The organism is Haloarcula sp. H-hyl2, from assembly GCF_056934385.1.
The window spans coordinates 1-54,905 of the sequence record NZ_JBRIIJ010000003.1; the positions used below are offsets into that span (position 1 = coordinate 1).

The following is a 54,905-nucleotide window of genomic DNA, read 5'->3' on the forward strand; positions in this document are numbered from 1 at the left end:
ACTGGTTGACGCCGACGGCCAGTCCACCGGCGTTGATACTGATCAGCGTCGTCCCGAGTGCGAAACCCGTCGAGAGCACGATGGCCATCGACACGTCGTTGTAGGCGTCGGTGACCTCCGAGATGAGTTCGATGAGCAGCGCTGCGAGCATCGCCACGACGACGGCAGTCAGGTACGGCGAGACGCCGAGGTCGATGACGGCGTTGAGGAACAACCCGACTGCGACCCCGGCGAAGGCGGTGTGGGCGAGCGCGTCACCGATGAGCGCGAGCTGTCGATGGACGAGGAAGGTCCCGATGAGTGGTGCCATCACGCCGATACAGAGCCCGACCAGGATGGCCCGGTGCATGAACTGGTACTGCAGCAGTTCCAGGCCGGTCACACGCCCGACGACGAACATGAGTTCCGACCACTGGGCCAGCAGCCAGTACAGCGGCGCGAACACAGGATCCAGGGGACTGGCTAGGAGGATGACGAACGCAGCGACCATCACCCATCACCCAGGAAGTTGGCTGCCGTCCCGAACGCGCGAGCGAGCGCGTCGCTGTCGACGAACTCAGACGTCGGTCCGTCGAAGTATATCTCCCGGTTGAGACAGACGACGCGGTCGGCGTGTTCGACGACAGCGCCCAGATCGTGTTCGATGAGGAGGACGGTGATCCCCTCGTCGTTGAGCGATTCGAGCAGTTCGTAGAAGGCCGCGACGGATTCGACGTCGACACCGACGGTCGGCTCGTCGAGGACCAGGAGGTCGGCCTCGCTGGCCAGTGCCCGCGCGATGAACGCACGCTGGCGCTGCCCCCCGGAGAGTTCGGTGACGCGGCGGTTCGCGAAATCGGCCATGCCGACTGTCTCTAGAGCCATGTCCACGATGGTCCAGTCCTTCCGCGACAGCAACCCGAACCCGACGTGAGGGAACCGCCCCATCTTGACGACCTCTCTGACTGTGATCGGCATCTCCTTGGCGGCGCTGGCGTGCTGGGCGACATACCCGATCCGAGAGCCGTCGTCGAACCTGTGTGCCGGCTCGTCGAACAGTCGGACGGTCCCCGAGTCGGGCCGGAGCAATCCGAGCAGCAGCTGCATCAGCGTGGACTTCCCGGAGCCGTTGGGGCCGACAATGGCGACGTACTCGCCGGCCTCGATGGAGAGGGAGATATCCTCGACGACCGGCGTGGCCGTGTAGCCGAAAGCGACGTCCGCGACGTCGATCACCGTCTCGCCGCTGCCGCGGTCGGTCGGTGCCGGTTCCTCGAGGGCCTCCTGGCTGCTCATTCAAAGTTCCTCCACTCCTCGGCCCAGCCGTCGTAGCCGGCCTCCGACGGGGGTTTGTTGCCGAGCACGACCTCGAACGTGGGCATGTTGATGTTGTAGGCGATCTCCTCGTAGCCCCAGTTGTTCTCGACCCAGTCCTCACGGACGCCCGCGTACGGCGTGACGGGGAAGTAGGCCTCGACCTGCGTCTCGGCGACGAGTTGCTCGGCGGGTCGCCGGGACTCGAAGACGCCGTTGCCGATGTACCTGATATCGTTCTCGTCGATGACGTTCTTCGCCTCCGTGATGTCAGAGGGTTTCACGTCGCCACTCGCTGCGAGGTTCACGACGAGCGGGCGCATCGTCACGTCGTACCGCAGTCCGATGTACTGGAAGGCGTTGTGTGCGGCCAGCTGGACGACATCCCGGTCGGCGGCGTCGAAGATTGCCTGGTAGTCCTCGTCGATCCGCTGGAGTGTGTCTTGCTTGTACGACTCCGCGTTCTCCCTGAGCGTGGACTCGTGATCCGGTGCGAGGTCGACGAATCCCTCGGTGATGTTGTCGACCGAGATCTTCGCGCGCTGTGGATCCAGCCAGAAGTGTGGGTCCTTGCCGCGGTCCTGCCCGACTCCTTCCTCCTCCGGGTCCAGTGTGGCAGCGAGGTCGGCCAGTTCGACGCCCGCACGGACGTTGATCAGGTCGGTGTCGACGTCGTCGTCTTTTAGCGTCTGGATCGCGCGGTCGGCCCACGGCTGGAACTCCGGCCCGACGTGGACGAACGCGTCAGCCTCGATGATATCTTTCGTGATGCTGGCGTTCGGTTCCCAGCCGTGGCCGTGCAGCCCAGTCGGAACCAGATTCTCGACAGTGATCGGCGTGTCACGGGCGATCTCGCGGCCGAAGTCGTAGAAGCTGAAGAACGACGCGACAGCAACAGGGCCGTCGTCCGAGCCGTCTGAGCCGCCGGTCCCGCCGTCCGTCGCCGTACCCGTCAAACAGCCAGCCAAACCGACGCCCGCGAGTGCCCCGGTTACGCCGAGGAATCGTCTTCGAGAATAGGATCGACGATCCGAGTCCTGCATCGTTTGGTTCGTCATTACCTGAACGTTGAAGGGACGAACTATTAAATAGTATTGGTCTAACTGCTGGATTAGACTAGTCTAATTCGGGCGCGCCCCGAGATGTTCTCCCGTACAGACAGTCGCGGGGCTCCCGATATCAAATCGCCATATTTACGGTAATTTGAATTCTGTCTCCGACGAATTTATATTCCATGAGAGTGGATTGAAAGGATGGGGGGAGGGTGGCTAGCCCAACTCTTGCAGCGGACGTCTGTCGTCCCCAGCAGTGGGACTCCGTATAACTCTCGTCAGTTCTTCTGCCGACTCGACCACAGAAACAGCGGTAGGGCGGACTCAATCGTCGCTCAGCACGCCCTCTGCGACCGCGACGTCGTCGATACCGGGATCGTCGGCCGATTCCCGCAGGACGAACCGTTTTCTGACGATATCGGCCGCGTAGATGACCGTCCCCAGGATGATGAGCGTATCACCCGGGAGTCGGGCCCAGAACAGCGTCTGGACGATCGGTTGGTTGTAGAACGCCAGGCTGCGTGCAGCGTCGTAACTGCCGGTGAAGGCGGCCTCCAGCTGGAGGAAGCCGACCGGTAGGACGGAGACGAACACCATCAGTGCGAGGCCGACGTTCCAGCACCAGAAGGCGGCTCGTAGCCAGGAGCCGTCCCAGCGGCTCGGCTCGATGGACAGCTGGAGCATGTAGGTGACCATCCCCAGCGCCAGGAAGCCGAAGGCGCCGAACATCGCCGCGTGGGCGTGGCCGACGGTAAGGTAGGTCCCGTGTTCGTAGTAGTTGATCAGCGGAAGGTTGATGAAAAAGCCGAGCACGCCCGCGCCGACGAAGTTCCAGACCCCGCTGGCGACGATGAACATGAACGGGAGTTTGTACGGGAACCCGCCGGTCTCTGACATCGCGCGGTACTGGCCCAGCGCCTCGTAGAGGATGAAGACCAGCGGGATCAGCTCCAGCGTGGAGAAGACGCTCCCGATGGGCACCCACATGTCGGGCATCCCGACCCACCAGTAGTGGTGGGAGACGCCGATGACGCCGGTGCTCATCACGAGCAGCGCCTGGAGCATGACCGCCTTCTCCGCGCTGCGGCGGGAGAGGAGGTTCATCGACACCAGGGTGAGCCCGACGATGGCGACGATGAAGAACTCGAAGGCGCCCTCGACCCACATGTGGACCACCCACCAGCGCCAGAACTCGGTGACGGCGATGTTGGTCGTCGGGGTGAAGAGGAATCCGGCGGTGAACAGTAGCGCGATGGAGCCACCGGCGTAGAGGATCATGTGTCCAAGGCCGTACACCGGCTCGCTGTCGAGCATCGGCTTGAGTCCGCGGATGGACAGGAGCGCCCAGATACCGAAGCCGGCGAGCAGGCCGACCTGCCAGACCTTGCCGACTTCGAGATACTCCAGGCCCTCGTTGCCGACGAGCCACCAGAGCTGGCCGTCGAAGTAGCCGTGCGCACCGAGCCAGATACCGCCGAGGCCGCCGACGGTGACGACGACGATGGCGGCCAGCAGGCCGTCGATGTAGGTGGACTGCCGCTTCGGTTCGTGGCCGGTCAACAGCGGCGGGAGGAACAGTCCGGCACCGAGCCAGGTGGCAGCGATCCAGAGGATCCCCAGGTCGATGTGCCAGGTCTTGGCCATCGCGAAGGGAAGGAGCTGGAGGATATGGACGCCGAACACCTCCTCGATGCCGAAGAACCCGGCGCGCTCGATGTAGAAGTGCGCGAGCAGGCCGCCCAGGAACACTTGTGCCAGGAACAACCCTGCCGCGACGGGGATGAACCGCAGGGCTGCCCGCTGGCTCGGGAACACCTCGACGTCACCTGGTTCGGGGACGGAGATACCCTCCGCGGACGGTTCGGGGAGCCTGATCGACTTGTAGAGCCAGATGCCGAAGCCGGCCGCACCGACGAGCAGGATCATCGCGATGACGCTCCAGGTCATCGCCGCCGCGGTGGCGTCGTTGCCCGCGCCGGGTGCGTAGGGCCACTCGTTCGTGTAGGAGTGGTCCCCGTCGGGGCGGTCGGTGTGGGAGAACCACGCGGTCCACAGCGCGAAATCGGCGAAGTCACGCGCCGCCTCCTCGGAGTCGATCATGTCCACAGGGACGCCGCGCTCGTGGCTCCCCTCGTGGTATCGCTCGACGTACTCCTCGCGGACCTGCTCGTGGGCGAACAGCTCTGCGGCGGAGTACTGGATGTTGCCGCCGTCGTACTGGTCGTCGAGGTCCTCCTTGACGACCTCCGTGACGGCGGCCTGTTCACCGCTCGGGAGCGCGCTGTAGTCGTCGCCGTAGCGCTCCTGTGCGTAGTACTGCCGCATGTACTGGGTCTTCAAGTCGAGCGTGTCGGCGGTGTAGTCGGCGCCGTAGTACGCGCCGTTGCCCAGGATCGACCCGTGGTTCATCAGCCCGTCCTTCTGGAACGCCTTCTTGCCGTCCCGGATCTGTTGGTCGGTGACGACGGTCTCCCCGTCGGGACCGACGATCTTCTCCGGGATCGGGGGTGCTTCCTGATAGGCGAACCAGGCGCCTGCCCCCATGACGACGAGATTGAACACGAAGGCGACCGCGATGAGCTTCGCGATGGTCTTGCGTTGAACTTCCATACAGTCGGGGGTTCGCCCTTCACCGAACAAAAGGGGAAACAGGGTTCTCAGTGGCCGGGTGGGGCCACGAACATGTTCGCAGCCGGAAGGCGGGACTGGAGTTCCTGTCCATTCAGCGATCGTTGACCGACTGTAGCAGGAACGCTGTCCTATAGTAGCCATTGAAAGTCAATGCACACCCGATCGCACGACGGCAGTGCGATCGGTGTGTAAATCGTTTCAATTGTTACTATAGCGAAAGATGAGTGGCCGGAGCGATCAGGATCGTCCGATAGTGGAGGCCGTATCCCGGAACCGCGTTCTCACACCTGTGATTCCAGTGTACGCGACGTGACACAGGACCAGGAGACCGACAGCGATCACCAGCAGACCGATCGGCGAGGTCGTCAGGGCGAACAACAGCGTCCCGACGGCGAGATCGACGGCCGCGAGAGCGAGAGGGCGGAGGGCGTGGAGGGCGCTCGTCATCGTAGTTCCAGCTACACGACACACGGTCCTAAAGGCACCTGTAGCTAAAAGAACGACTGAGCGACCGTGACGTACGATGACAGGCGACTCGCCGTCAGGTTCTCCTTCCCGGCGGCCTAGCGTCCGCTATGGACCACGTCGAAGCCGGCGGGGCGACGATTCCGTCGCTCGGACTCGGGACCTGGCAGATGGACGGAGCGACGTGCCGCCAGGCCGTCGAGACGGCGCTGGATCTGGGCTACAGACACGTCGACACGGCCGAATATTACGACAACGAGCGGTCGGTCGGACGGGCCATCGCGAACTCGCCGGTCGACCGGGACGAGGTGTTCCTGACGACGAAGGTCTGGCGCTCGAATCTCCGGGCCGACGACGTCCGCGAGGCAGCACGGGCGAGTCTGGATCGACTGGACGTCGACTACGTCGATCTGTTGCTCATCCACTGGCCCCATCCCAGAATCCCCGTCGATGAGACGCTCGGCGCGATGGCAGATCTGCGCGAGGCGGGGCTCGTACGCCATCTGGGCGTGAGCAACTTCACGCAGGCGCAACTGGCCGACGCACAGACGGCCGTCGATGCCCCTATCGTGACCGACCAGGTCGAGTATCACCCGTTCAAAGACCAGAGAGCGCTCCAGCGATACTGCGTCCAGGAGGAGATCGCCCTGACCGCGTACAGTCCGCTGGCCCGCGGTGACGTGCTCGGGAACGAGACGCTCGAAGCGATCGGCGAGCGACACGACAGGAGTGCACCCCAGGTGGCACTCAGATGGCTGCTCCAGCAGGACCAGGTCGTCGCCATCCCGAAATCGACGAGTCGTGACCACCTCGAACAGAACCTGGCCGTCTTCGATTTCGAGTTGGCCGGCGAGGAGATGGCGCGGATCCACGACCTGACCGGTGGTGTGCGGCGGCGACTCCAGAACGCACTCCCCACTCTGTTTCGGTCGTTCCCACTCTGAGCAGCAGGACCTATCATATTTGTGAGTGGATTTATAACAGTCAGGGTCCTTGGTGTCCCATGGTAGAACCGGACCCCGCCGACCGCGTTGCATCCGGGACGCCCGGATTGGACGACGTGTTACACGGTGGTTTCGTGCGAGGACAGACGACTGTGGTGAACGGGGGGCCGGGGACGGGGAAGACTGTACTCGCGTTACAGTTCCTGGCGGCCGGTGAGAGTGGGCTCTACGTCGGGTTCGAGGAGCGCGCCGAAGACCTGCGCCACAACGCGTCGCTCCTCGGAATCGATCTGGCAGACGTGGCCATCCTGGATCTGAGTGAGGACGGATCGCGCTTTTTCACCGACCAGACGTACTCGGTGCTGTCCCCCGACGAGGCCGAGGGAGACGATCTCATCGGGGAGATCGCGGACGCGATCGACCGCGAATCGCCGTCCCGCCTCGTGGTCGATCCGCTGACCGAACTGCGGGCCCTGTTGCCCGACGAGTACCAGTTCCGGCGCCACATCTCCTCGCTCGTCAACGCGCTCAAAGAGCGTGACGTGACGACGCTCTGTACTGCACAGACCACGAGCGAGATGGAGGAGCGGGACATCCAGTTCCTCGGTGACGCAGCGATCGAGATCCGACGGACGACCGACCACAGGAGTCTCGAAGTGACGAAGTTCCGCGGGTCCGACTACGCCGCCGGACGCCATACCTACCGGATCGGGTCAGGGACCGGCGGTCACGTCTACCCCAAACTGGTGCCGGGCGACCACAGTCGGCAGCGCGACCGGGAACAACTCTCGTCGGGAATCGACACAATCGACCAGTTGCTGGGCGGTGGGATCGAACGCGGCTCCGTGACGGTGATCTCGGGGCCCTCCGGGGTCGGGAAATCGACGCTCTCGTCGGTCTTCCTCCGATCCGCTGCCCAGCGGGGCGAACACACCGAGGCGTTCCTCTTCGAGGAGATGGCGTCCGATTACCGCTATCGCGCGACCGAACTGGGCCTGGGGATCGAGGAGTTGGTGTCGGACGGAATCGTACGGTTGACCGAGGTCGAATCGCTCACGCAGAGTCCAGACGAGTTCGCAGAGAGCGTGCGGATCGCCGTCGAGGAGCGCGACGTCGAGATGGTGGTCATCGACGGCATCTCCGGCTATCGACTCGGACTCAGGGGCGACGATTCCCAGACCCAACTGACCCGCGAACTGCACGCCCTGTGTCGGTATCTGAAACGCATGGGTGTCACAGTGCTTCTGGTCGACGAGGTGACGAACGTGACCGGCGATCTGACGGCGACGGACGAACAGATCAGCTATCTGGCCGACAACATCGTATTCCTCCGGTACGTGGAGATAGACAGCGAGGTCCGGAAAGTGATCGGCGTACTGAAGAAGCGCTACGGTGACTTCGAGCGGTCCATCCGTGAACTCCGCATCGGTACCGACGGAATCAGTGTGGGACCGCCCATGACGGGATACAGCGGCGTCCTGACGGGCGTGCCGGAACGGAACGATGGTGCGTGATGACAGGGGACCGCTCGTCGGACGGCTCCACGAGCGGTGAGCAGACGGCGGGCGCAATTCCGCTACCGTCTGCCGAAGCAACCACCGTAACACTGGGCTTCCCCGCCGGTCGGAACCGGGAGCTGCTGGTCGAGACGCTGTCTGCGTACCAGATCGAGCTATTGGACGACCCAGTTCCGGCCGGGACGGATATCTGTGTCGTCAGCGCGGACCAGTTCGAGGAACATCGAGAGGCACTTCGAGCGTGGAAAGAGCGTGAACAGCCGGCCATGGCGCCGGTATTGCTGCTCGTGACCGAGGAGATACCCGACCCCTGGTCACGCTACAGTGAGGCACTTGGCCACACACTGGACAGTATCCAGACGGTCCCGGCGTCGAAACGCGAGATCGTCGCCACCGTCGATGGACTGGTCGCGGTCCGCCAGCACTCGCTGATCGCCGCGAAACGCTGGGAGCGACTCGAACTGTACAGCCGCGCGATGGATAACGCAACCATCGGTATCAGCATCGCCGACGCACAGGCCGAGGACCGCCCACTCATCTACGTGAACCAGGGCTTCATCGATCTGACCGGCTATTCACTGCCGGAGGTACTCGACCGGAACTGTCGGTTCCTCCAGGGAGCGGAGACCGACGAGGCGACCGTAGCGCGGATCAGATCGGCGTTGGACAGCGAGGAGCCAGTCTCGGTGGTTATCCGCAACTACACGAAAGCCGGCGAGCCGTTCTGGAACCAACTGGATATCGTCCCCGTGTACGACGCTGACGGGACCGTGACACACTTCCTGGGCTTCCAGCAGGACGTGACCGAACGGCGGGAACGCCAGCAACTCCTCGAACAGTACGAACACGTCTTCGAGTCCGTCAGCGATCCGATCGCTGTCCTCGACCCGCAGACGACCGTCCTGCACGCCAACAGCGCCGCTGTAGGAGTTTTCGGCCCGCAGGTGGACGGCCCCGACCCAGTCACACTGACTGGTCTGTTGCCAGCGGAGGCCGCTGCCATCGTCCGGCGAGCATGTCGAATTGTTGTTGAGACTGGGCGCTCGCTGGAACGAGAGCTGACTATCGAGGACACGTCCGGGAAACAACGGACGTTCCAGGTCAAGTTCGAACGCGAAACCGTCTCGGACGCCGAAGCTGACCGAGTCATCGCAATCGCCCGTGATATCTCCGCGATCAGGTCACAGCAGGGCCGGCTCTCGGTCCTCGACAGAGTCCTGCGCCACAACCTCAGGAACAAACTGACGGTGATCGGCGGTCGCGCGGAGTACATCGCGAGCCGGTCGGCGGACCTCGACCCGGAGAGGATAGCGGAGACAGCAGCGGGCATCGAATCAGCCTCGGAGGAGCTGCTCGACATCGTCCAGGCGATCAGACAGTTCCATGTCGGGACCGACGTCGATCAGGCCGGACTGCTGATCGACGTCGCGACACTCGTCCGCTCTGCCGTCGCGGACTTCGAGCAAACCTTCGACAGCGTGGCATTCGAGATCGAGACACCCGACGCTGCGGAGGCAGTCTGTCCGACACAGCTCGAGCTGTGTCTACAACAGCTCGTCGAGTACGCGATCGACCGAGCGGACGACAGTGAGACCGACATCGGGGTCACGGTGATCGATACGGACACAGCATCGACAGTCGATATCGAGGTCACGTTACGCGGCGTCGAGTTCACACAGATGGAACGTCTGGCCCTCGCCGAGGGAAGCGAGAGCCAACTGGAACACACCCAGGGGATCAGACTCTGGTTGGTCAAGTGGGCTGTCGAGACCGTCGGCGGTCAGTTGCGGGTCGAGAACGACGACGGGGATGCCAGAGTGACGATCAGACTCCAGCGCACGCGGGACGAGAACTGAGAGCGGTGTCGGCCTGTCCCTGGCCGTGGGATTCAGTCACCGAGAGGGGAGCCATCGCGTCGTCGCATGGAATCAGTCCCCCAGCGAACGAGGACACCGAAGAGGTAGGGGACTGCGCCGACGATGAGAGCCGACACCCCGAACCAGACCAGGCCATCGGGACGAACGAGGTAGGTCAATCGTGCTGGTAGCGGCCGGGACGGGAATCCCAGGAGCGCGTGGTCGATGTGGAATCCCCAGATGGCAGCGAACATGACCAGCCAGCCCAGGATGGCGCCGCCGCGAAGAAATCCAACCGTCGCAGTCGCCACTGCACCGACCGCGACCGCGGCGTACGGGATCCAGATGACGCCACCGGTCTGCGCGAACACGCCACTGGCGTACCCGGCGAACGTAGTCAGCGAGACCAGAGCCATGGCACCGAGCCAGATCACGGGCAACGCAGTCGACCGCTCGGTACCGAGGAGGGCACTCCGAAGTGCGGGGGACATACCAGCCAGTCCGTTCACTGTATCCTTAATTATTCTGTACAGTGAAACGATCACTTTTGATACCAATCGAGCCCCAGGAGGGAACAGTCCACGAGGGCTGTCAGGCCAGCCCCTGGAGCAGATTGCCGACGGCGAAGGCGACCGCGGCAGCCGCCATCCCCACGACGAACATCTCAGTGCCATTCACGTACCAGTTCCGTGACGTAACGAGACTCCGGCTCGCACCTACAAGGAAGAAGGTCAGCCCCGTCACTCCGACCGACCAGCCGAACAGCGGCTTCACCCCCAGCAGATACGGGGCAAGTGGCGCCCACCCCGCGACGACGAACGCTAAAAACGTCACCGCCGCCGTCCGGACCGGGGACTTGCCGCCGTCGGCGTCACCGGTGTCGGGACCGTTGTCGACCGACTGTCGGTAATCCAGCTCCGACTGTCTGCTCAGATAGTTGCTCATCCCCATCGAGAAACCGTCGGCCAGCAGGTTCGCGACGCCGAGGATGATCACGATAGCGGGATCCAGTGCAGCGCCCGCGACACCGGAGACGACGGCGAAGGTGGTCACGATGCCGTCGTTCGCGCCGTAGATGACTTCCGCGAGGTACCGTCCCGAGGATTCGACGTCGTCGCCCAGGAGCGTAGCGAGCATCTCCCAGGTCCTACGCCACCCTGCGGCAACAAGATTGCGTCCAGACCCAGGGCCGCTCCGTCGGACCGACTGATCGCAAGAGCGACTTCAGGGAGGGGGCTGGACTCGCCCATTTTAATAATTTTCCCACAAATATTTATTAGTATGTTCTATAGTGCGGCGAATTTGTAACAGCTGGTTTAATAACTTCTCGTGGCCTAGGGTCAGGTAATGACGACAGCGGACCACGAGGACGAGCGTGTGCCCCCGGACAGCGAGGGCCCCGGAGCGGCTACAGCGCCGTCGGTGGTGGAGTACGACGTCCCAGAGATGGACTGCCCCTCCTGTGCCGAGAAAGTCGAGGGAAGTATCTCGTCCCTCGACGGCATCGAATCGGTGACGCCGACGGTGACAGCCGGTACGGTAACTGTCACGTTCGATCCCGAGAGAACGACAGCAGCGGCCATCAGCGACCGGATCGAGAAGGCAGGCTACGAGGTACGCGGTACCGACGTGGCCGACCTGACCCTGGACGTGCCCGCGATGGACTGTGCCTCCTGTGCCGGGAAGGTCGAGAACGCCCTCGCCCGCGTCGACGGTGTCCACCAGTTCGAGACCAGTCCGACCACGGGCACGGTGTCGATCACCTACGACCCGGAGCAGACGAGTCCGGACGCTATCGTGGCGGCCGTCGAACGGGCTGGCTACGAGGTCGAGGGACGGCGGGGTGTCGACGATGCCGATGCGGGTGCCGAGAGCGACCAGTCACTCTGGTGGAGTCCCAGGGCTCGCAAGACATGGGCGAGCGGTGCGGTGCTGGCCGTCGGGCTCCTGCTGGAGTTCTTCCTGCCGGCGTTGAACACCACGGTCGGGACGGTCCTGGGCAGCGAACTCCATCTGGCGGACCTGTTGTTCCTCGTCGCGGTCGCCGTCGGCGGCCAGGAGATCCTCCGGAACGGCTACTACTCCGCTCGGAACACGAATCTGGACATCGATCTCCTGATGTCCATCGCCATCCTGGGTGCGCTGACCGCCAGCCTGGTCTTCGGCGAGGCGCTGTACTTCGAGGCCGCGACGCTCGCGTTCCTGTTCTCCGTCGCGGAGTTGCTGGAACGGTACTCGATGGACCAGGCACGCAACTCGCTCAAGGAGTTGATGGAACTCTCGCCCGACGAGGCGACGGTCGAACGTGACGGCACCACGGAGACGCTCGCGGTGTCGGAGATCGGCGTCGGCGAGGTCGTCGTCGTCAAACCGGGCGAGAAGATCCCGATGGACGGCACCGTCGTCGAGGGGGAGAGTGCTGTCAACCAGGCACCGATCACGGGCGAGAGCGTGCCTGTCGACAAGACAACGGGCGACGAGGTCTACGCCGGGACGATCAACGAGGGGGGCTACCTCGAAGTCGAGGTCACCGCCGCGGCGAGCGACAACACACTCGCACGTATCGCGGACATGGTCGAGCAGGCACAGGGGAACAAGACCGACCGCGAGCAGTTCGTCGAGCGGTTCTCGGCGTACTACACCCCTGTCGTGGTCGCCTTCGCCGTCCTCGTGACGGCCGCCAGTCCGGCGGTCCTGGGAGTGTCGCTGTCGACCGCCGTCGTCTACGGCCTGACCCTGCTCGTGCTCGCCTGTCCCTGTGCGTTCGTCATCTCGACGCCGGTCTCGGTCGTCTCGGGGATCACGAGCGCCGCCAGGAACGGCGTCCTCATCAAGGGCGGCAACCACCTGGAGACGATGGGTGGTGTCGACGTGGTCGCGTTCGACAAGACCGGGACGCTCACGAAGGGTGAACTCACCGTCACGGACGTCGTCCCCCTCGGCGGGAACAGCGAGGCGGACGTGCTCCGCTGTGCCCGCGGGCTGGAGAAACGCAGCGAACACCCAATCGGTGAGGCAATCGTCGCCGAAGCGGGCAGACGCGAGGTCCCCGACCGGGACGTCCAGGAGTTCGAGAGCATCACGGGCAAGGGCGTCCGTGCCGAACTGGACGGCACCCCCCACTTCGCCGGGAAGCCGGGGCTGTTCGAGGAGCTGGAGTTCGACCTCTCGCACGTCCACGCGACCACCGACGGCGGCGTCGTCACGCGGACCGCCAAGGAACTGTGCGAGCGCCACAACTGTCTCGACCTCCTCTCGGAGACGGTCCCACAGCTCCAGGCCGAAGGCAAGACAGTCGTCCTGGTCGGCACCGAAGACGAACTGGAGGGAGTCATCGCCGTGGCCGACGAGGTGCGCCCCGAGGCCGAGCGCGCGATCGCCCGGCTACGCGAACTCGGCGTCGAGCGGACGGTGATGCTGACCGGCGACAACGAGCGCACCGCCGCTGCCATCGCCGACCAGGTCGGCGTCGACGACTACCGGGCCGAGTTGCTCCCCGACGAGAAGGTCGCGGCGATCCAGGAACTGGTCGACGACGGCAACGACGTCGCGATGGTCGGTGACGGCATCAACGACGCCCCCGCCCTGGCGACGGCGACCGTCGGCGTGGCGATGGGTGCTGCCGGCACCGACACCGCGCTGGAGACCGCCGACATCGCACTGATGGGCGACGACCTCGCCAGACTGCCGTACCTCTACGAACTGGCTCACGACGCCAACGGCGTCATCAGACAGAATATCGTGGCGAGCCTGCTCGTCAAGGCCGGCCTCGCGGTCGCCGTCCCCTTCGGGTTCGTTCCGATCTGGCTGGCCGTCCTGGCCGGTGACGCCGGGATGACGACCGCAGTCACCGGCAACGCGATGCGGCTCTCCCGGATTCGGCCCGACACCGAATCCGGGTGAGCTACTCCCGTTGGTAACTGTATCAACGACAGAGCCGACTCCTCCTTCCCGCAGATTGATATTCTAGCCCAGCCCACATGAGTGTGGTGTGTACAGATGACACTACTCGAAGACCGCGTCGCGGTCGTCACCGGCGGGAGTTCAGGTATCGGTCGAGGTATCGCCATGGATTTCGCCGACCACGGCGCGAAAGCGGTTGTGATCGCCGACGTCCAGGAGGAACCCAAGGAAGGCGGAACGCCGACACACGAACAGATCGAATCAGAGACAGAGACGGCCGCGACCTTCGTCGACTGTGACGTCTCGAACCGCGCGGACCTCCAGGCGGCCGTCGACGCGGCCGACGAGTTCGGCGGTGTCTCCGTGATGGTCAACAACGCCGGAATCTGGCACGCCGAGGAGTTCCTCGACGTCGAGGAAGACGAGTACGACCGGATGATGGATATCAACCTCAAGGGCGCCTACTTCGGCTCCCAGATCGCTGCCGAGCGGATGCTGGACAACGGTGGTGGCACCATCATCAACATCTCCAGTATCGCCGGCCTCTTCGGCAACGGGAACTGGCCCACCTACGCGGCTTCGAAAGGCGGGCTCACGATGTTGACGTACTCGCTCGCGCACAAGCTCGGCGGCGACGGGATCCGCGTCAATGCCATCCATCCCGGAGGCATCGAGACGATGATCGGCGGCGAAGGGGAGACAGACCCCGAAGCCGCACAGGCACAGGCCGAGGCGTTCATGGAGATGGTACCTCTGGACCGGTACGGCCAGCCGTCGGACATCGGCGGTGCCGCAGTGTTCCTCGCGAGTGATCTCGCCAGTTACGTGACCGGCGAGTCACTGGTCGTCGACGGCGGCTGGACGAGCTGGCGCTAGCGTCGAGGGGTCGTCCTCGTCGGCCCGTGGCAGTTTCACAGCGATGGTCGTCCCGTCGGTGTCCGCGTCCTCGTGGCGGACCGAACCGCCGTACTGGGAGACGAGTGTCGCGACCAACGACAGCCCCCCTGTCGCGGATGCCTCCTCGTGTGCAGTCAGGAACTCGGACGCAGTCTCCTCGGGGAGCCCCGGCCCGTTGTCTGAGACGCGGATGACGACCGACTCGTCGTGTGTCGTCACGGAGACGGTCACTTGCGGATCGCTCGCATCGTTGTGTTCGACGGCGTTCTCCAGCAGATTGTCGACGACCGAGCGAAGACCGGCGTTGGCAGCGACCGGCGCCGATTCAGGGAGGACAGTCGTGACCGTGACGGCGAACGCATCGTCGAACTGTCCCGCCAGGTCCGAGACCAGTGGTACCACGTCGACCCGTTCCAGGCCAGGGTCGCGCAACAGCGTGTCGGCCACCGCACGCGTGGTCTCGATACGGGTGAGTGCCTCTGTCGATTTCTCTCGAATCACGTCCGGGTCGGCTGTCTCGCGCTGGCTCGACTCCCCGTCGGCGAGTAGCTCCGCGTGGCCGTGGATGACGTTCAGATCGTTCCGGAGGTCGTGTCTGATGAGTTCGTTGACGAATCCCAGGGCGTTCCGCGCAGCGGTCGCCCGTCGGGCACTGGCCCGGGCGCGAGCGTTATAATAGCCCGCGAGGAAGCCGGCGATGCCACCGGCTTCGGCGGCAATGAGCATCGAGAAGGCCGGTTCGGAGACGATCCGTCCCTCGACTATCCGCAGGAGCAGCGTCGCACTGATGACCGCGACGAAGAGGACGACACCCGAGAAACACCAGACACAGACAGTCCATCGCTCGGGGTGGGAGAGATCAGTGTCCGAGAGCCAATATCCGGCGTAGATCAGTCCCACCGCCCCCGGGACGTCGAGAGCGAGTGCCGCGATCGGGCCGATAGCAGTCTCCAGAACGAGTAGTTCCGTGGCGTGGTGGACCACGGCAGCGACGAACAGTACCACTCCGATCCCGGCGATCAGAACGACAGCATTGGACCGGAGTCGACTGGAAGGCATGTTTCAGCACAAAAGTCAATCCTGTTTAGAATTTGTGGAACCCTGTCACGAACCGGAGCCGTCAGCAGGACCGGTCCAGCCGGCGTCGCCGCCGACGAAGCGGTCGCTCACGTCCGCGTCGGGGACCATACAGCGGTCCTTCCGGCCGAACCACTCGTAGCGGTGGTCGGCCACGAAATCGTACAGAGCGTCCGCGATCGCGGTCGGGACCACGCGACCAACGGTGGCCAGTTTGTAGGGCCACCCGAGCAGTTCCGCGACACGGATGACTGCGGTGGACTTCCGATAGACCCGGTCCCCCTCGACGAGGACGACAGATTCCAATTCCTCTGTCGGGAGCCCGTGGCGTGAGAGTGCCCTCTGGCCGTAGTCGGATTGCAGCGAGGCGAAGCTGATCCGTCCATCGGGGTCTCTCGGGATGATGGCCTGTACGAAGCCGTTACAGAGGTTACAGACCCCGTCGAACAGCAACACCGCGCCGGGCTCGTCCGGTTTCTGAGTGCTCATTGTCTCTGGGAAGTCGCTGGCTACCCGATCATACGGCCTTCTGACTCTTGACTCCGGCGGTACCACCAGGATGACGACCAGAGCGATCAGACAGGCGATAGACACTCACAACGTAGCGTCGTCGTAGACGTGGCTCAATCTGGGAAACATGGAGGGCAAGCACGGTGAATGATACGTTATAACTCAGCTAACGGTCGTGCAATCCTCGAGAAACAACTGGTAGCTAGCGAATACTAACTGGGGTGTCGATTCATGCTTTGTCCAACCGGGCCCGTGTCCGGACAGCGACGATGTTACGAACCCACGACGTAGGTGCCACCGAGGAATCCTGGGACCAGCCCTGGACCCGCAACGGTTCCCTGGTGTGTCCACCCGGGAGCCGGTGGGAGCTACCAGCGCGACACGCGACCGGCCAGTCGAACCACAGGGGTGAGGGGTGACCACCGCATGGCACAGTCAGGCATCCGCTCCCGTTCCGAAAGCCTGCCCCGGAACACCGTGTTCGAGGTCCTCAGCTGTCAGCGCCGTCGCCACGCACTCCATTTCCTGGCACAGCGAGACGGAACCGTATCGTTGCGAGCACTCTCCGAACAGGTCGCTGCCTGGGAACAGGGCGTCGACACCGCCGAGATCACCTGGGAACAGCGGAAGAACGTCTATACGGCCCTCCGACAGGTCCACCTCCCCCGGATGGACGACATGGGCATCGTCGAGTTCGATCAGGACAGGGGCGAGATACTACTCGGGAACGATATCGAGGATCTGGAACTGCATCTGGACCTCGTCCCCGAGAACGACGTCCCCTGGAACAAGTACTACCTCGGACTGAGCGTCTTCTCCGGCTGGCTCCTCGTGCTCGCCGAGGGCGGGTTGGTACCGTTCAGCGAGGTCGATACAGCCGTCTGGGCCGCGCTTATCGTCCTCCTGTTCGGCGTTTCGGCGGTCTCACATACCTACCACGATCGCCAGATGCGCCTCGGTAGCGAGGGTCCACCCCCGGGCTACGAGTACGAACGGAGGGACGGGAACTGATGCACAGGTATCTCCACACGCTCGGGACACTCCTGCTCGTGATCGTCGTGGCCCCGTTCGTCGTGTTCGCCGTCCCGCAGGTAGTCGGCGCCTCGCAGGGCTACGTCGTCGTCTCCTCGAGTATGTCGCCGACCATCCAGGCCGGTGACGTGGTCATCGTCGACGACGTGCGTCCCACCACCCTCGCCGAGGGGGATATCATCACCTACGAGAGACAGGGAGGCACCGCCGACGGGCGCACCGACCGAGTGACACACCGAGTCGTCGAAGTGGTCCAGCGCGAGGACGGCCTGTTCTTCCGGACGAGAGGCGACGCGAACGAGGAGCCTGACCCCGAGCTCGTTCCGTCGAGCGCCGTCACCGGCCACGTCGTGTTCACGATCCCCAAGATCGGCTGGGTGATCACGTACGCTGGGACTCCAGCGGGCATTCTCGGGCTCGTGGTCGTGCCGATGGCCATACTCGCACTCGGGGAACTGCTGACGCTCTATCGGGGATTGCAGGTCGAAGCGGACACGGACGATGCAGCTTCAGGTGCCGATGACTGAGGACCAGTTCTCGAAGGTGGCAGTGCTGTTCGGTGTCGTGACCATCGTCGGCATCGCCTTCACCGGCGGTGCCGTCACGTACGGACAGCTCTCGGATACGGAATCGGGGGGCGGGACGATCGCCGCTGCCGGGAACTTCGAGACTGCGGGCAACACGGCCACGGCGACCGCCAGCGGAAACACGGCGACCTGTAGCGGGAACACTGACTGTGACGGGACGGCGGCAGCCATCGTCGTGCCCACAGAGCTCCCGGGTGCGAGAGTGGCGACGGAGTGGCCCGGGTGAGACGCAGGGAGATCGACTCTCCCCAGCAGAAAGGTGCGAAAGGAGGAGCCTCAGGGCTCCAGATCGATGGTCAGGATCTCGCCGCTCAGCAACTCGACCGTGATGTCGTCGATGTACGCCTCCAGGTCGACACCGGATTGACTGCCAGTCTGGAGTGAGAGTGCTAGCACGGCCTCGTCGCGATAGTCGTGCGTGAACGAGATATTGCCGCCGAAAGTCGACCAGTCGATGGGGCCGTTCCGGATCGAGCTGAGAGTCGGGAGTGGAGTATTGAAGTTCCCGCCTCGCCCCGTGTCGCTCCAGACGAGCGTGTTGCTGGCGGAGTTGCGGGTGCTGAACTCGTTCCACTCGCCCGGCGTGAAGTTGGGACTGCCGTTGTTGGCCCTGGACGGGAGCGCCTGGAGGCGGCTGTCGTACCAAGCGCTGTCGTCGCCGTCGTTCTCGGGCTTCGTGTAGATGTTGAGGTAGATATCGACGCCGTCGAGGGGGGTCGGTTCGTTGAGCCAGTAGGAGATCTCGGCGATCTGGTCCACGGTGAACTCCGGCAGCGCGTCGATCGAGGAGAACTCGCCACCGAAGTAGAACCCCTGTTTGTAGGAACTCGCGGGACTGTGATCGATCGTCCCCCAGGAGCCACTGCCAGTGTGGGCCAGTGTACTGGAAGTATCCCAGGGATTGGCGAATCCGTCACCCTGCCCGTAGGGTGTATCACCGGTCAGCACCACGTCGGCACCCTCGGCACGTTCCAGTAGTTCGAACGTCAGGTCGATCTCGACCGTGTCGGACTGGACCTCGTTGCCGGCGTCCTCGTCGATCTCCCACTGGACGACGAAATCCTTCGAGGAGCCCGCAGCGACCGGGACGCTGGGGTTGAACTGGACGTTGTTCATCCCGTCGAGCGAGCCCTGGACGACGATCTCGTCGGAGTCGAGAGTCCCGGAATCGTCCGAATCGTACCCCATCGTGAGGTTCACGTACTGGCTGAGTTCGCCCGGCTGGCCGCCGTTCTCGTCCGGGTCGTCGGCCTCCGGATCGTTGACGATCCCGTTCTCGTCGTTCCGGATGTCGGCGACCGCGAAGTTGAGGACGCCGTCGAGGCTTCCGACGTTGTTGACCGTCGAGGACGCGGTGCCAGTCGCGCCCGTCCCGAGACCGCTGGCCGACAGTGTCGTCGTCGCCGACTCGGTCCCGTTTGTCGTGAGATTGAGCGTCCCCATCGTCAGGGTGTTGTCTGTACTCTCTTCGGTATCGCTCAGGACGGCGTAGGTCCCGCCTGCACCCGCTGCACTCGCTGCCGTCAGTGCGCCGAGACTGCCCAATACCTTCCGTCGCGTCAGATCGAATCGGCTGTCACTCATGGAAAAATTGAAACGTGGATTATTGGTTCTGGGTGAGGTGGAACGCGGCGTCCACTTCGGTCGAATCGGACTGGATCCGGTCGCCGACCGAACTGGGAATCCGCGCGTCGATCCAGATACGGATGGTCTCTCCCGCAGCGACCGGGATGTCCGTGGGGACGATGCCCGTCGACAGACCGACGTAGCCACTGGTGATCGCTGTCCCGTTGTTACGGACGCCGTTGCCGGGCGTTCTGTCGACGAAGGCCCTGAACTCCAGGAAGTTGCTCAGTTCGCCGGCCCCGGGACCGGGATTCCCACCGGATCCGTCGCCGGCGGCAACCTCCGCATCGTTGCGTCCGTTCTCGTAGTCGGTCCAGCCCGTGATCTCGTAGTCGAGGTAGCCGTCGATGCTGCCCGAGTTCTTCAGGTCGAGATAGCCGACCTCCGCTTCCTCCCCCGGTGCGAGGTTGCTGACGGAGATATTGAAGCTGCTCCCGTCGCTGCTCGACCCCGTCGTGAGGTTCAGCGTGCCGGCGCCGATGCTGTTGTCTGTACTCTGTTCTTCGTCACTGAATGCCGCCATCGTACCCGCGCCGGCCACCGCACTGGTGACGCCGATCGTCCCGAGTGCGCCCAGTACGCGCCGCCGTGTGAGTTCGATCGTGTTGTCTGCCATTAGATTGCTCCTGGCCCCATCTGTCGAGGCCAGTAGCACTGTCGGGACACCCACCTATTGTTGTACATTCCCAGAGGTGTACTCAAAGGGAGTCAGTGGCGAGACAAGCAGCAGCTTACAGTGGTCTCACTCGCAGAAAGTACCCTTAACGAGTGGTTTTTGCGGCTAGATACTGCACCAGAAGCCCCATCCGTATCGACACGGCTGAGCGTCGCGGGTCACTCACGAAGCACCTCGCGGTCAGGAGTCGTTTCACGTACCCCGTCCGTCTCCACGAGTCGCTGGAGCCGCTGCTCGAACTCCGATTCGGAGATCTCCCCAGCGGCGTAACGTCGCTTGAGCATCTCGACAGGATCGGCGGTGCCACCCTCGGTCACACTGTGCCGTGTCCGTTCGGTCTCGGCAGCCCGATCAGTGACATCACTCGCCAGGAAATACGCCGACACCAGGGAGAACAGACTGGCTGCGAGGACGACGAGGCCCCCCAGTTGCCCGACGTACATCCACAGCGTGATAGGCCAGCCGCCCAGCACGAACAGGCTATAGAGCAGACCGGGGAAGCCGACCGTCGCCAGCACCAGCGCCGTGACCAACCGCTGGAAGGGGTCGGCCGGGACCACACTGTCGACGGCGTCGAGTATCATCGGTCACCCCCGAACCGGGACGGACTGAAACGGTAGCATTCGGTCGGTTCTGCTGTCGAATACCGTATTTCGTCTGCAAGTCGGAACATCAGGAACTCACTCCCGAACACGGTCCGTGCGCTCCACTCCCCGGCCCGAGGACTCACCTAGCTCGTCGATCATCCGGTCGAACTCCGCGTCGCTCAGTCCGCCGTTCGCGTATCGTCGTTGTAGTGAGTCGACCCCGGGAGTAACCTCGCTGGCCTCGCTCTCCCCGGCGTCGGCACTCGCCGCCCCGGCCACGTCCCGGAGGATGACGTGCGAGAGGTGGGTCGCGATTAGTGCGCTCACGGCCAGTACGACCATCGCCAGGCCCGGGACGGAGTGCAGGGCTTCCCAGTTCGCGTAGGCGTTCGCGACGACCGATGCACCGAATATCGTGAGGGTTACTGGGACCACTGTCAACAGGAACGCGACGAAGACGCGTGGCCGCGGGTCTGCGGGCGTATATCGACGGAGGAGGTCTCCCATACAGTCAGATATTTTTTGTGACAGGAAAAAGATTGTGACCGAAGAAACTGGTCGGATATCGATCCGACAGTTGACTCAATCCGATAGTGAAGGTTCGCCACTCGTGAGTGGGTTGACGTACGACTCGGACCGTCAGTGCCGTCCGACCTGTCTATCGAATGGTAGGTTAGAGCATTTCTACCTGTGAAAATCGATCGAGTGGTTCTGGATACAGGCCGATTGCATCGAAATGGAGAGTTTCGAGAGGATTATAGATTTACCCTTACCTAAGTAGGATAGAATATTTATATTCGCGAGTGTAGCCTCTGCTTCTACAAATATACAGAGGTGGAATAGTTTCATCCGTTGGCTCGTCCGGGAGCCGTAAGTCGGTCGAGCCACTGTTCTAGACCCTATGACAGACAACTCAGCGTTGCACGTTGAGGGAGGAGCGTGACGTAGTCGGTGGGAAGGACAGATGATAGCGATAGCGAACGTCACCGACGGTGACGTGCAAAGCTGGGGAGTGTCAAAAATGAAAGGTGGTTGAGGAGCACTTAGTCCGGTCTTCCGGCCACGAGGACTGCTCCGCGCATCCCAACTAGATTCTCCTGAACCGGGTCGACGTCGGGGACATTTTCAAGGAATGCGTCGTATGCCGGGTACGGTGTACCGTGTGGGTGACAGAAATAGAGATAGGTCCCACGCTCCTCGAAGGTATATGACGTCTCGTGGGGTAACCCGTCGTGATCATGGGAGTCGAAAAGCTGTCCGTGATCACCGTGTGAGTGATCTTGGGGGTCTGGATCGTCAGCCGATGGATTGTAGGATGTTACGGAGTGGTGCTCGGAATTCCAAGTCCAGGTGACCTCGGTACCGGGGGATACTTTCACCACTTGTGGGGAAAACCCAAACGGTGCCTCGACTTCTTCCTCGCCTGGTGGTAATAGGATCGAAGGCGGATTAATCGTTGTGAGAGAGCCAACAATAATCTCGACCTCCGACTCGCCAGTTAGATTGGTTATCCCCGCGCCCCAGGGGTGGGCATTCCACTCTGCCTCCTCATTCAGGAACGCACCAATCCCCATTCCATTCCCGTAATTGTTGCCTTTGTCCTTTCCGCTATTGGCACTTGCCGGCGAAGCCAACACGATGCTTCCCATAATCCCTATCGCACTTTTTCTCAATACGCCTCGTCGGGTGGCCATAGACGGTTTGGTCATGGTAGGTCTGGGCCTATACGGCCCAATCGAAAAACGAATCAAGACCTCAAAGTTAGCAAGGAATTTATTCGTGCTGGATTCATACTCTACGTCTCTCACTCGCCCGAACGACCAGTAAGCAAATCATTCCCACGGGCGTGATGAATAGACAGGGCGCGTATATAGGATCGAGGTGATCGATTACTAACGATCAACATCGTCTGCAACGAGGAGATGTCGGTCGTCGACTCGAAGACGACCGCTGAACGACCCGATTCCCACTCGATGCTCGAAACCGACAGAATGACCGACCGAGTAAGCTCACGTTATCTGTGTCGGCAGAGACAGCGCCGGTTTCCAGACCCACCGTCCCCGTCGAATCTTTATCAAGTCCCACGCCAACATACCACACATGTCTGCAGACGCTCTCGACTCGTTCGAACGGTCCCTGGCCGAGTACGACGTTCCTGTCACACGGGCCGAACCGACAGCGGCCGCCGACCGGATCGACGAGCTCGTCGACCCACCGGCCGTCGGTGTCGAACTGCCCCAGCAGTTCGCGGACGTGGGTCTGTGGCTGGCCGACACGGACGTGACGGTCGACCCGACGCCAGTCGAACTGCGGGCCGCACGGACCGGCGTGACCGCGGCGAGTACGGGGATCAGTGACTACGGGACCGTCGCACTGGAGCAGCGCGCCCAGGGGAGCGAACTCGTGAGTCTGTTCGTCGACCACCACGTCGTCGTGGTCCGGGCGGCGGACGTGATCGAAAGTATGGCGGACACGTTCGCGGAACTCGACCAGACCGTCCAGCGAGAGCCCACGAGTTTCATCCTGGCGACCGGGCCGAGTGCGACCGCCGACATGGGCGCGCTGGTTCGAGGCGCACACGGCCCGAAGCGCGTCGACGTTTTGCTGGTGGAGGGCGACGGATGACGACGTCGAAGGCCGATCGAATCCGAGAACTGATGCGCACCGAGGGTGCCGCCGTCGCCGAGAACACACAGGGATTCAACGCTGGGCGGTACGATTCGGTCGCCGACCTGGAGGAGTACGAGGCACTGAAACAGGAGGCACGGGCGATCAAGGAGGACGCGATCGAGCGGTTGCCGGCGTTGCTCGACCGCCTAGAGGCGGCAGTCGTCGGGAACGGTGGGACAGTCTACGTCGCCGAGGACGCCGCCGACGCGAACGCCTACATCAGCGGGGTCGTCGCCGACCGGGACGCCGACCGCGTCGTCAAGAGCAAGTCGATGACCACCGAAGAACTGGAGCTCAACGACGTGCTGGCGGCCGACGGCGTGGACGTCGTCGAGACCGACCTCGGCGAGTGGGTCCTCCAGCTGGCCGACGAGGCACCTTCCCACATCGTCGCCCCGGCGATCCACAGATCGCGGGACTCGATCGCCGACCTCTTCGAGACGTTGTTCGATCCCACAGAGCCCCTGGAGACGGCCGCGGAACTGACCGCGTTCGCCAGGCGAAAACTCGGCGAACAGATCGTCGACGCCGAGGTGGGCGTCACCGGGGCGAACTTCCTGGCCGCAGAGACCGGGTCGATGGCGCTCGTGACCAGCGAGGGTAACGCCCGGAAGACGATAGCCGCGACGGACACCCACATCGCCGTCGCCGGCGTCGAGAAGGTCGTGCCGACCGTCGACGACTTCCAGCCGTTCGTCGAACTCATCGGCCGGTCGGGGACCGGACAGGACATCACCGCGTACGTCTCCGTGCTGACCCCGCCCGTGGCGACGCCGACCGTCGACTTCGACGACGACGAGACGCGGCTGTCCGAATTCGATAGCGACCGGGAGTTCCACCTGGTCCTCGTCGACAACGGCCGACTGGCGATGCGCGACGACGAGCAGTTGCGCGAGACGCTGTACTGCATCCGGTGTTCGGCCTGCTCGAACTCGTGTGCGAACTTCCAGAGCGTCGGCGGCCACGCCTTCGGCGGCGAGACCTACTCGGGTGGCATCGCGACCGGATGGGAGGCCGGTATCGAGGGACTGGACGTCGCCGCGGAGTTCAACGACCTCTGTACGGGGTGTACACGCTGTGTCGAGGCCTGTCCGGTGAAGATCGACATCCCGTGGATCAACACCGTGGTCCGCGACCGGATCAACCGCGAGGGCGAGCGCCCAGCAGAGTGGCTCGTCGACGGGCTCACCCCCGACCAGGAAGCCGACGGGGCACCACTCCAGAAGCGCTTCTTCGGGACCTTCGACAGGCTGGCGCGACTCGGCAGCGCGACCGCCCCGGTGTCGAACTGGCTCGCAGACACCGAGACGGCACGGCTACTGCTGGACTGGACGGTCGGTGTCGACCCCCGGCGAGCGCTTCCAGAATTTCGCCGGGAGACACTCCTCCAGTGGGCTCGCGACCGCGAGTCGACCGTCGCCGACCCGGTGAGACGAGCAGTCCTCTACCCCGACGTCTACACGAACCACGTTCAGGTCGACCGCGGGAAGGCCACAGTCGAGGTGCTGGAAGCGCTCGGCGTGGACGTGGTCGTTCCCGAAGTCCCGTCCAGTGGCCGTGCCCCGTTCTCCCAGGGGATGGTGGCGACCGCACGCGATCACGCCGAGCGGGTCCACGAGACGCTTTCCCCCTACATCGGCGACGGCCGGGACGTCGTCGTCGTCGAGCCCAGCGACCACGCGATGTTCGTCTCCGAGTACGGGAGACTCCTCGACGAGAGCACGTTCGAGACGCTCGCCGAGAACAGCTACGAGGTCATGGAGTACGTCTACGGCCTCCTGGAGAACGACGCTGCCGACAGCAGCCTCGCAGACGGGAGCGGCGACCCCGTCGCCTACCACAGTCACTGCCAGCAGCGGACGCTCGGACTGGCAGCCCACACTGTCGCCGTCCTCGAACAGCAGGGGTTCGACGTCGTCACGACGGACGTCGAGTGCTGTGGGATGGCCGGCAGTTTCGGCTACAAGTCGGACTACTACGAGTTGAGCATGGATGTCGGCGAGCGACTCGCAGCACAGTTGACAGCGGAGGATCTCGCCGACCGGACGGTCGTCGCGAGCGGTACCTCCTGTCACGAGCAACTCGATGCCCTGCTCGACCGCCGTCCGAACCACCCGATCGAACTGCTGGCAGACGGTACCCTCAGTGGTTGAGGTAGACCGTCTTCGAGATGGTGTAGAAGTCCAGTCCCGCGTCGCCCTGCTCGCGGTAGGTCTCGCTGGAGGAGTCTTTCATCCCGCCGAAGGGGACGTGCAGTTCCAGTCCGGTCGTCTTCTCGTTGATCTTCACGACGCCGGACTCGCTGTCGGCGACGAAGTCGTGGGCCTCCGAGAGGTCCTGGGTGACGATACTGGCCGAGAGGCCGTACCGGACGCCGTTGGCGACCGCGACGGCCTCTTCGTAGCTTCCGACCCGGATGACAGAGAGTAGCGGGCCGAAGATCTCCTCCTGGGCGATGCGCATCTCGGGGTCGACGTCCGAGAAGACGGTCGGTTCGACGAAGTGCCCGCCGTCGATGTCGGCCGCCTGGCCGCCGGTTTCGAGCGTCGCACCCTCCTCGCGCCCGACGTCGACGTACTCAAGCGTGCCAGCCAGTTCGTCTGCGGTGACGTGTGGCCCCATCTCGCCACCCTCCAGCCCCGGCCCGACGGTGATGTCCTCCGCGGCGGCGACGACGCCTGCCAGGAACTCGTCGTAGACGTCCTCGTGGACGATAGCCCGTGACGTGGCCGTACAGGCCTGCCCGGTGACGCCGAAGGCACCGCTGGCGGCGATGTCGACGGCTTCATCGACGTCCGCGCTCGGCATCACGAGGACGGGGTTCTTCCCGCCCATCTCCAGTTGCACCCGCTTGCCGGTCTCGTTGGCCTGATCGCCGACAGTGTGGCCGACGGCCGAACTCCCCGTGAACGAGACCGCGTCGACCGCCTCGTGTGTCGAGAACGTCTTGCCGACCGAGCTACCCGGCCCGGTCACGTAGTTCAGGACGCCGTCGGGGAGCCCGGCCTCGTCGAGACACTCGACGAGTTGCCGGGAGACGCCCGGTGCCAGCGAGGCCGGCTTGAAGACGACGGTCGTCCCTGTCGCTAGCGCCGGCGCGATCTTCCAGGCGGGGATCGCGATGGGGTAGTTCCAGGGGGTGATGAGCCCCGCGACCCCGATGGGTTCCCGGACCGTGTAGAGTGTCTTGTCACGGGCGCTCGGTGACTTGACCTCGCCGCCGAGGTCGCTTGCCTTCGTGGCGTAGTACGCGAAGATGTCGATGGCACGCTGGACTTCCCCCGCCGCTTCGGGACGTGTCTTCCCCTCCTCCCGGACCAGTGTCTCGGTGAGTTCGTCCTTCCGGTCGGCGAGGAGCCGCGATGTCCGACGAAGTATCGCGCCGCGTTCCGGGCCCGGCGTCTCGGCCCAGTCGTCGCTGGCCGCCGCCGCGGCCGCGACCGCTCGCTCGGCGTCCTCGGTCCCCGATTGCTGGAACTCCCCGACGACCTCGGATTCGTCGGCCGGATTGGAAACGGTGAACGTCTCGCCCGTGGCGGCGGTGACCCACTCGCCGTCCACGTAGTTCGTGGTAAGTTCAGTCATCGACCGAAATATCTCGCCCCGTCTACGAGAATGTTGGGGTACGGGCCACCACAACCGACAAGACCCTGTGCGGTGAACGGACAGGAGATGCGATACTACCGAACAGTCGACGAGGCAGGGGCGAGGCTCGTTGCACGGGACGGTGACGTTGCCTACGACCTCACGGTGGCGGAGCCGTCGGTGACGGACTTTTGCGACCTGGCACACGTAGCCGACGTCGCCGGCGAATCGGTCGACGAGATCGCTGGACGACTGATCGAGCGCGCCGACCAGTGTCCCCTCCCGGACGATCACGAGGTCGGAGTCCCCCTGGCTGTCGACGAGGTATGGGCGGCCGGAGTGACGTACGAGATCAGCGAGCAGGCCCGCGAGGCCGAAAGCGGCATGCCAGAGATGTACCTGGACGTCTACAGCGCCGAACGTCCGGAGATCTTCTTCAAGGCGACCCCCTCGCGGGTCGTCGGACCGGGCGACGCCGTCGGTATCCGGGGTGACTCCGAGTGGGACGTCCCCGAACCCGAACTGGGCGTGGTGCTCCACGAGGGCGACATCGTCGGCTACCTCGTCGGCGACGACGTCAGCAGCAGAGCTATCGAGGGGGAGAACCCGCTGTATCTCCCGCAGGCCAAGGTCTACGACCGCTCCTGTGCGCTGGGACCGTGTGTCGCCACGCCCGGGACGGTCGGCGACCCCCACGACCTGGAGATGCGGATGACAATCGACCGCGATGGTGAGCGACTGTACGAGGGCGCCACCTCGACGGCCGAGATGGTCCGGACCTGCGAGGAACTCGTGGGCTTTCTCACGCGGCACAACACCATCCCGGAGACGACGGTGTTGCTGACCGGGACGTCGCTCGTCCCAGAGGAGGGGTTCACCCTGGAACCGGGCGACCGGGTCGATATCGACATCGAGGGGATCGGACGGCTCTCGAACGACGTGACGGAAGTGTGACCCTCCGGGGCGACGAGAGAGGCGTTCGACGCTGCCGGAACAGGGCGGTCCCCCGAGAGATCCAGACACGCCCTGAGAGGGCGGTCCAAGAGTGTTTCAGCGGTGTTCCGGCCCGAGAGTCACGGACTGCGGTCGTGTTCAGCAGCGCCGAACAGTGGGACTCGCTCTGCGGAGGTCGGATCTTTCGACGGAGAAGGTCAGTCCTCGCGTTCGAACGCGAACGCCGTCGACTCGCCCACCTCGGTACCGCCTTCGACAGCAGTCACCCGGAGCGTGACGGGCGTCGTCCGCCCACAGCCGTCGTTGACGACCTCGGTCCATTCGTCGCCCACGGCTACAGGACCGGCCTTCGAGATCCGGAGGTAGCGCCCGAAGGCGGGACGAGTCAGGTCGTCCGTGCGGTCCTCGTCGGCGTCGTAGGCCAGGCGGACCGTATCGGCGTCGTCGTCCATACCCGGCGGGAGGACCTCTGGAGACAAAAACCGCCCGTGAGCGACGAGCACCGTCACCACGAAGTGATCGTGACGTCACGCAGCGGCCGATCCAGCGGAATCGACACCTGGCCGCCGGTGTAATGCGAGATGTAGAAGCCCGCGATGATCTCCAGGGATCGGGTCGCTTCCTCGCCCGTCGAGGGGTTCTCGATGTCGCCGTCGAGGACCGAGACGATGTCGCCGGCGGCGTTCGCGAAGGCGTTCTGGTAGTCCTCGCCCCAGGTCCAGGCGCCCTCGATGCCGGGGAGGGCCTGCTCGACGTGGTCGCCGTCCGCCAGCCGCCAGTAGCGCCACTCGCCGTCGTCGTTGTTGAGGTAGAGTTTCCCCTCGCTGCCGACGAACTGGAGTGTCATCGACGACTCGGCACGCGGGATTGTGCAGTCGACGGTGACGAACGTCCCGTCGTCCATGACGACGAAGCCTCCGCCGCCCGCGTCGTCGACGGTCCGGTCGGCCGACAGCGACTCGACGGCCTCGTTCTCGCCGGTGATGTACCCGGAGACGTGGTCGGCCCGCGCGTCGAGCAGGTAGACCAGCGTGTCGAGCAGATGCGTCGAGTTTCGTAGCAGTTCCATCCGGAACTGGGTCGCGACCGAGTGGACCTCCCCCAGCAGGTCCTCCGCCTGGAGCAGGTCCCGGAGGCGCTGGAGTTTCGTCGTGAACCGGAACGAGTGGTTGACGAGCAGTTCCGTCTCTGTCTCGGCACAGACGGCGACCATCTCCTCGGCGTCGCTGACCGCCGACGCGATGGGTTTCTCACACCAGATCAGCGACGGGTCGGCGGCCGACCGCGCTGCATCGACGACGTGGTCGGCGTGGAGATACGACGGGGTACAGACCGAAACCACGTCGAGGTCTTCGGCAGCCAGCATCGCCTCGTGGCCGACGTAGCGGCGGTCTTCGGGAACGTCCCAGGCCGATCCGAAGCGGTCGAGTTTCTCCTCGTCGACGTCGGCGACGGCGACCAGTTCGATACCCTCGGTCTCGTGGAAGCCGCCAGCGTGGCTGGCCTGGACCTTCTTCTGGCCGATATCCTCCTGATCGTGCATACCGAGGATGCCCATCCCCGCGATTCCGCCGGTGCCGATGATGCCCGCTGTGTAGGTCATGCTGATTGGTCGTCGATGTGGACGCAGTTACTCGTAGGTGTGGACGCTGCCGGTGCTGTTCGCCTCGATGTAGTCCCAGTCGTAGTCGACGCCGAGTCCGGTCCCTTCCGGAACCGTGACCATGCCATCGCCGTCGACGGTGTCGATCATGTCCGAGTAGTCACCTTCGTAGACCGGGGGCTGGGTGTTCGGTGCGTCGGGGTGGACCAGCGCGAGTTCGTAGTAGTTCGTGTTCCGGATGGCCGCGATGCAGTGACGCTGGGCCGGACCGGGCGCGTGGAACTCGACGTCGATACCGAACCCTTCGGCGACGCTGGCCCGTTTCATCGCGCCGGTGATCCCGCCGTCGTACTCCGGATCCGCCCGCAGGAAGTCCGTCGACTCCGTGGCGACGAAGTCCGTCGCGGGTTCGAGCCCACGGATATGCTCGGTCTGGAGGAGCGGCGTGTCGAGCGCCTGCCGGAGTTTCCGGTGGCCGTGCTGTGAGATGCCGCCGTCGCGGTAGGGGTCCTCGTACCAGAAGAAGCCGACCTCGTCCAGCGCCCGGCCGAGTTTCAGTGCGTCCGCGAACGTCTCCAGTTCGCAGGCGGGATCGTGCATCAGGTCCATCCGGTCGCCGACGCGGTCGCCGACGGCGTGGACGGCCGCAATCTCGCGGTCGAGGTCGCGTGCGCCCTCGCTCCCGCCCCAGCCGTGGATCTTGAACCCCTCGTAGCCCATCTCCGCACAGTCCTCGGCGAAATCGGCGAACGCCTCGGGCGTGTCCAGTCCGCCGTTCTCGTCGCCGTGGTAGGTCGAGGCGTACGCCGGGAACCGCGTGCGGTAGGTCCCGAGCAGTTCGTGGATGGCGGCGTCGTGATACTTCCCGGCGAAGTCCCACAGCGCGATGTCGATGGGCCCGATGCCCATCCGGTCGTACTTGCGCAGCGCCCGTTTGATCTCCGACCAGTGGCGCTCTCGTGCCAGGGGGTTCTTGCCGACGAGGTAGTTCGCGAACGTGTTGATCTGGGCGGCCCCAGGGGAGTTCCCGCCGACGTACTCACCGATGATGCCGGTATCGGTGTGGAGACGCAGGCCGAACAGTTTCCGCTCGGTCACCGACCCCGGTTCGTAGACCAGATTGAACCCGTGTTGATCCGTGCCGACGTCCTCGATGGGATAGGCGAACTCCACTGACTCGATCCGCGTGATCGTTGGGGCCATATCTGTACCATGCGATACCATGACAATAAACGTACGTGCCGGTATCGCGGTGGCGGGCGCGGATACCGCGATGCGACCACGCCAGGGCGCCCGAGGTTTCTTGCCGATAGCGGCCCCAGACAGTGATATGTGTAGTCACAGCAGATACCGGAACGTTCAGCACCGAACCGGAGCAAGCGACCACCGGTGGGGTGGCTGAACGGATGCGGTTCGTCGACACGCACACGCACGCCTGGGGACCCGACACCGCCGAACTACCGTGGTCGGCCGAGGTGCTCCCGCCGGGCTGGGAGGGAGCGTACACGGCCCACGACCTCGTCGCCGATATGGACGCTGCATCCGTCGACGAGAGCGTCGTCGTCACGACGCCGCTATACGGTCGGGGACTCCGCGCCAACGAGTACACGATGCGGGCCATCGAGGCCTATCCAGACCGACTCTGGGGCGTCGGTCTCATGGACTTCTTCCAGGACGACCCCGAGGCGGTCAGAGCGGACCTCCGGCGAGTTGTCGGCCACGAGCGGATGCTCGGGGTCAGGATGCACGCCTGCCTGCGCTACGCCGAGCATCCGACCGAACTGGATCGGGACGCCGACTGGATTCTCGACGATCGGCTCGAACCGGTCTGGGACGAGGCTGTCCGGCAGGAGACAGCCGTCTTCGTCTTCCCGAAGGCCCAGCAACTGTCGATGGTCGAGACGCTTGCCGATAGCTATCCCGAGGTGCAACTGGTCGTCGACCACATGGCGTTCCCGGACGCGACGACGGCATCCGACGACGAGCCATGGACCGAGTTCGAGACGCTAGCAGCCCACGAGAACGTCGCGGTCAAGGTGAGTTCGCTCCCGCGGTCCAGCGAGGACGACTGGCCCTACCGGGATATGTGGGACTACGTCCGGAACCTCGTGGAGTGGTTCGGGGCCGACCGACTGATGCTCGGCTCCGATTACCCCTGGATGGACGACTGGGCAGACTACGCGGCGTGTCTCTCGTGGGTCGACGCGACCCCGTTCCTCTCGGCGCGGGACCGGTCGTACATGGCGTCCCGAACTTTCGAGGAGATCCACGGCGGTTGACAGCGAGAGCGCGACGGTCACTCGCCGAGAGGTACCCGCTGGCCGTCCTCGGCGGACTCGTAGACGGCCTTGAGCGTCTTGATGTCCACGAGGCCGTGCTCGCCATCGGCGTAGGGTTCGGAGTCTGTCAGCAGGCAGTGCGAGAAGTACTCGAACTCCTCTTCCATCTGATCGATCTGCTCGAACTCGATCTCGACCTCGGTGTCGCCGTGGGAGACGTGCAGCGTGCGCTCGTCCCACGGGTAGAACGCTGGCTCGACGCGAACCTCGCCGGCGGTGCCGGTCACCCGGATGTGACTCGACATGTGGGCGTTCTGGCTGGCCGTACAGGCCGCCACGATGTGGCCGGGGAACTGGACCTGGAACGCGGCGTGTTCGTCGGGCACGTCGTCGAACGCCTCGTCGACGGAAGCGACGGTCCCCGAGACGCTGATCGGGTCGGCGTCGAGCAGGAACCGGGCCGTGTTGAGCGGGTAGATGCCGATGTCCATGGCCGCACAGCCACCCGAGAGGTCCCAGTCCAGTCGCCACTGGTCCGGGTCGGGCACCAGTTCGAGGATGGGTTCGGTCATCGTCCCGTGGACGAAGACGGGGTCGCCCACGTAGCCCTCGTCGATGAGATCCTTCGCGCGGCGGACCGCTGGTTCGGTGTGCATCCGGTAGGCGATCATCAGCGGGACGTCGTGGACCTCGCAGGTGGCGACCATCTGGGCCGCGCGGTCGATGGTCGCTTCCATCGGTTTCTCACAGAGGACGGCCTTGTCCAGTTCGGCTGCCGTTTCGACGAACGGGAGGTGCCGAGCGTTCGGCGTCACCACGTAGACAGCGTCGTAGGCGTCGCTGGCCGCGCCGTCGTGGAACTCCTCGTAGGTGAGCGCGTGCTCGACCGTCTCGCTCGCTGCCGCGACCGACTCGGCTTTCTCGCGGTCGCCGCTGACCAGCACCGTCGTCTCACAGAGGTCGGCGGCCGCGACCGCCGGCATGGCCTGCTCGCGGGTCCACCAGCCCAGCCCCACCATCGCGAATCGAACTGGGTCGTCCGTCTCGGTCACCGTCTGCCAGTCACGCCGCGTGAACGCCGTCGTGAGGTCGTCCAGATCCATACCTGACGTTCGCGGTCGATGCCAATAGAAGTAGGGGACGACAGTACAGGTCGGACGGACGAGCGTTCAGCACTGCCGAACGGCACCGACGAGCCGTAGCGGCCCCCGACGCAGCCCGGATAACAGAGGTACACACGTTAGTGAGTTATTAGTAGTCGGTCCCTGTCCGCGGTAATAGCCTGTTCCGTAGCGTCGAACGCCGCCACGGTACTGTCGAACGGAGACGCCCGGACAGGCTCTACTCACGAGTACGCCATGTTGATCTCGACGACGTTGGCCGCCGAACGGAGCAACTCGGGGATCTCCTCGTGGAACCGGTCGCCCTGGATCCTCGTCGTCGGCCCGGAGACGCTGAGTGCCGCCACGAGGGTGCCGTCCTCGGCGACGACTGGGGCGGCGACGCACCTGAGGCCGGGGAGTCGTTCCTCACGGTCGTAGGCGTACCCCCGCTCACGGATCTCGTCCAGTTCGGCGTGCAACTCGGCGGGATCGGTGATCGTGTTCTCGGTCCGGGCGGGGAGTCCGTGGGCGTCGAGTATCGCCTCGACCCTGGCCTCCGGGAGCTCCGCGAGGATCGTCTTGCCGAGTGCGGTGCAGTGGAGTTTGACCCGTTTGCCGGCGTAGGTGTCGACGCTGACGGCCTGGGTGCCCTCCGCGCGGGTCACGTAGACGCCTTCGCCGTGTTCCTCGACGGCCGCGTTGGCCATCTCGCCGGTCTCCTCGGCGAGCGAGCGGACCTCCGGACGTGCTTTCTCGTAGATGTCCATCCGGTTCCGGGTGTACTCCCCCAGTTCGAGAAAGCGCAGGCCGACGCGGTAGGTGTCCCCCTCGCGAGTGATGTACTCCTCTGCTTCCAGCGTCTGGAGGTGGTTGTGGACCGTGCTCTTCGCGATACCGAGTTCGTCTGCGACGTCTGTCACCCCGGCACCGTCGAGTCGTTTGAGGGCCTCGATGATGCGGAACGACGTGGTCGTCGCCTCGATAGTGTCCGTGGATTGCGTCATATGCCCGGATAGAATGTGGACGGTCTTAGCTCTGTTCACCAGACGGGAACGGGCGTTCGGGTTCTCGGGACCATCATTCAGCCCAGGGGATGTGTGAGTGGAACCGGCGAAGTTGCTCGAAGTCGGTCATCGCCGACACGGCGCCAGGTTGGGTCGTCGCGACGGCCCCTGCAGCATTCGCGACGGCCAGTGCCTCCGCTGGGTCCCGAACGTCGTTGGTGAGTGCGGCGACGAAGGCTGCCAGGAAGACGTCACCGGCACCGGTGGTGTCCACCACGTCGGCGTCGTACCCCTCGTGGCGGGCGAACCCCGAGACCGGGCTCTCGTCTGTTCCGAAGCAGACCGCTCCCTGATCTCCGAGCGTCAATACGACCGTATGCGGGCCGAGGTCGGCGACGGTCTCGGCGAGTGAGGCTGGCTCCTCCGCATCGTCGAACCCAGCAGCGGAGAGATCCTCCGGCGTGGCTTTCAGGACGTCGACAGTATCGAGCGCCCCTCTGACGACGGCACGGAACTCGTGGTCGCTGTGCCACATCTCGGGCCGCCAGTTGGGGTCGAGCGAGACCGTACAGCGGTCGGCCGCACGGGACTGGAGTTCCAGCGTGGCAGTCCGACTGGGCTCGACACTGAGCGTGACGCCGGTCGTGTGGACCCACCCGACCGCATCCAGCGTCGACGACGGGACCGCGCCAGCCTGGAGCCGCGTGTCCGCGCCGCGATCCCGGTAGAACGTGAACGAGCGGTCGGCGTGCTCGTCGTGTGTGACGACCGCGAGCGTCGTCCTGGCGCCGTCGTCGGTCACGAGGAACTCGTCCGGGATGGCCGAGTCGACGAGGTGCGATGCCAGGAACGCGCCGAAGTCGTCGGTCGCCAGTCGGGTCCAGAACAACGGTGGTTGGCCGAGTCGGTCCATCGCGAGCGCGACGTTCGCAGCGGAGCCGCCGAACTTGGGGTCGTACCCACCTGCCTCACCCGGCGGCCCGGCGTGACGCGGGACGAAATCGACGAGCGTGTCACCGGCGACCAGGACTGACGGATCGGCCGTCATGGCCGAGGATTCGGTGCGGGAGCACTTAGAGGTGCGCCAGGCTACTCCTCCAGCGGCCCGGGTCTGTCTCCCCAGGCCGTCTCGAAGCCAGCGACGCCCTCGTCGGTTCCCGGATGGGATCGATGGGCGTCGAACACCGAGGGTGCCATCGTGATCGCGTCGACACCTGCTTCGTACAGGGTGACGGCCTGTGTGGTGTTCCGGATACTGGCTGCGAGGACCTCGGTCTCGAAGCCGTAGGTGTCGAAGATTGACTGTATCCGTCGGACGACGGCCACGCCGTCGGCACCTCGGTCGTCGAGTCGGCCGACGTACGGCGCGACGAACGACGCGTCGGCCTTCGCGGCCAGAACGGCCTGCTCGACGGAGAAGACGACGGTGATGCCAGCAGGTACGCCGTCGGCCCGCAACCGAGCGAGTGCCCGATACCCTGCCGCTGACGCCGGAATCTTTACGATCACGTCGTCGGCCCACTCCTGGTAGGCTCGGCCCTCCTGGACCATCCCGTCGGCGTCGCTGGCCAGAACCTGTGCGAACACCGGCCCGTCGATCACCGCATCGATGCGACTGACCGCCTCGCGGTAGGACAGCGGTGTCGCTGCCACGAGCGAGGGATTCGTCGTGACGCCGTCGACGACGCCCGTCGCCGACTCGGCCTCGATGCGGTCGATATCGGCTGTATCGAGGTACAACTCCATACTAGCCCTGGGAGATATCAGGCAATGAAGATACCGCCGTCGGGGACCGGCCCGACCCGCGAGGGCGAGTGGCGCTCCCGCCCAGAACGGTCAACTCGAACTGGTATCCGGATCACGCCGTCCCCGGTAACCAGAACCCCGGTTAGTAGGACGCTACTCGGCGATAGCGATAGCGAGATACCTTCTTTTTTGCCAACATTTATGTTCGTACACTCTGTATTTCAGCGTTGTATGCCAACGAATACCAGACGTAAGTTTATCAAAGCCACAGGTGCGACGATCACGACCATCTCGCTCGCAGGCTGTGGGGGGGACGGCGGAACCGGCGGCGACGGTGGTAGCGGCGACGGCGGGACGGGTGACGGTGGCAGCGGAGACGGTGGCTCGGGCGACGGCGGGACTACCGGGGGCGGCGACGGCAACGGTGGCAATACGCTAGAGAAGATCGGGATGTCGGCCTACGTCCGCGGGGGTGCGTGGATCACCGCCTACATCGAGGCGGCGGAGTTCTATGCCCAGGACCGCGGCATCGAGATCGACGTCCGGCCGAACCAGCAGAGCGCACAGAAACAGGTACAGGACATCCGGGACTTCACGAACAGCGACCACGACGCCATCCTCGTCGGGGTCTGGTCGACGGGTGCCGCAGAGAGCGCGATCAACCAGGCGATCGAGGCGGGCAAGCCGGTCTTCGCGACGAACGCGGACACGTCGAGTTCGGAGATCCCGCTGTACGTCGGGTTCAGCAACTACGACGGCGGGGCCAGTTCCGCAGACGAGATGGTCGCGGCCCTGGCAGAACAGTATCCGGACAAGGAGACCTGGCGGGTCCTGAACGTCCGCGGTATCCAGGGCAACCAGTCGGCCAACCAGCGTTCACAGGGCTTCCTCGACGTCATGTCCGAGAACGACAGCGTCAACGTCGTCCAGACGCTCAACGGGGAGTACGCGCGTGACGTCGCCCAGTCGACCGTTCAAGAGTGGATCAACGCCAACGGCCGTGTCGACGGCATCTACTCCGGGAACCTCTCGATGGGACTCGGCGTCGTCCAGGCACTGCGCAACCTCGATATGCTCGTCCCCAAGGGCGAGGAAGACCACGTCGTCCTGACCCAGATGGACGGCAGTCCCGAGGTGAATCCGCTCGTCGGGGAGGGGATGATCGACGCGGCCGTCGACCAGCCCAACTACTTCTACAACCCCATCGCGATGAAGTACATGCAGGACTACGTCGAGTCCGGGATGGACGACAGCGTCATCCCGGAGGTCGGCTCGGAGGTCACCGCGGACGACCTGACTATCGAACCGGGGATGCACAAGGGCGTCGAGATGTGGTCCGAACCCATCTGGGAGCCCGGTATCATGCGCGAGCAGAACGGCCACCCGTGGTTCCGCACCAACAGCATCGTCATCACGGAGGAGAACTACGACCAGCCGTTCCTCTGGGGCAATGTCTGGGGCTGAGGCCGTCGGGCTCGCGTGACCGCTCACCACAATGTCAACGGAACAAGGATTTATCGGGCGGGCGCTCGGCGACAGAGACGACGTTATCCTGACGTTACTGGACAACATGATCTGGCCGATCCTGGCCCTCGTTATCCTCGGCGTGCTGGTGTTCGTCCCCCAGACGCTGCGGAACGTCGAAGCCGTCAGGCTTGTGCTGTGGGCGTCCGTCCCGATCGGGCTGCTCGTCCTCGCCGAGAGCCTCTGTCTGCTCTCGGGGCACTTCGACCTCTCGATCGGCTCCATCGCTGGCTTCTCGGCGATGTTCACGGGCATGATCCTGGGGACCTGTCCGAGTTGCTGGGGCATCTCGACGAACCCCTGGCTCGGCTTCGGGATCATCCTCCTCACAGGTGCGATCATCGGTGTCGTCAACGGCATCATGATCGCGAAGGTCGGACTGAACCCGTTCCTCCAGACCCTCGCCTTCCTCATCATCTTCGAGGGCGGGAAGACGGCGATGCAGACCCAGCCGGTGACCGGGCTTCCACGGCTCTACGTCGACGTCGGCGGGACGCCGAACTTCGCCATCGGCGTCCTCCTGTTCGCGTTCCTCGTGTTCGGGCTGGTGATGCGGTTCACCACCTTCGGGCAGGCGGTCTACGCGCTCGGGAGTTCCGAGAAGTCCGCCCGCGAGGTCGGCATCGACACCGAACGGCTGATCATCGTCGTCTACACCATCAGCGGCGTGCTGGCGGCCATCGCGGGGCTGATGCTCACCGGGTTCGTCGGCGTCGTCCCGCCGCTGATCGGTGAGGGACTGGTCTTCCAGGCTTTCGCCGGCGCGGTCATCGGCGGCATCAGCCTCTTCGGCGGGCGCGGGAAGATCACCGGCGCACTCGGCGGCGTCGTCCTCATCCAGCTGGTCCAGTCGGCGCTGAACAACAGCCCCGTCGTCGGGGCCACGCAGATCCAGATGGTCAACGGCTTCGTCCTGCTGGGCGCCATCCTGCTGTACAGCACGCAGGCCAAGATCAGGGCTCGCATCCTCGCGAGTGGTGCGGTATGAGCGTCGAGGACGCCCCAGCACAGACCCAGGAGTCCGAGAGCGAGGGCGAACCCGACCAGTCGGGGACCCCGAAGATCCGCGTCGAGAACATCACCAAGCAGTTCGGCCGGATCGTCGCCGTCGACGACGTGACCCTGGAGATCGAACCCGCGGAGATCTTCGCGCTCGTCGGCGACAACGGCGCCGGGAAGTCGACGCTGATGAACATCCTGAGCGGCGTCCACGAACCGACCAAGGGGCGAATCTTCAAGGATGGCCGCGAAGTCCACTTCTCGAACCCCTCGGACGCCCGCGCCAACGGCATCGAGACGGTCTACCAGGACCTGGCGCTGATGGACGACCTGGATATCGCCACCAACATCTTCATGGGCCAGTTCCCGATGCGCGGAGTCGGTCCCATCTCGGTCATCGACTGGGAGACGACCTACGAGCGGTCCCGCGACATCATGCTGGACCAGTTGGGCCGCGACGTCGACCTCAAGACCGAGGTGGAGTTCCTCTCGGGCGGCCAGCGACAGCTCGTCGCTATCGGTCGGGCGCTGGCGTTCGACCCGGACGTCATCATCCTCGACGAGCCCACCAGCGCACTGTCCGTCGACGCGACGCGACTCGTCCAGGATACCATCGACAAACTCGCCGAGGAGGGCATCACCATCATCATCGTCAGCCACAACATCGAGTCCGTGCTGGCCCACGCCGACCGTATCGGTGTTCTCTATCAGGGGAGTCTGGTCGGTATCCTCGAACCCGAAGAGACCGGACTGGAGGAACTGAACGAACTGATGACGACGGGGACACTGGAATCAGGACTCCTCGGGGACGACTGACCGCACGTCCGGGGGTACGTTTACTTCCCACCGCATCGAACGGTCTCGCATGGCAAGACCTGCACTCGCTGTCGACATCACCTGCGAGACGGGCGAGGGACCACGCTGGCATCCCGACGAACAGCGTCTCTACTGGTGTGACATCCCCCAGGGACGCCTCTACCGCTACGACCCCGCCAGCGGCGACCACGAACTCGTCTACGAGGACGACGACCGAATCGGTGGGTTCACCATCCAGACCGACGGGTCGCTGCTCCTGTTCCAGGAGGCCGGCGCTGTCCGCCGACTGGACCAGGACAGTGGCTCGGTGACGACGGTGACACCGCCCGACCCCGACCGCTTCCACGAGCGGTTCAACGACGTGATCGCCGACCCCGAGGGACGAGTCTACGCCGGCGTGATGCCGGACACCGAGCGGGACCTGCCCGGACAGCTCTATCGGCTCGACACCGACGGATCGTTCGAACTGGTCGTCGAGTCGTGCGTGCTCCCCAACGGCATGGGCTTTACCCCCGACCTGACCGGCTTCTACTTCACGGATACTGGAATCGTCGACCCGGACTCGCCGGGCTACATCTATCGCTACGACTACGACCAGGAGAGCGGTACCATCTCGAACCGCGAGACCGTCGTCGATGCGACCGGGATGACGGGCTACCCCGATGGGATGACCGTCGACACCGAGGGACACATCTGGTCGGCGTTCTGGGACGGGAACGCCCTCCATCGGTTCGTACCGGACGGGACACACGAGGAGACAGTCGAATTCGACCCGCGGAAGGTGTCCTCGATCACCTTCGGTGGAGAGTCGTACGACACGGCCTACGTCACGACCGCCTGCGTGGAGACCCGCGAGACCGAGGGCGAGGGAGCGGGCAGTCTCTATACAGTCGACCTGGGCGTTGGCGGTGTCGCGGAGTTCCGGTCCGCCGTCGAGGTGCGCGGGACGTAGCGTCAGTCGGCTGTTCGTGCCTGTTCTCGCAGGCCGCGCATGTAGCCGATGGCGAAGAGGCGCCCCTTCGTGTGGTATCCCGGATTCGAGTTGTCCTCGCCCGCCATCGTCGGGACGTGGTCGGGCCGCATCGGGACGTCGTCGTCGACGTGAGCCTCGTAGGCGCGCATCGCCGCGAGCATGTCCGTCGGCCCGTCGTCGTGCCAGGTCTCGACGAATCGGTCGGCGTCACCCTCGACGTCACGGAAGTGGACGAAGTTGATCCGGTCGCCGAACCGGCGAATGGCTGCCGGGATATCCGCACCCATCGCGGCGAAGTTCCCCTGGCAGAAGGTCACGCCGTTGTGTTCGCTCTCGGAGATGTCCAGCACGCGATCGTACGCGTCGACGCTGTCGACGATCCGCGGGATACCACGCAGCGATTCACGGGGCGGATCGTCGGGATGCAGTCCGAGTTTCACGCCCGCGTCCTCGGCGACCGGGACGACCCGTTCGAGGAAGTACTCAAGCGACGCCCAGAGGTCCTCGCGGGTCACGTCGGGGACGGACTCCGGCCCGCTCTGGACCTTCTCGACGTCGAACTCGGAGACGTAGGACCCACCGCGAGATTCGACGTGGACGCCGGTGCGCGCCCAGCGGACGCCGGCCATCCAGTCGTAACAGACCACTGGAATCCCGATCTCGCCACAGTCCCGCAGGAACTGCTCGAACGTCTCGATGTCCGCGTCGCGGCCCGACTGACCCAGGCGGATGCGGTCGGAAATGGGGACCGACCCCTCCAGAACTGCGAACTCCAGGCCGACCTCCGAGAGCCAGTTGTCCAGCCCCTGCAGGTCGTCGTAGGTCCAGTGCGTTCGGCCGTCGCCGATCTCCAGTGGGTGGATGACCGCCTTCTCGACACCCATCTGACGCGCGAGGTGCCAGCGTTCGTCCGGTTCGGACGGCAGGATGAGTGCAGGAGCGACCATAGTTCGACTGGCACGCCCAGGAGCCTAACAGCATCGGTCACGGGAGAAGGTTCAACTATCTACCACGAGAACGATTCCGCATGACCGAGACAGAGCGAGCGGTCTACGTCCAGCGACTCGATCCCGACCAGCGCGAGGCGTACGTCGAAGCCCACGACGAGGTCCCGGCGGGTGTCACGGACGCGATGGAACGGGGCGGGGTCGAAGAGTTCGAACTCTGGATCCGTGACGATCTGGCCGTCTGTATCCTGGAGTGTGACGACCTCGACGCGTATCTCGACGCCGTCGACGGGGACGAGGCCGTCGTCGAGTGGGAGCGCTACACTGGCCAGTTCAAGACCGAGGGCGTCGATGCCGACGCCGACCCGGAATCGGGCATCCCGTTCATGGAGCGAATCTGGCGGTTCGAGCCCTGAGCACCCGAGGAATTTTCTACATCGGTGACGTACTGGTAGCCGATGGACATCTCACTGGACACCATCGTCCTGGCCATCGGGCCACAGGACGACGACAGACTGGATAGACTCGGGCAGGTCGTCCTCCAGGTCGCGAAACCGACCGGGGCCGAGGTGGTGCTCACGCACGTGTTCACACGGAGCGAGTTCGACGAGATCGCGCGGGAACTGGACTATCCCAGCGCCACGGCGGAGGACGTCGACGTTATCCTCGAACGCCACGAGTCGGTCAGGCACCTCGAAGCGCTGTTCGACGAGCACGGCGTCGACCACCAGCCACGGGGGGTCGTCGAGAACATCGCCGACGGGGTGGTGCGGATCGCCGAGAAAACCGACGCCGACAGGGTCGTCATCTCCGGCGGGTCCCGGTCGCCTGTCGGGAAGGCCGTCTTCGGCAGCACCGCCCAGGATATCCTCATCGAGTCGCCGTGTCCGGTGACCTACGTGCGGCCACGCTCGGAGTGACCAGGCGGCCGGGTCGCCCGCAATCGCGCGGTCAGTCGCCGGCGTCCCGACGCTCGACGAGCGTGATGTGCCTGCAGGCCAGCAGCGTCGCCCCGTCCTGGTCGGTCACCTCGTAGCTATAGACGACCCGGCCGAGGTCGTCGTTGTACGGTTCCGTCTCCACGACCTCGCGGGAGACCGTCAGCGTCGTCCCGATGGGGACCGGGTCGACGAACCGCAGCGAGTCGTAGCCGTACGAGAACGATTTGGGGTTCATATCGGCGATGATCGCCTCGGCGACCGAGAACACGAGGTTCCCGTGTGCGATTCGCTCGCCGAAGTCCGAATCCTCGCCCGCGACGGTGCTCATGTGAAGCGGGTGGAAATCACCGGAGAGACCGGCGAAGTTGACGATATCAGTCTCCGTGATCGTTCGGGCTGCCTCGACGGTGTAGGTCTCGCCCACCTCGATCTCCTCGAAGTACCTGTCGGTGTCCTTCAGTGGCGTTGACATACGCTAGCGTAGCACAGTAGTCGGCTTAAATCCACGCCGGCGGTCGCCGCCAGAACGGCAGCAGTCGGGACGGGACATCACTCCACGGGATGGGTCCGCAGTGTGACCGACGCTTCGACCTGCTCGCCGGCGTCGAGTCGGCGTGCCGTCCCGTTCTCGACGGCTGCCTCCAGGCCGGCGTTCGGGATCGACGTACACGGTTCCAGCCCGACGTTGTAGTTCCGACCGAAGAAGGGGGCCTCCTCGAACCCACCGAAGGGCTGCCAGTACCACAGAGACTCGTAGACGTCGGGCGGGAAAGTGACCGTGACGCCCAGATCGAGGGTGGGGTTGGTGACGGTGTAGCGCCCCGCTTTGAGGTCGGTCAGCGCCACGAGGTCGTGGACGCGCTCGGCTCTGGGTGGGAACTCCCGGAGGTCCACGGTGCCGTCCGCCGTTTCACAGACCGGCCAGTCGAAGGTCTCGCCCGCGGGAAGCCGAGCGTTGTCGGTCGTCTGATCGGGGTCGACCAGCACGGTCTCGCAGGGAACCGACAGCGAGGCCTCGGGGGTGATCAGCGGTTCGCCGAGCGCGAGATGCTGGAGCCACGAGTAGTCGACCGTGACCGCCCCTTCGTTGGTGACCCGCTCGGTGATCTCGATGGCAGCCTCGCCGGCACGGAGCGTCAGATCACGCTCGATGGCGAACGGATAGCGCGTCAGCGAGGCCGAGAGTCGAACACAGACCCGCTCGGAGGTCGCCTCGCGGATCGTCACGTCGAACGGCACCAGACTCGACTCGCCGTGGAGTGCCAGCGGCGCGCCGTGACCGGACGACGGGCGGCCCGCAGCGGGCAGCACGCTCTGCCAGCCACCGGGATAGTGATCGAGGAAGGCGAAGGCCGCGTCGGGTGCGCCGACGGGACCGTCCCCCGGCGCTCGCCACTCGTGGGGGGCCTCGAAGAGCACGTTGGTGTCGGTCCGCTTGTCGACGATTCGTGTGACGTCGCCGCCTTTTCCCGCCAGGAGTTCGACTCTGAGGTGGTCGTTGGCCAGAAAGAGCGTCTCGATACCGCGGCGCGTGTACTCGTCCGTGATAGCACAGCCCATGCGTGCGGTTCTCGGCGGTCGACCAAAACGTTCGGCCCGCTACTGGAACTGCGGGGCCACTTCGTCGCCGAACAGTTCCATCCCCCGCGTGTCGGGGAAGTCCAGGAACATCAACTGGAGTTTGTCGAAGCCGAGCTCCCGGATCCGCTCGATCTGCGTCGCGACCTGGGACGGCGTGCCGATGAGCATGCTCCCCTTCTCGCGGGCGTCCTCGGCGTCCGAGAGTTCCTCGTCCATGTCCGATTCCTCCCCCCATGGGAGCGGGAATATCTCGTCGACAGCCGCCTCGACGGCTGCTTCGTCACGGCGGACGAGGACGTGGGCGAGCCACGACCGCTCGACCGAGTCGGGGTCGCGGCCCTCGTTCGCCAGGTACTCGTCGAACTTCCGGACCTTGAACTCGATCGGCTTGCCACGAGCGCGGGCGCTGATCTCGACGTTCCACTCGTCGGCGTGGCGGGCGATCAGCCGGAGCATCTTCGGGCCCGCGCCGCCGACGACGATGGGTGGATGCGGGTCGCTGACCGGCTTGGGGTTGTTCAGCGCGTTGTCGATCCGATAGTGCTCCCCCTCGAAGGTCGGTTCCGCTTCGGTGAACATCGCCTTCACGACCTGGATGCCCTCGTCGAGCATCTCGATTCGGGTCCCGATGTCGGGGAACTCGAAACCGTAGGCGTGGTGTTCGACCTCGTGCCAGCCGGCCCCCAGGCCCAGACGGAGGCGGCCCTCCGAGAGGATGTCGACGGTGGTGGCCATCTTCGCCAGCAGCGCCGGGTTCCGATAGGTGATCGACCCGACGAGCGGGCCGATGTCGACGTCGTCGGTCCGTTCGGCCAGCGCCGAGAGGAGTGTCCAGACCTCGTACTCCTCGGCTTTCGGGCCGAGCATGAAGTGATCCGGCGCCCAGAGCCCTTCGAGTCCGGCCTCGACGGCAGCGTCGACGCCGTGCAATACCGTCTCGCGTTCGACAGTGTCGAGCATCGGGGTGTCCCGGTGGACCCCGGCGCCCGCGTAACACTGGACCATCCAGTCGAACTGCATAGTGGGAGTGGTCCTGCGAGGAGAATAATTGTTTGGGAGAGACCGACACACGAGTACGGTAGCCACGCAGGAGGGAACTTCTTCCGTCCGGCCCACCTAGTCTCTGTATGATCGAGCGGGCAGAATTGTGCGACCGATACGAACAGCTCTATCCCGGCGCCGTCGTCGACGTCCTCGACGACCGTGGGCTGGAAGACCAGACGATGGCCGCATCCATCGGACCGCTGCAGGACGGGCTGGTGACAGCGGGCGTCGCGTTCCCGGTGGTCGGCCGGCCGAACCGCAGCGTCGACCCCGAGGCGAACATGCGCGAGATACTGCGGATGCTCGGAGACGCGCCGGCCGACGCCGTGCTGACCTACCAGACCAACGACGACCGGGCAGCCCACCTCGGCGAACTCTCGGTGGTGGCGCTGGACGCGGCCGGCGCACGCGGCGCGATCCTCGACGGCGGCGTCAGGGACGTGGCCTACATCCTGGAGGAGGGGTTCCCGGTGTTCTCGCGGTACCGGACGCCGGCCGATGCCGTCCCGCGCTGGGAGCTACTGGAGTGGGGCGACAGCGCCGTCGTCGGCGGCGTCGAGGTGTCGGCGGGCGACGTCGTCCTCGGGGACGAGGACGGGGTCGTGGTCGTTCCCGAACGGATCCGGGAAGCGGTCCTTCGAGAGGCCGAAGCCCTCGCCGAGACGGAGGACGAGGTCCGTGCGGCAGTCAGAGACGGGACAGCGCCGCTCGACGCCTACGACGAGTACGGCGTCTTCTGAGTGCCGCAGGTGGGCTGTCCCTGGCCGCCGGTCGTCTCACAGCCCGCTGTGTGCCAGCCAGCCGCCGTCGACGGCGAGGTTGGCGCCCGTGACGAAGCCGGCTTCGTCGCTGGCGAGGAAGACGGCGGCGTCGCCGATATCCTCGGGACGGCCAAAGCGTGGGAGGAGCGTCTGCTCGCGGGACTTTTCCATGTCCTCCTCGGTGACGATGTCCTGCAGCGGTGTCTCGATGTACCCAGGATTGATGCAGTTCACCCGGACGTTCTCCGCGCCCAGTTCCATCGCGAGGTCGCGGGTCATGTTGACGATACCTCCCTTCGCAGCGGCGTACGGCGGCCCGCCGCCGCCCTCGAACCCACGGACGGAGCCGATATTGATGATCTGGCCCTCGCTCTCGACGAGATGCGGGACGGCGAACTTCACACAGTAGAAGGCCCCGCTGAGGTCGACGTCGATGGAGCGACGCCACTCCTCGATGGAGGTGGACTGTGAGTCACCGACGACCTGGATACCGGCGTTGTTGACTAATACGTCGATGCCGCCGTAGGTCTCGACCGTCTTCTCGACCATCAGCGCGACGCTGTCGGGATCGGCGACATCGGTCTCGATCCAGGTCCCATCACCGCGGGTCTCGGTCGAGACGAGTTCGTCGGTCGGTATCTCGACCTCGGTGTCGTACTTCTCGCCCTGTTTGGGGTCCCGGCGCGGATCGGCGACGGCCACGTTGGCCCCCTCCTCGCCGAAACGCCGGGCGATTCCGCGCCCGATGCCGCTGGCCCCGCCGGTCACGATGACGGTCCTCTCGGTGTGTCGCTCGCCCTGCATGCCTCGACGTTGTCCTGCCAGTGGCTTAACACTAATTCCGAGCGCGCTCGTGGCGCAGCGCGGTCAACATCCCGTTGAGGTAGCCGACGGCGTGGGCGCGACCACGGTGTTCCCAGTCGGTATCTCCCTCGACGTGGGGGACGTGGTCCGGGATGATCATACCCGAGAACCCGACCTCGTCCAGCAGCGAGAGGATCTCGTAGGCGTCGTAGTTACCCTGATCGATGAACGTCTCGGAGAAGTGCGGGACCGTCCCCTCCACGTCCCGGAAGTGGACGTAGAACAGTTGGTCCCGCTCGCCGAAGTACCGGATGACCGTCTCCAGATCCTCGCCCATCTCGGACCAGCAGCCCAGACAGAACTCCAGGCCATGATGGGCGCTCTCGACGATGTTCATGGCTCGCTTGAAGCTCTCGAAGTTCCGGAACAGCTGTGGCACCCCGCCCAGCGACTCGACCGGTGGGTCGTTGGGGTGGAGACAGAGTTTGACGCCGGCTTCCTCGGCGACCGGGATGAGTTCCCGGAGGAAGTACTCGTAGTTGGCCCAGAGTTCGGCCTCGGTGTACTCGCGGTCGTGGGTGCGCTCGCCGGAGACGCGGTCGGCGTCGAACCCGGACGCGCCCGCACCCCCGCGAACACTGACCTCCGTATTGCGCCAGACACCGCTTGGCATCCAGTGGTAGCCGAACATCGGGATGCCGGCCTGGCCGATGTTCCGGACAGTGGTCTTGACGTGGGCCATCTGCTCGTCACGACGCTCCCCGCCGAGCATGATCTCGTCGTAGAAGGAGATGGGGACGTTCTCGATAGCGTTGAGTCGTAAACCGGCAGCTTCGACCCGCTCGCGGAGTTCGACGAGGTTCTCGGAGGCCCACTCGTCGTCACCTTCCAGCGGAATCCGCTCGTCGTCCGGCATGTGCGGGTAGTCGGGATCGTACCGGTACATGTTCAGGAGGATGTCGTCGACGCCGAGTTGCTTGATGAACCGGAGTTTCTCCTCGGTCGGGTCCATGAACTGGCCGAGGCCGACGCGCATCGGGAGTGCATCGAAGTCGACGGGCGCCGTGCTGTCCGGCCGCTCTGCTGTTGTCGGGTCGCTCATATCCTAATCGACTGTCACGACGAGCATAAGTGTTGCCTGCTAACAAAAAGCTGGAGGACTACTCCAGCAACTCGCTCGCTCGGTCCGACGCCGTCGCGATGGCCGCCTCGACCGACGTAGATCGTTCGACGATGGCCGCCGCCACCATCTCGTTCAGGATCTCGTTGAGTTCGAGATACTCCGGGATCCGCGGGAGCGTGTTCACCGGGCCCGTATTGATCGTCTCCAGCATCGAGTAGAAAGCGTGCTCACGCAGGACGTCCGGGTCACGCCAGGTCGAGAAGCGCGTCCCCGATGCACCTGCGTCGGTCGTGATCTTGTCGCCGGCCGGCGTGGCGGCGTGGCGGATGAAGTCGTACGCCAGGTCGGGATGCTCGCTCCCGGCCGGGACAGTCAGCCCGTAACAGACCGTCAACGACGTGTGTTCGCCGTGCTCCGTGTCCGCACGTGGGATCAGAGCGTAGTTCGCGCGGCCGAATACCGCCGAGTCCGGCGCCTCCGCCATCGCCCCGAAGCCGGCCCAGTTCCACATCATCGCCGCCTTCCCGTCGGCGTAGAACTGGCCGGCCTCGACGCTCTCCATCTCGACCGCTTCGGGCGGGACGACCCCGTGTTCGTGGATCAGGTCGTGGTAGTACTGGAGCGCTGCTCGTCCGTCGGGGCTGTCGAAGGCGGGTCGGCCCTCGGCGTCGAGGATCTGACCGCCGCGACTCCACAGCTGGATCGCGAAGTCGTAGACGTCGTTGTGGCCGTCCGGTTTCGCGGCGACAACGGTCCCCCAGAGGTCCTCCTCGGGGCGAGTGAAGAACCGTGCAACCTCCAGAAATTCCGTCCACGTGCGCGGAACGGTCAGCGGACGCCCGTATCGCTTGCGGAACGCGCGCTGCTCGGCGACGCTCTCGAAGAGATCCTCCCGGTAGTGGAATAGCTCCGGGCCGTCGTGGTACGGAATTCCATAGGTGGCATCGTCGTAGGTCATCAGCCCGCGCAGGCTCTCGGCCCACCCCTCGGGCCAGTCCGGGGGCGGGTTCGCATCGAGAGCGTCGTCGAGTGGACGTACCAGTCCCTCCTCGGCGACCATCGGGAGCCAGTCGCTCAGACAGAGCAACAGGTCGTAGCGGCCGTCGGCGATGGCACCGGTCGCGAGCAGGTCCTCGTGGATCTCCGGGAGCGGTCTGTGTTCGCGTTCGAATCGGACGTCGGCGTCGGTCGACGCCGCGAAGTCGTCCATCTGGCGCTGGAGTGCGGTCTCGAACCCCTCGAAAGGGCGACCGACGAGTCGCAACGTCGGCATATCGGAACGTTCGATGGCCCGCTACGTAAGCGTACTGTTGGATGTCACCACACCACAAATGCTTATGCCGCCCGGCGGGCCACTCCCGAGTATGGAGCGTGCACTCGACGGTGTGCGGATAGCAGACTTCACCCAGATGATGCAGGGGCCCTGGGCCACCCAGAAACTCGGCGACGCGGGCGCGGACGTCGTCAAGATCGAACGACTCGGCGGTGAGTGGGAGCGGTCGCTGGAGGCCGGCGGGCAGTTACTCGACGGTGTGAGCCCGTTCTTCCTGGCGATGAACCGGAACAAGCGGAGTATCACCGTCGATCTGACGACCGATGCGGGCCGCGACGTGGCGCTCGACATCGTCGCCTCGGCCGACGTTCTCGTGGAGAACTTCCGCCCTGGCGTGATGGAGCGGTTCGGTCTGGGATACGATGCAGTGACCGAGGTCGCACCCGACATCGTCTACGTGTCGGCGTCGGGGTTCGGCCGCGACGGCCCGTACGACGACCGCCCCGGCCAGGACCTGCTGCTCCAGTCGATGAGTGGGCTGGCTAGTTACACAGGACGGCGAGATGATCCGCCGACGCCGGCCGGGACGGCGGTCGTCGACGAACACGCCGCGATGCTCATCGCCTTCCAGACGATGGTAGCGCTGTTCCACCGCGAACGGGCTGGCGAGGGACAGCGCGTCGACGTGAACCTGTTGAACGCCGCGATCGACTTCCAGTGCCAGGAGATCACGGCTGCCCTGAACATGGACGTCGACTTCCAGCGCAGCGAGACCGGCATCGCGCAGGCCTGGCTCGGCGCTCCCTACGGAATCTACGAGACGTCCGATGGCTACATCGCCATCGCGATGGCGCCGATGGAGGAACTGGCCGACAGTATCGACCGGCCCGAACTCAGAGAGTACGACACACCGGTAGCGACCTACGAAGCCCGCGACGAGATCAAGCGCATGGTCGAGGCGTACACGAGTTCCCACACGACCGAATGGTTGCTGGACAACCTCCTGGCGGCCGACATCTGGGCGGCCGAGGTCAACGACTTCGCCGAGATGGCTTCCGACCCGCAGGTCGAGCACAACGGGATCCTCGTGGAGCTAGATCATCCCAGCGACGGGACGTTCACGACCGTGGGGATGCCCGCAGAACTGTCGGAGACGCCGGGCGAGATTCGTCTCGCCCCACCCCGACCGGGGCAGCATACCGGCGAGATACTCGCCGGCGTCGGATACGATGCCGACGAGCGTGCACGGTTGGCGGCGGCGGAGGTGGTCGGCGGCGATGTCGGTTGATCCAGCCCACACTCGGGATGAGATGTACCGCCGGGCGCTGTCGGCGATACTCGCCCGCGTCGAGACGACCCTCGAAGCGACCGGTCAGCAGTTCCCGTACGTCTTCGACAGGGAGCGCGGGCGCTGGGAGACGACCCCGAACGGGAACTGGTGTGGCGGTCACTGGATCGGGCTCCTCTGGCTGGCCGCACGCCTGGCGGACGACCGGAGTGAGAGCGATCGATTCGCGCGAGCGGCCAGAGACCACACCGAGACAATGCGGTCGTACATGCCCAGAGACTCGATGTTCTGTGGCATGAACTTCCTCTACGCCGGGTTCCGGGCCTACGACTACACCGGCGACAGAGGACTGTTCGGTCTCGGCATGGAGGGCGCAGACGCGATGGTCAACGCGTACGACGGGGGAGCGCGGCAGATTCCGCTGGGCAAACTCGACATCCACGGGCCCGAACAGTTCCGTGGGCCGGACTCCGATCACGGACCACCGGGTGACCGGCTCGGGGCGGTCGACAACCTCTATACGGCGGTCTCGATACTCTGGCGGGCCGACACCGAGAGCACCGACGCGCGGTTCCGCGACGTGGCGCTCTCACACGCCGACCGGCATCTCGACTGGTACATCCGTGACGACGGCCGGACCTGGCATCACGCCGTCTTCGACGACCACGGGGGGCTCGTCCGTCAGTACAACGAACTGGCCCACAGCGACGAGAGCTGCTGGGCCCGGGGACAGGCCTGGAGTATCGCTGGCCTTGCCAACGCCTACGGTGCGACGCGTGCCGACCGGTTCAGGTGGGCGCTGGAGCGACAGGTCGGCTACTACCGCCGCCAGAGCCCACCGGACCTGATCCCCCACTGGGACTTCGAGGTCCCGGACCCGGAGACCGAACCACGGGACACGAGTGCCGCTGCGATCACGGCATACGGTCTCTGTCGGTTGCTCCCCGTCGAACAGGCGACGGCTGCCCTCCGGTCGACCGGTGTGGATATCCTCGACTCGCTCGTCGATTCGTACGTCGTCCTCGATCCAGACGATCCAGCCCACGGACGGATCCAGCACGGCTGTTTCAATCGCCCCGGCGACTACGCTGTCGACACCGAACTCATCTGGACAGCGTACTACCTGGCCGCGACACTCGCGGCGGTGACAGACAGCCAATGACCGGTCCCTGGCTCGGCTACGATATGCCGACGAACGTTCGGAACTACCAGGGACTCGTCGAGGGGTTCGACTGGGACCTTCCGGATTCGTACAACGTCGCCCAGCACGCGCTGGACGGGGACCGGGATCGGATCGCGCTCTGTCACGTGCCAGACCGGGCGACACCGACCACTGTTCGGACACTCACGTACGGTGATCTGGCGATCACCTCGGCCAGATTCGCCACTCGACTGGCCGAGCGCGGTGTCGACAGCGGAGACAGGGTCGTCGTCTCGCTCCCACAGTGTCCCGAACTCGTCGTCGCCCACCTCGCCGTCCTCCGTCTCGGGGGCGTGGTCGTCCCGGCCTCGATACAGCTCGGGACCGAGGCCTTCGAGCACGTCTGTTCCCACAGTGACGCCAGTACCGTCGTCGTCGATAGCGACCACTGGCAAACCGCGCAGGCCGCGATGCAAGATGTACCGGTGACCGTGCGTGTGCCTGTCGACGCCGGACCCCGACCCCTGGGTGGGCTCGACCAGTTCGTCGGCGACACCCAGGCCACCCCGACGATGGCCGATACTACCCCCGAGAACGACGCGTTCGTCCTCTATACTTCTGGAACCAGCGGGGAACCGAGAGGTGTCGTTCAGCGCCACGGATATCTGCTGGGTTCGCTCCCGGGCTATCACTGCTGGTTCGGGCTGTTCGACGAGGACGCAGCGAGGCAGGCACGGGTGTGGACCCCCTCCGAGTGGGCCTGGGCTGGCGCACTGTTCGACGTCGTGTATCCGACGCTCGCGCTCGGCGGGACCGTGGTCTCGGCGGTCCGCAGAGCAAAGTTCGACCCACAACGTGCCCTCGATATCGTCGGGATCCAGGCCGTCTCCCACGCGTTCGTCCCACCCACCGCGCTCAGAGCGTTTCGGACTGCGACAGACCCCGACGAACAGACGGCGCCGGCTCTTGAGACGATCATGAGTGGTGGCGAGCATCTCCCGGACTCGCTGTCGACGTGGGCCGAGACTGCGCTCGGCGTCACCGTCAACGAGGCCTACGGACTGACAGAGGCCAACGCCCTCGTCGGCGAGGCCAAGCCACGGTTCGACGGAGTCGACGACGGCCTCGGCCGCCCGTACCCCGGTCACGAGATCGTGCTGCTCGAAACGGCGGGAGCTGGGGAATCTTCGGATGCCGTCGGCGAACTCGCCGTAGAGCGACCTGATCCCGTGGTCATGCGCGAATACCTCGACGACGCGGCTGCCACGGCTGCCGTACTCGACAGCAGCCACCTGCGGACCGGCGATATCGCCCGCCTGCGGACCGACGGGACGCTCGTCCACCTCGGTCGTGCTGACGAACTCATCATCACCTCGGGCTATCGGGTGAGTCCCATCGAGGTCGAGTCGGTACTGGAGCGCCAGGAAGGGGTTGCCGCCGCACTCGTGACCGGCGAAGCCGACCCCGACCGTGGACAGATCGTCGTCGCGACAGTGGTCCCCACCGACGCTGTGGTTCCTGACGAGCACTTCGCAGATAGACTCGTGAGGAGGGTCGCCGACACACTCGGACCGTACAAGCGACCACGCCGTGTCGAATTCACCGACGCGCTCCCGACCACACGAACGGACAAGACTGATCGAACTGCGGTCGAGCGTGAGTGAGTCCGTGGTGATCGGTCGTGGATCAGACGGGGTCGATCGCAGTGGTGAGCCAGCACCCCTCGAAGGCGCCGCCACCCTGACGTTCCAGCCGCCAGACGTACTCGGTTGACGTGTCGACTCCGGAACCGGTGACCTGTCGTATCGCCGTCTCACCCGTCCGAGAGACTGGGCTGAAGGTAACCGTCTCTGCCTCGACGAGCGGTTGGTACGTCGTCCTCACTACGGCCTCGAACCGCTCCGGACTGCCCAGACTCCGTCTGTACGATGGGGCCATGAACTGCCAGGCCGTCTGGATATCGGTGTCTGTGGGCACCCCGCTCGACCGGAGTGCACGCACCTGTCGCTCGACGACGTAGCCCGGTGACCGACCACACCCCGCCCGACTGTCTGGAGTCGGCGCCGATGCCTCGTCTTCCGCCGACGCGTTGGCTTCGACACCGGCCCAGTGTCCGCGTTCGTCGCGCGCCATGGCGATTGCCCGCCCGTTCTCGGACGCCGCTGTCGACTGTGCCGTGTGCGTCGGGTCCGGCACCGGTACAGGTGTCAGCCGTTCATCGGAACCAGGGTGGTCCCGGAAGAGCCCGCTACAACCGCTGCTGGCGCCGAGAACCGCCAGAGTAGCGATCAGCAGTTCTCGACGTGACTGGCCCATGACGACACGTATGCAGGACAGCCTCTTCGTTGTTGCCACCGAGCATCCACACTGACGTGTCGAATCGGCCTCAGAAGTGCAAGACCATAGCAACTCCAGGGTCTATTTTGTAGTAATTTAATTCAATTTTGGCGATATATCGCCACTATTCCACTAGTAAGTCCATCTTAAATGCTATAACTACATAGCTCCTATATTTTTGCGCGTTGGCCGAGAATACATTACTATTTTTGACGCGAACCTATCCATCTAGCCGATTTTAGCCACACATACACTTCGATAACGGTGTATGTATTCCAGAGCAAAAACCCAGATATTGCGTCTTCAAGTTTTCAGCCCCCGATCAGTACGTTTGAAACCATTAAGACAGATGTATCCATCCTCGGGTATCTGTGTCCATATCCGAGCGTTCTCACACCGAATCAATTCACGTGTTTCAGACACCCCGACGAATTGTAATCTAGCCAATCAGTATTTGTTCTCCCGAGACATACACTGAGGTGGGTACAGATTCCGTACGAGGAGACACTGTACCCGGAGCGTTGTCAGAGGCACGCGGGGACTCCCTCCCCGTCTTTCGCCTGTCGTCTTGGTAGATTACTCCGGATCCCCGTCGAAGTGCTTTCCGCGGCTATCCGCTCGCCCGGTAACACCGGTGTCAGCACGTACTGAAGTAGCTGCGCCCCCTATCTGGTGCCAATGACCACCCCGACGCCCGGAATTCACCACGTGACCTGCATCGCATCGGATCCCCAGCAGAACCTCGATTTCTGGGGAGAGACACTCGGACTGCGTCTGGTCAAACGGTCGATCAACCAGGACGACGCCGGGACCTACCACTTCTTCTTCGCCGACGCGGAGGGGACACCGGGAACGAGTATGACCTTCTTCCCGTGGGCGGACCTCTCGCAGGGGAAGGTCGGCTCCGGTCAGGTATCGCGGACTGCGTTCCGCGTCCCGGCGGGTAGCCTGGACTACTGGGAAGCGCGATTCGACGACTACGGCGTCGACTACGACGACAGAACCGAACGCTTCGGAGAGACCGTGTTGCCGTTCCGTGACCCGGATGGGCTCCCGGTCGAACTTGTCGCGGTCGAAATCCCGGCTGACGACCCGACTGTCCCGTGGACGGAATTCGTCCCGGAGGAACACGCGATTCGGGGGTTCCACTCCGTGACGCTGTGGCTCGCCGATCCGGAGCCGACAGCGGATCTACTGGAGACGATGGGCCTCGAACGGGTCGGAACAGAGCACTCCGCGGGTGATACGCCGGGCGACGAACGGACCCGGTTCGCGGCGGCAGGCCCCGTCGGCACGTACGTCGACGTGCTCCCGACCATCGAAAGCGGACGGCAGGGTCACGGTACGGTCCATCACGTAGCCTTCCAGACGCCGAGCGACGACGATCAGATGGAGCTGCGGGCCACCGTCCGGTCGCTCGGTCTCCGTCCGACAGCCCAGATCGACCGCCACTGGTTCCGCTCGGTCTACTTCCGTGAGTTCGGTGGAATCCTCTTCGAACTGGCGACGAGCGGCCCGGGATACACGAGCGACGAACCGCTGGCCGAACTCGGAGAGCGACTCGTCCTTCCTGGCACCTTCGAGGACCGTCGCGCCGAGATCGAAGCCAACCTCCCCGATGTCACCGTCCCGAGAGCGGAGACAGCCGCTACTGACGACTGAACTGTAGCCCGGTCAGAGACGCGGTTTCGAGACGGCGGAATCAGTCAGCAGGAACCCCGCGACGACCAGCGGGAGCGGGATACTCGCCCAGAAG

General features: G+C 64.6%; 54 protein-coding genes (1 of these 54 running past the window's edge). 23 read left to right on the forward strand and 31 right to left on the reverse strand.

Going from position 1 to position 54,905, the window contains the following annotated elements; translation table 11 throughout:
- From Hhyl2_RS17360 to Hhyl2_RS17380, 5 genes are all read right to left on the reverse strand, one after another.
- A partial coding sequence (locus Hhyl2_RS17360; RefSeq protein WP_483552048.1) for a metal ABC transporter permease occupies positions 1–490 on the reverse strand: 490 nt, incomplete at its 3' end.
- Positions 490–1,275, reverse strand: a complete 786-nt coding sequence (locus Hhyl2_RS17365) for a metal ABC transporter ATP-binding protein (protein ID WP_483552049.1) — start codon at positions 1,273–1,275, stop codon at positions 490–492. The genes Hhyl2_RS17365 and Hhyl2_RS17360, both read right to left, overlap by 1 nt.
- Positions 1,272–2,336, reverse strand: a complete 1,065-nt coding sequence (locus tag Hhyl2_RS17370; RefSeq protein ID WP_483552424.1) for a metal ABC transporter substrate-binding protein — start codon at positions 2,334–2,336, stop codon at positions 1,272–1,274. The genes Hhyl2_RS17365 and Hhyl2_RS17370 overlap by 4 nt, the downstream gene beginning before the upstream one ends.
- Positions 2,337–2,669: 333 nt before the next feature.
- Positions 2,670–4,955 carry a nitric-oxide reductase large subunit gene (locus Hhyl2_RS17375; protein ID WP_483552050.1) on the reverse strand — a complete coding sequence of 762 codons (2,286 nt, stop codon included), beginning with the start codon at positions 4,953–4,955 and terminating at the stop codon, positions 2,670–2,672.
- A gap of 258 nt (positions 4,956–5,213) precedes the next feature.
- On the reverse strand, positions 5,214–5,423 hold the full coding sequence (locus Hhyl2_RS17380) for a hypothetical protein (RefSeq protein ID WP_483552051.1): 210 nt from the start codon (positions 5,421–5,423) through the stop codon (positions 5,214–5,216).
- A gap of 128 nt (positions 5,424–5,551) precedes the next feature.
- Between Hhyl2_RS17380 and Hhyl2_RS17385 the strand changes: the two genes are divergently transcribed.
- From Hhyl2_RS17385 to Hhyl2_RS17395, 3 genes are read left to right on the forward strand one after another with little or no spacing between them, the layout of a single operon-like run.
- Positions 5,552–6,385, forward strand: coding sequence for an aldo/keto reductase (locus Hhyl2_RS17385; protein ID WP_483552052.1), 834 nt, complete (start codon positions 5,552–5,554; stop codon positions 6,383–6,385).
- A 59-nt stretch (positions 6,386–6,444) separates the two neighbouring features.
- Positions 6,445–7,899 (forward strand): ATPase domain-containing protein, encoded by a 1,455-nt coding sequence (locus tag Hhyl2_RS17390; protein WP_483552053.1) that lies wholly within the window; start codon positions 6,445–6,447, stop codon positions 7,897–7,899.
- Positions 7,899–9,758 carry a PAS domain S-box protein gene (locus tag Hhyl2_RS17395; RefSeq protein ID WP_483552054.1) on the forward strand — a complete coding sequence of 620 codons (1,860 nt, stop codon included), beginning with the start codon at positions 7,899–7,901 and terminating at the stop codon, positions 9,756–9,758. The genes Hhyl2_RS17390 and Hhyl2_RS17395 overlap by 1 nt, the downstream gene beginning before the upstream one ends.
- 32 nt (positions 9,759–9,790) lie before the next feature.
- Here Hhyl2_RS17395 and Hhyl2_RS17400 read toward each other — a convergent pair whose 3' ends face one another.
- Together Hhyl2_RS17400 and Hhyl2_RS17405 are read right to left on the reverse strand one after the other, a co-directional pair.
- On the reverse strand, positions 9,791–10,249 hold the full coding sequence (locus Hhyl2_RS17400; RefSeq protein ID WP_483552055.1) for a hypothetical protein: 459 nt from the start codon (positions 10,247–10,249) through the stop codon (positions 9,791–9,793).
- Between the two features lie 100 nt (positions 10,250–10,349).
- A complete protein-coding gene (locus tag Hhyl2_RS17405) occupies positions 10,350–10,895 on the reverse strand; it encodes a VIT1/CCC1 transporter family protein (protein ID WP_483552056.1) in 546 nt (181 codons plus the stop codon).
- A 210-nt stretch (positions 10,896–11,105) separates the two neighbouring features.
- On the opposite strand from Hhyl2_RS17405, the gene Hhyl2_RS17410 reads away from it, so the two are divergent.
- Positions 11,106–13,661 carry a heavy metal translocating P-type ATPase gene (locus Hhyl2_RS17410; RefSeq protein ID WP_483552057.1) on the forward strand — a complete coding sequence of 852 codons (2,556 nt, stop codon included), beginning with the start codon at positions 11,106–11,108 and terminating at the stop codon, positions 13,659–13,661.
- A gap of 96 nt (positions 13,662–13,757) precedes the next feature.
- Complete coding sequence (locus tag Hhyl2_RS17415; protein ID WP_483552058.1) at positions 13,758–14,537, forward strand: SDR family oxidoreductase; 780 nt, start codon at positions 13,758–13,760, stop codon at positions 14,535–14,537.
- Here the strand turns inward: Hhyl2_RS17415 and Hhyl2_RS17420 are convergent.
- Both Hhyl2_RS17420 and Hhyl2_RS17425 read right to left on the reverse strand, forming a co-directional pair.
- Positions 14,499–15,617, reverse strand: a complete 1,119-nt coding sequence (locus tag Hhyl2_RS17420; RefSeq protein WP_483552059.1) for an ATP-binding protein — start codon at positions 15,615–15,617, stop codon at positions 14,499–14,501. The genes Hhyl2_RS17415 and Hhyl2_RS17420 overlap by 39 nt on opposite strands.
- A 45-nt stretch (positions 15,618–15,662) precedes the next feature.
- Positions 15,663–16,124, reverse strand: coding sequence for a thiol-disulfide oxidoreductase DCC family protein (locus tag Hhyl2_RS17425; protein WP_483552060.1), 462 nt, complete (start codon positions 16,122–16,124; stop codon positions 15,663–15,665).
- A 447-nt stretch (positions 16,125–16,571) separates the two neighbouring features.
- Here Hhyl2_RS17425 and Hhyl2_RS17430 point away from each other — a divergent pair, with 447 nt between their 5' ends.
- From Hhyl2_RS17430 to Hhyl2_RS17440, 3 genes are read left to right on the forward strand one after another with little or no spacing between them, the layout of a single operon-like run.
- Positions 16,572–17,156, forward strand: coding sequence for a DUF7344 domain-containing protein (locus tag Hhyl2_RS17430; RefSeq protein ID WP_483552061.1), 585 nt, complete (start codon positions 16,572–16,574; stop codon positions 17,154–17,156).
- Complete coding sequence (locus Hhyl2_RS17435) at positions 17,156–17,704, forward strand: signal peptidase I (protein ID WP_483552062.1); 549 nt, start codon at positions 17,156–17,158, stop codon at positions 17,702–17,704. Before Hhyl2_RS17430 ends, Hhyl2_RS17435 begins: the two co-directional genes overlap by 1 nt.
- Complete coding sequence (locus Hhyl2_RS17440; RefSeq protein ID WP_483552063.1) at positions 17,697–17,990, forward strand: hypothetical protein; 294 nt, start codon at positions 17,697–17,699, stop codon at positions 17,988–17,990. The genes Hhyl2_RS17435 and Hhyl2_RS17440 overlap by 8 nt, the downstream gene beginning before the upstream one ends.
- Before the next feature lie 50 nt (positions 17,991–18,040).
- On the opposite strand, the gene Hhyl2_RS17445 is transcribed toward Hhyl2_RS17440, so the two are convergent.
- From Hhyl2_RS17445 to Hhyl2_RS17465, 5 genes are all read right to left on the reverse strand, one after another.
- A complete protein-coding gene (locus Hhyl2_RS17445; RefSeq protein WP_483552064.1) occupies positions 18,041–19,348 on the reverse strand; it encodes a SipW-dependent-type signal peptide-containing protein in 1,308 nt (435 codons plus the stop codon).
- A gap of 19 nt (positions 19,349–19,367) precedes the next feature.
- A complete protein-coding gene (locus tag Hhyl2_RS17450; protein WP_483552065.1) occupies positions 19,368–20,006 on the reverse strand; it encodes a TasA family protein in 639 nt (212 codons plus the stop codon).
- 218 nt (positions 20,007–20,224) lie between these two features.
- Positions 20,225–20,650: an SHOCT domain-containing protein gene (locus tag Hhyl2_RS17455; protein WP_483552066.1), complete on the reverse strand. Its 426-nt coding sequence runs from the start codon at positions 20,648–20,650 to the stop codon at positions 20,225–20,227.
- Between the two features lie 96 nt (positions 20,651–20,746).
- Entirely contained in the window at positions 20,747–21,160 is a 414-nt protein-coding gene (locus Hhyl2_RS17460) for a hypothetical protein (protein ID WP_483552067.1), read from the reverse strand.
- 536 nt (positions 21,161–21,696) lie between these two features.
- Entirely contained in the window at positions 21,697–22,461 is a 765-nt protein-coding gene (locus Hhyl2_RS17465) for a plastocyanin/azurin family copper-binding protein (protein ID WP_483552068.1), read from the reverse strand.
- A 292-nt stretch (positions 22,462–22,753) separates the two neighbouring features.
- Between Hhyl2_RS17465 and Hhyl2_RS17470 the strand changes: the two genes are divergently transcribed.
- The gene (locus Hhyl2_RS17470) at positions 22,754–23,278 is read left to right on the forward strand and encodes an LUD domain-containing protein (RefSeq protein WP_483552069.1); all 525 of its coding nucleotides are present in this window, start codon (positions 22,754–22,756) and stop codon (positions 23,276–23,278) included.
- On the forward strand, positions 23,275–25,476 hold the full coding sequence (locus tag Hhyl2_RS17475; protein ID WP_483552070.1) for an LUD domain-containing protein: 2,202 nt from the start codon (positions 23,275–23,277) through the stop codon (positions 25,474–25,476). Before Hhyl2_RS17470 ends, Hhyl2_RS17475 begins: the two co-directional genes overlap by 4 nt.
- On the opposite strand, the gene xacF is transcribed toward Hhyl2_RS17475, so the two are convergent.
- Positions 25,466–26,908 carry a 2,5-dioxovalerate dehydrogenase gene (gene xacF / locus Hhyl2_RS17480; RefSeq protein ID WP_483552071.1) on the reverse strand — a complete coding sequence of 481 codons (1,443 nt, stop codon included), beginning with the start codon at positions 26,906–26,908 and terminating at the stop codon, positions 25,466–25,468. The two genes, Hhyl2_RS17475 and xacF, sit on opposite strands and share 11 nt — an antisense overlap.
- 87 nt (positions 26,909–26,995) lie before the next feature.
- On the opposite strand from xacF, the gene Hhyl2_RS17485 reads away from it, so the two are divergent.
- The gene (locus tag Hhyl2_RS17485; protein ID WP_483552072.1) at positions 26,996–27,862 is read left to right on the forward strand and encodes a fumarylacetoacetate hydrolase family protein; all 867 of its coding nucleotides are present in this window, start codon (positions 26,996–26,998) and stop codon (positions 27,860–27,862) included.
- 197 nt (positions 27,863–28,059) lie between these two features.
- Here the strand turns inward: Hhyl2_RS17485 and Hhyl2_RS17490 are convergent, their stop codons facing one another.
- From Hhyl2_RS17490 to Hhyl2_RS17500, 3 genes are read right to left on the reverse strand one after another with little or no spacing between them, the layout of a single operon-like run.
- A complete protein-coding gene (locus Hhyl2_RS17490; RefSeq protein WP_483552073.1) occupies positions 28,060–28,314 on the reverse strand; it encodes a DUF7968 family protein in 255 nt (84 codons plus the stop codon).
- A 53-nt stretch (positions 28,315–28,367) separates the two neighbouring features.
- A complete protein-coding gene (locus tag Hhyl2_RS17495; protein ID WP_483552074.1) occupies positions 28,368–29,465 on the reverse strand; it encodes a Gfo/Idh/MocA family protein in 1,098 nt (365 codons plus the stop codon).
- Between the two features lie 27 nt (positions 29,466–29,492).
- Positions 29,493–30,668 carry an enolase C-terminal domain-like protein gene (locus tag Hhyl2_RS17500; RefSeq protein WP_483552075.1) on the reverse strand — a complete coding sequence of 392 codons (1,176 nt, stop codon included), beginning with the start codon at positions 30,666–30,668 and terminating at the stop codon, positions 29,493–29,495.
- A 203-nt stretch (positions 30,669–30,871) separates the two neighbouring features.
- Between Hhyl2_RS17500 and Hhyl2_RS17505 the strand changes: the two genes are divergently transcribed.
- Complete coding sequence (locus Hhyl2_RS17505) at positions 30,872–31,744, forward strand: amidohydrolase family protein (RefSeq protein ID WP_483552076.1); 873 nt, start codon at positions 30,872–30,874, stop codon at positions 31,742–31,744.
- A 17-nt stretch (positions 31,745–31,761) separates the two neighbouring features.
- On the opposite strand, the gene gfo6 is transcribed toward Hhyl2_RS17505, so the two are convergent.
- The 4 genes from gfo6 to Hhyl2_RS17525 form a co-directional block, all read right to left on the reverse strand.
- Positions 31,762–32,847 (reverse strand): D-xylose 1-dehydrogenase Gfo6, encoded by a 1,086-nt coding sequence (gfo6, locus tag Hhyl2_RS17510; protein WP_483552077.1) that lies wholly within the window; start codon positions 32,845–32,847, stop codon positions 31,762–31,764.
- Between the two features lie 242 nt (positions 32,848–33,089).
- Positions 33,090–33,851, reverse strand: a complete 762-nt coding sequence (locus Hhyl2_RS17515) for an IclR family transcriptional regulator (RefSeq protein ID WP_483552078.1) — start codon at positions 33,849–33,851, stop codon at positions 33,090–33,092.
- A 73-nt stretch (positions 33,852–33,924) separates the two neighbouring features.
- A complete protein-coding gene (locus Hhyl2_RS17520) occupies positions 33,925–34,899 on the reverse strand; it encodes a carbohydrate kinase family protein (protein ID WP_483552079.1) in 975 nt (324 codons plus the stop codon).
- A 41-nt stretch (positions 34,900–34,940) separates the two neighbouring features.
- A complete protein-coding gene (locus Hhyl2_RS17525; protein WP_483552080.1) occupies positions 34,941–35,597 on the reverse strand; it encodes a transaldolase family protein in 657 nt (218 codons plus the stop codon).
- A 231-nt stretch (positions 35,598–35,828) separates the two neighbouring features.
- Between Hhyl2_RS17525 and Hhyl2_RS17530 the strand changes: the two genes are divergently transcribed.
- From Hhyl2_RS17530 to Hhyl2_RS17545, 4 genes are read left to right on the forward strand one after another with little or no spacing between them, the layout of a single operon-like run.
- On the forward strand, positions 35,829–37,061 hold the full coding sequence (locus Hhyl2_RS17530) for a sugar ABC transporter substrate-binding protein (protein ID WP_483552081.1): 1,233 nt from the start codon (positions 35,829–35,831) through the stop codon (positions 37,059–37,061).
- A 31-nt stretch (positions 37,062–37,092) separates the two neighbouring features.
- Positions 37,093–38,109 carry an ABC transporter permease gene (locus Hhyl2_RS17535; protein WP_483552082.1) on the forward strand — a complete coding sequence of 339 codons (1,017 nt, stop codon included), beginning with the start codon at positions 37,093–37,095 and terminating at the stop codon, positions 38,107–38,109.
- Entirely contained in the window at positions 38,106–38,936 is an 831-nt protein-coding gene (locus tag Hhyl2_RS17540) for an ATP-binding cassette domain-containing protein (protein WP_483552083.1), read from the forward strand. Before Hhyl2_RS17535 ends, Hhyl2_RS17540 begins: the two co-directional genes overlap by 4 nt.
- A gap of 49 nt (positions 38,937–38,985) precedes the next feature.
- The gene (locus tag Hhyl2_RS17545; RefSeq protein WP_483552084.1) at positions 38,986–39,888 is read left to right on the forward strand and encodes an SMP-30/gluconolactonase/LRE family protein; all 903 of its coding nucleotides are present in this window, start codon (positions 38,986–38,988) and stop codon (positions 39,886–39,888) included.
- A gap of 2 nt (positions 39,889–39,890) precedes the next feature.
- Here Hhyl2_RS17545 and Hhyl2_RS17550 read toward each other — a convergent pair whose 3' ends face one another.
- Positions 39,891–40,856, reverse strand: a complete 966-nt coding sequence (locus Hhyl2_RS17550; RefSeq protein ID WP_483552085.1) for a mannonate dehydratase — start codon at positions 40,854–40,856, stop codon at positions 39,891–39,893.
- 80 nt (positions 40,857–40,936) lie between these two features.
- Here Hhyl2_RS17550 and Hhyl2_RS17555 point away from each other — a divergent pair, with 80 nt between their 5' ends.
- The gene (locus Hhyl2_RS17555) at positions 40,937–41,272 is read left to right on the forward strand and encodes an L-rhamnose mutarotase (RefSeq protein ID WP_483552086.1); all 336 of its coding nucleotides are present in this window, start codon (positions 40,937–40,939) and stop codon (positions 41,270–41,272) included.
- 42 nt (positions 41,273–41,314) lie between these two features.
- Positions 41,315–41,776 carry a universal stress protein gene (locus Hhyl2_RS17560; protein ID WP_483552087.1) on the forward strand — a complete coding sequence of 154 codons (462 nt, stop codon included), beginning with the start codon at positions 41,315–41,317 and terminating at the stop codon, positions 41,774–41,776.
- 31 nt (positions 41,777–41,807) lie between these two features.
- On the opposite strand, the gene Hhyl2_RS17565 is transcribed toward Hhyl2_RS17560, so the two are convergent.
- The 3 genes from Hhyl2_RS17565 to Hhyl2_RS17575 all read right to left on the reverse strand — a co-directional run bounded on the left by Hhyl2_RS17565 (position 41,808) and on the right by Hhyl2_RS17575 (position 44,398).
- On the reverse strand, positions 41,808–42,269 hold the full coding sequence (locus Hhyl2_RS17565; RefSeq protein WP_483552088.1) for a MaoC family dehydratase: 462 nt from the start codon (positions 42,267–42,269) through the stop codon (positions 41,808–41,810).
- A 77-nt stretch (positions 42,270–42,346) separates the two neighbouring features.
- A complete protein-coding gene (locus Hhyl2_RS17570) occupies positions 42,347–43,357 on the reverse strand; it encodes an aldose 1-epimerase (RefSeq protein WP_483552089.1) in 1,011 nt (336 codons plus the stop codon).
- Between the two features lie 39 nt (positions 43,358–43,396).
- Positions 43,397–44,398: an LLM class flavin-dependent oxidoreductase gene (locus Hhyl2_RS17575; protein WP_483552090.1), complete on the reverse strand. Its 1,002-nt coding sequence runs from the start codon at positions 44,396–44,398 to the stop codon at positions 43,397–43,399.
- Positions 44,399–44,505: 107 nt separating this feature from the next.
- On the opposite strand from Hhyl2_RS17575, the gene Hhyl2_RS17580 reads away from it, so the two are divergent.
- Positions 44,506–45,162 (forward strand): RraA family protein, encoded by a 657-nt coding sequence (locus Hhyl2_RS17580; protein ID WP_483552091.1) that lies wholly within the window; start codon positions 44,506–44,508, stop codon positions 45,160–45,162.
- Positions 45,163–45,198: 36 nt separating this feature from the next.
- Here Hhyl2_RS17580 and Hhyl2_RS17585 read toward each other — a convergent pair whose 3' ends face one another.
- Genes Hhyl2_RS17585 through Hhyl2_RS17595 form a run of 3 tightly spaced genes read right to left on the reverse strand, consistent with a single transcriptional unit; the run spans position 45,199 to position 48,383 of the window.
- On the reverse strand, positions 45,199–45,987 hold the full coding sequence (locus Hhyl2_RS17585; protein WP_483552092.1) for an SDR family NAD(P)-dependent oxidoreductase: 789 nt from the start codon (positions 45,985–45,987) through the stop codon (positions 45,199–45,201).
- A 31-nt stretch (positions 45,988–46,018) separates the two neighbouring features.
- Complete coding sequence (locus Hhyl2_RS17590) at positions 46,019–47,089, reverse strand: mannonate dehydratase (protein ID WP_483552093.1); 1,071 nt, start codon at positions 47,087–47,089, stop codon at positions 46,019–46,021.
- Between the two features lie 58 nt (positions 47,090–47,147).
- A complete protein-coding gene (locus Hhyl2_RS17595; RefSeq protein WP_483552094.1) occupies positions 47,148–48,383 on the reverse strand; it encodes an ABC transporter substrate-binding protein in 1,236 nt (411 codons plus the stop codon).
- Between the two features lie 91 nt (positions 48,384–48,474).
- Here Hhyl2_RS17595 and Hhyl2_RS17600 point away from each other — a divergent pair, with 91 nt between their 5' ends.
- The 3 genes from Hhyl2_RS17600 to Hhyl2_RS17610 are packed head-to-tail and all read left to right on the forward strand — an operon-like array spanning position 48,475 to position 52,476.
- The gene (locus Hhyl2_RS17600) at positions 48,475–49,671 is read left to right on the forward strand and encodes a CaiB/BaiF CoA transferase family protein (RefSeq protein WP_483552095.1); all 1,197 of its coding nucleotides are present in this window, start codon (positions 48,475–48,477) and stop codon (positions 49,669–49,671) included.
- On the forward strand, positions 49,661–50,833 hold the full coding sequence (locus Hhyl2_RS17605) for a hypothetical protein (RefSeq protein ID WP_483552096.1): 1,173 nt from the start codon (positions 49,661–49,663) through the stop codon (positions 50,831–50,833). The genes Hhyl2_RS17600 and Hhyl2_RS17605 overlap by 11 nt, the downstream gene beginning before the upstream one ends.
- Complete coding sequence (locus tag Hhyl2_RS17610) at positions 50,830–52,476, forward strand: acetate--CoA ligase (RefSeq protein WP_483552097.1); 1,647 nt, start codon at positions 50,830–50,832, stop codon at positions 52,474–52,476. The genes Hhyl2_RS17605 and Hhyl2_RS17610 overlap by 4 nt, the downstream gene beginning before the upstream one ends.
- A gap of 22 nt (positions 52,477–52,498) precedes the next feature.
- On the opposite strand, the gene Hhyl2_RS17615 is transcribed toward Hhyl2_RS17610, so the two are convergent.
- Positions 52,499–53,128: a DUF4864 domain-containing protein gene (locus tag Hhyl2_RS17615; protein ID WP_483552098.1), complete on the reverse strand. Its 630-nt coding sequence runs from the start codon at positions 53,126–53,128 to the stop codon at positions 52,499–52,501.
- 693 nt (positions 53,129–53,821) lie between these two features.
- On the opposite strand from Hhyl2_RS17615, the gene Hhyl2_RS17620 reads away from it, so the two are divergent.
- Positions 53,822–54,811, forward strand: a complete 990-nt coding sequence (locus Hhyl2_RS17620) for a ring-cleaving dioxygenase (RefSeq protein ID WP_483552099.1) — start codon at positions 53,822–53,824, stop codon at positions 54,809–54,811.
- Between the two features lie 12 nt (positions 54,812–54,823).
- Here the strand turns inward: Hhyl2_RS17620 and Hhyl2_RS17625 are convergent, their stop codons facing one another.
- Positions 54,824–54,905: the 3' portion of a hypothetical protein gene (locus Hhyl2_RS17625; protein ID WP_483552100.1), read on the reverse strand. The gene runs 71 nt beyond the window's last position; the window shows 82 of its 153 coding nt (coding positions 72–153); its start codon lies off the right edge, out of view; the stop codon is at positions 54,824–54,826.

Bases quoted from the DNA above. Each gene is read 5' to 3' on its own strand.
- Hhyl2_RS17385 (WP_483552052.1), top strand. From the start codon at position 5,552: ATGGACCACGTCGAAGCCGGCGGGGCGACGATTCCGTCGCTCGGACTC.
- Hhyl2_RS17455 (WP_483552066.1), bottom strand. From the start codon at position 20,650: ATGATACTCGACGCCGTCGACAGTGTGGTCCCGGCCGACCCCTTCCAG.
- Hhyl2_RS17575 (WP_483552090.1), bottom strand. From the start codon at position 44,398: ATGCAGTTCGACTGGATGGTCCAGTGTTACGCGGGCGCCGGGGTCCAC.
- Hhyl2_RS17395 (WP_483552054.1), top strand. From the start codon at position 7,899: ATGACAGGGGACCGCTCGTCGGACGGCTCCACGAGCGGTGAGCAGACG.
- Hhyl2_RS17580 (WP_483552091.1), top strand. From the start codon at position 44,506: ATGATCGAGCGGGCAGAATTGTGCGACCGATACGAACAGCTCTATCCC.
- Hhyl2_RS17490 (WP_483552073.1), bottom strand. From the start codon at position 28,314: ATGGACGACGACGCCGATACGGTCCGCCTGGCCTACGACGCCGACGAG.
- Hhyl2_RS17375 (WP_483552050.1), bottom strand. From the start codon at position 4,955: ATGGAAGTTCAACGCAAGACCATCGCGAAGCTCATCGCGGTCGCCTTC.
- Hhyl2_RS17415 (WP_483552058.1), top strand. From the start codon at position 13,758: ATGACACTACTCGAAGACCGCGTCGCGGTCGTCACCGGCGGGAGTTCA.
- Hhyl2_RS17560 (WP_483552087.1), top strand. From the start codon at position 41,315: ATGGACATCTCACTGGACACCATCGTCCTGGCCATCGGGCCACAGGAC.
- Hhyl2_RS17570 (WP_483552089.1), bottom strand. From the start codon at position 43,357: ATGGGCTGTGCTATCACGGACGAGTACACGCGCCGCGGTATCGAGACG.
- gfo6 (WP_483552077.1), bottom strand. From the start codon at position 32,847: ATGGATCTGGACGACCTCACGACGGCGTTCACGCGGCGTGACTGGCAG.
- Hhyl2_RS17435 (WP_483552062.1), top strand. From the start codon at position 17,156: ATGCACAGGTATCTCCACACGCTCGGGACACTCCTGCTCGTGATCGTC.
- Hhyl2_RS17595 (WP_483552094.1), bottom strand. From the start codon at position 48,383: ATGCCGACGTTGCGACTCGTCGGTCGCCCTTTCGAGGGGTTCGAGACC.
- Hhyl2_RS17555 (WP_483552086.1), top strand. From the start codon at position 40,937: ATGACCGAGACAGAGCGAGCGGTCTACGTCCAGCGACTCGATCCCGAC.
- Hhyl2_RS17475 (WP_483552070.1), top strand. From the start codon at position 23,275: ATGACGACGTCGAAGGCCGATCGAATCCGAGAACTGATGCGCACCGAG.
- Hhyl2_RS17545 (WP_483552084.1), top strand. From the start codon at position 38,986: ATGGCAAGACCTGCACTCGCTGTCGACATCACCTGCGAGACGGGCGAG.
- Hhyl2_RS17550 (WP_483552085.1), bottom strand. From the start codon at position 40,856: ATGGTCGCTCCTGCACTCATCCTGCCGTCCGAACCGGACGAACGCTGG.
- Hhyl2_RS17500 (WP_483552075.1), bottom strand. From the start codon at position 30,668: ATGGCCCCAACGATCACGCGGATCGAGTCAGTGGAGTTCGCCTATCCC.
- Hhyl2_RS17525 (WP_483552080.1), bottom strand. From the start codon at position 35,597: ATGGAGTTGTACCTCGATACAGCCGATATCGACCGCATCGAGGCCGAG.
- Hhyl2_RS17540 (WP_483552083.1), top strand. From the start codon at position 38,106: ATGAGCGTCGAGGACGCCCCAGCACAGACCCAGGAGTCCGAGAGCGAG.
- Hhyl2_RS17450 (WP_483552065.1), bottom strand. From the start codon at position 20,006: ATGGCAGACAACACGATCGAACTCACACGGCGGCGCGTACTGGGCGCA.
- Hhyl2_RS17485 (WP_483552072.1), top strand. From the start codon at position 26,996: ATGCGATACTACCGAACAGTCGACGAGGCAGGGGCGAGGCTCGTTGCA.
- Hhyl2_RS17460 (WP_483552067.1), bottom strand. From the start codon at position 21,160: ATGGGAGACCTCCTCCGTCGATATACGCCCGCAGACCCGCGGCCACGC.
- Hhyl2_RS17565 (WP_483552088.1), bottom strand. From the start codon at position 42,269: ATGTCAACGCCACTGAAGGACACCGACAGGTACTTCGAGGAGATCGAG.
- Hhyl2_RS17600 (WP_483552095.1), top strand. From the start codon at position 48,475: ATGGAGCGTGCACTCGACGGTGTGCGGATAGCAGACTTCACCCAGATG.
- Hhyl2_RS17390 (WP_483552053.1), top strand. From the start codon at position 6,445: ATGGTAGAACCGGACCCCGCCGACCGCGTTGCATCCGGGACGCCCGGA.
- Hhyl2_RS17440 (WP_483552063.1), top strand. From the start codon at position 17,697: ATGACTGAGGACCAGTTCTCGAAGGTGGCAGTGCTGTTCGGTGTCGTG.
- Hhyl2_RS17590 (WP_483552093.1), bottom strand. From the start codon at position 47,089: ATGAGCGACCCGACAACAGCAGAGCGGCCGGACAGCACGGCGCCCGTC.
- Hhyl2_RS17370 (WP_483552424.1), bottom strand. From the start codon at position 2,336: ATGCAGGACTCGGATCGTCGATCCTATTCTCGAAGACGATTCCTCGGC.
- Hhyl2_RS17610 (WP_483552097.1), top strand. From the start codon at position 50,830: ATGACCGGTCCCTGGCTCGGCTACGATATGCCGACGAACGTTCGGAAC.
- Hhyl2_RS17410 (WP_483552057.1), top strand. From the start codon at position 11,106: ATGACGACAGCGGACCACGAGGACGAGCGTGTGCCCCCGGACAGCGAG.
- Hhyl2_RS17400 (WP_483552055.1), bottom strand. From the start codon at position 10,249: ATGTCCCCCGCACTTCGGAGTGCCCTCCTCGGTACCGAGCGGTCGACT.
- Hhyl2_RS17445 (WP_483552064.1), bottom strand. From the start codon at position 19,348: ATGAGTGACAGCCGATTCGATCTGACGCGACGGAAGGTATTGGGCAGT.
- Hhyl2_RS17515 (WP_483552078.1), bottom strand. From the start codon at position 33,851: ATGACGCAATCCACGGACACTATCGAGGCGACGACCACGTCGTTCCGC.
- Hhyl2_RS17470 (WP_483552069.1), top strand. From the start codon at position 22,754: ATGTCTGCAGACGCTCTCGACTCGTTCGAACGGTCCCTGGCCGAGTAC.
- Hhyl2_RS17495 (WP_483552074.1), bottom strand. From the start codon at position 29,465: ATGACCTACACAGCGGGCATCATCGGCACCGGCGGAATCGCGGGGATG.
- Hhyl2_RS17365 (WP_483552049.1), bottom strand. From the start codon at position 1,275: ATGAGCAGCCAGGAGGCCCTCGAGGAACCGGCACCGACCGACCGCGGC.
- Hhyl2_RS17520 (WP_483552079.1), bottom strand. From the start codon at position 34,899: ATGACGGCCGATCCGTCAGTCCTGGTCGCCGGTGACACGCTCGTCGAT.
- Hhyl2_RS17380 (WP_483552051.1), bottom strand. From the start codon at position 5,423: ATGACGAGCGCCCTCCACGCCCTCCGCCCTCTCGCTCTCGCGGCCGTC.
- Hhyl2_RS17505 (WP_483552076.1), top strand. From the start codon at position 30,872: ATGCGGTTCGTCGACACGCACACGCACGCCTGGGGACCCGACACCGCC.
- Hhyl2_RS17585 (WP_483552092.1), bottom strand. From the start codon at position 45,987: ATGCAGGGCGAGCGACACACCGAGAGGACCGTCATCGTGACCGGCGGG.
- Hhyl2_RS17420 (WP_483552059.1), bottom strand. From the start codon at position 15,617: ATGCCTTCCAGTCGACTCCGGTCCAATGCTGTCGTTCTGATCGCCGGG.
- Hhyl2_RS17405 (WP_483552056.1), bottom strand. From the start codon at position 10,895: ATGCTCGCTACGCTCCTGGGCGACGACGTCGAATCCTCGGGACGGTAC.
- Hhyl2_RS17425 (WP_483552060.1), bottom strand. From the start codon at position 16,124: ATGAGCACTCAGAAACCGGACGAGCCCGGCGCGGTGTTGCTGTTCGAC.
- Hhyl2_RS17615 (WP_483552098.1), bottom strand. From the start codon at position 53,128: ATGGGCCAGTCACGTCGAGAACTGCTGATCGCTACTCTGGCGGTTCTC.
- Hhyl2_RS17530 (WP_483552081.1), top strand. From the start codon at position 35,829: ATGCCAACGAATACCAGACGTAAGTTTATCAAAGCCACAGGTGCGACG.
- Hhyl2_RS17430 (WP_483552061.1), top strand. From the start codon at position 16,572: ATGGCACAGTCAGGCATCCGCTCCCGTTCCGAAAGCCTGCCCCGGAAC.
- xacF (WP_483552071.1), bottom strand. From the start codon at position 26,908: ATGACTGAACTTACCACGAACTACGTGGACGGCGAGTGGGTCACCGCC.
- Hhyl2_RS17605 (WP_483552096.1), top strand. From the start codon at position 49,661: ATGTCGGTTGATCCAGCCCACACTCGGGATGAGATGTACCGCCGGGCG.
- Hhyl2_RS17535 (WP_483552082.1), top strand. From the start codon at position 37,093: ATGTCAACGGAACAAGGATTTATCGGGCGGGCGCTCGGCGACAGAGAC.